The 57671-nt window shown below is 59.8% G+C and carries 53 protein-coding genes and 1 pseudogene (2 of these 54 only partly in view); 25 read left to right on the plus strand and 29 right to left on the minus strand.

What is annotated here, in order from left to right:
* Window positions 1-1156: the 3' portion of a nitric oxide-sensing protein NosP gene (gene nosP, locus AC1DWM_RS08685; protein ID WP_477795022.1), read on the plus strand. Its footprint begins 8 nt before the window's first position; only the last 1156 of its 1164 coding nucleotides appear in the window; the start codon falls outside the window, past its left edge; it ends in the stop codon at window positions 1154-1156.
* Window positions 1086-3719 (plus strand): hybrid sensor histidine kinase/response regulator NahK/ErcS', encoded by a 2634-nt coding sequence (nahK, locus tag AC1DWM_RS08690; protein WP_477795023.1) that lies wholly within the window; start codon window positions 1086-1088, stop codon window positions 3717-3719. Before nosP ends, nahK begins: the two co-directional genes overlap by 71 nt.
* 141 nt (window positions 3720-3860) lie before the next feature.
* Here nahK and AC1DWM_RS08695 read toward each other — a convergent pair whose 3' ends face one another.
* From AC1DWM_RS08695 to AC1DWM_RS08720, 6 genes are all read right to left on the minus strand, one after another.
* Window positions 3861-4526, minus strand: a complete 666-nt coding sequence (locus AC1DWM_RS08695) for a response regulator (RefSeq protein WP_223516949.1) — start codon at window positions 4524-4526, stop codon at window positions 3861-3863.
* A 56-nt stretch (window positions 4527-4582) separates the two neighbouring features.
* The gene (locus tag AC1DWM_RS08700) at window positions 4583-5140 is read right to left on the minus strand and encodes a PQQ-dependent catabolism-associated CXXCW motif protein (RefSeq protein WP_477795024.1); all 558 of its coding nucleotides are present in this window, start codon (window positions 5138-5140) and stop codon (window positions 4583-4585) included.
* A gap of 227 nt (window positions 5141-5367) precedes the next feature.
* Entirely contained in the window at window positions 5368-6159 is a 792-nt protein-coding gene (locus AC1DWM_RS08705; RefSeq protein WP_477795025.1) for an ABC transporter permease, read from the minus strand.
* Window positions 6156-6887, minus strand: coding sequence for an ATP-binding cassette domain-containing protein (locus AC1DWM_RS08710; RefSeq protein ID WP_477795026.1), 732 nt, complete (start codon window positions 6885-6887; stop codon window positions 6156-6158). The genes AC1DWM_RS08705 and AC1DWM_RS08710 overlap by 4 nt, the downstream gene beginning before the upstream one ends.
* Entirely contained in the window at window positions 6884-7843 is a 960-nt protein-coding gene (locus AC1DWM_RS08715; RefSeq protein ID WP_223516941.1) for a YVTN family beta-propeller repeat protein, read from the minus strand. The genes AC1DWM_RS08710 and AC1DWM_RS08715 overlap by 4 nt, the downstream gene beginning before the upstream one ends.
* Window positions 7844-7883: 40 nt before the next feature.
* Entirely contained in the window at window positions 7884-9068 is a 1185-nt protein-coding gene (locus tag AC1DWM_RS08720; RefSeq protein WP_477795027.1) for an ABC transporter substrate-binding protein, read from the minus strand.
* 295 nt (window positions 9069-9363) lie between these two features.
* Between AC1DWM_RS08720 and pedF the strand changes: the two genes are divergently transcribed.
* From pedF to AC1DWM_RS08785, 13 genes are all read left to right on the plus strand, one after another.
* Window positions 9364-9825, plus strand: coding sequence for a cytochrome c-550 PedF (gene pedF, locus AC1DWM_RS08725; protein WP_223516938.1), 462 nt, complete (start codon window positions 9364-9366; stop codon window positions 9823-9825).
* A gap of 4 nt (window positions 9826-9829) precedes the next feature.
* On the plus strand, window positions 9830-10705 hold the full coding sequence (locus AC1DWM_RS08730; protein WP_223516936.1) for a substrate-binding periplasmic protein: 876 nt from the start codon (window positions 9830-9832) through the stop codon (window positions 10703-10705).
* Between the two features lie 9 nt (window positions 10706-10714).
* Window positions 10715-11476, plus strand: coding sequence for a quinoprotein dehydrogenase-associated SoxYZ-like carrier (locus AC1DWM_RS08735; protein ID WP_477795028.1), 762 nt, complete (start codon window positions 10715-10717; stop codon window positions 11474-11476).
* Between the two features lie 16 nt (window positions 11477-11492).
* Window positions 11493-12431 carry a quinoprotein relay system zinc metallohydrolase 1 gene (locus tag AC1DWM_RS08740; RefSeq protein WP_477795029.1) on the plus strand — a complete coding sequence of 313 codons (939 nt, stop codon included), beginning with the start codon at window positions 11493-11495 and terminating at the stop codon, window positions 12429-12431.
* Window positions 12432-12574: 143 nt separating this feature from the next.
* Complete coding sequence (locus AC1DWM_RS08745; protein WP_477795030.1) at window positions 12575-14350, plus strand: PQQ-dependent methanol/ethanol family dehydrogenase; 1776 nt, start codon at window positions 12575-12577, stop codon at window positions 14348-14350.
* Between the two features lie 202 nt (window positions 14351-14552).
* The gene (gene exaC / locus AC1DWM_RS08750) at window positions 14553-16073 is read left to right on the plus strand and encodes an acetaldehyde dehydrogenase ExaC (RefSeq protein ID WP_477795031.1); all 1521 of its coding nucleotides are present in this window, start codon (window positions 14553-14555) and stop codon (window positions 16071-16073) included.
* A 223-nt stretch (window positions 16074-16296) separates the two neighbouring features.
* Window positions 16297-16368, plus strand: coding sequence for a pyrroloquinoline quinone precursor peptide PqqA (gene pqqA, locus AC1DWM_RS08755; RefSeq protein ID WP_003253598.1), 72 nt, complete (start codon window positions 16297-16299; stop codon window positions 16366-16368).
* Between the two features lie 54 nt (window positions 16369-16422).
* Window positions 16423-17337: a pyrroloquinoline quinone biosynthesis protein PqqB gene (pqqB, locus tag AC1DWM_RS08760; RefSeq protein ID WP_223516930.1), complete on the plus strand. Its 915-nt coding sequence runs from the start codon at window positions 16423-16425 to the stop codon at window positions 17335-17337.
* Window positions 17338-17454: 117 nt separating this feature from the next.
* The gene (pqqC, locus tag AC1DWM_RS08765) at window positions 17455-18207 is read left to right on the plus strand and encodes a pyrroloquinoline-quinone synthase PqqC (protein ID WP_477795032.1); all 753 of its coding nucleotides are present in this window, start codon (window positions 17455-17457) and stop codon (window positions 18205-18207) included.
* On the plus strand, window positions 18204-18476 hold the full coding sequence (pqqD, locus tag AC1DWM_RS08770) for a pyrroloquinoline quinone biosynthesis peptide chaperone PqqD (RefSeq protein ID WP_223516927.1): 273 nt from the start codon (window positions 18204-18206) through the stop codon (window positions 18474-18476). The genes pqqC and pqqD overlap by 4 nt, the downstream gene beginning before the upstream one ends.
* Window positions 18454-19596 (plus strand): pyrroloquinoline quinone biosynthesis protein PqqE, encoded by a 1143-nt coding sequence (gene pqqE / locus AC1DWM_RS08775; RefSeq protein WP_477795033.1) that lies wholly within the window; start codon window positions 18454-18456, stop codon window positions 19594-19596. Before pqqD ends, pqqE begins: the two co-directional genes overlap by 23 nt.
* Window positions 19597-19833: 237 nt before the next feature.
* Window positions 19834-20997 (plus strand): alcohol dehydrogenase-like regulatory protein ErcA, encoded by a 1164-nt coding sequence (ercA, locus tag AC1DWM_RS08780; RefSeq protein ID WP_223516924.1) that lies wholly within the window; start codon window positions 19834-19836, stop codon window positions 20995-20997.
* Complete coding sequence (locus AC1DWM_RS08785) at window positions 20981-22708, plus strand: PAS domain-containing hybrid sensor histidine kinase/response regulator (RefSeq protein ID WP_223516922.1); 1728 nt, start codon at window positions 20981-20983, stop codon at window positions 22706-22708. The genes ercA and AC1DWM_RS08785 overlap by 17 nt, the downstream gene beginning before the upstream one ends.
* Window positions 22709-22713: 5 nt before the next feature.
* Here AC1DWM_RS08785 and AC1DWM_RS08790 read toward each other — a convergent pair whose 3' ends face one another.
* The 6 genes from AC1DWM_RS08790 to copC all read right to left on the minus strand — a co-directional run bounded on the left by AC1DWM_RS08790 (window position 22714) and on the right by copC (window position 28647).
* Complete coding sequence (locus AC1DWM_RS08790) at window positions 22714-23586, minus strand: aldose 1-epimerase (protein WP_477795034.1); 873 nt, start codon at window positions 23584-23586, stop codon at window positions 22714-22716.
* A 211-nt stretch (window positions 23587-23797) separates the two neighbouring features.
* The gene (locus tag AC1DWM_RS08795; protein WP_477795035.1) at window positions 23798-24685 is read right to left on the minus strand and encodes an SMP-30/gluconolactonase/LRE family protein; all 888 of its coding nucleotides are present in this window, start codon (window positions 24683-24685) and stop codon (window positions 23798-23800) included.
* A 53-nt stretch (window positions 24686-24738) separates the two neighbouring features.
* Entirely contained in the window at window positions 24739-25563 is an 825-nt protein-coding gene (locus tag AC1DWM_RS08800; protein ID WP_223516918.1) for an NAD-dependent epimerase/dehydratase family protein, read from the minus strand.
* 309 nt (window positions 25564-25872) lie between these two features.
* On the minus strand, window positions 25873-27171 hold the full coding sequence (locus tag AC1DWM_RS08805) for an OprD family porin (RefSeq protein WP_477795036.1): 1299 nt from the start codon (window positions 27169-27171) through the stop codon (window positions 25873-25875).
* A 249-nt stretch (window positions 27172-27420) separates the two neighbouring features.
* Window positions 27421-28281: a copper homeostasis membrane protein CopD gene (copD, locus tag AC1DWM_RS08810; protein WP_477795037.1), complete on the minus strand. Its 861-nt coding sequence runs from the start codon at window positions 28279-28281 to the stop codon at window positions 27421-27423.
* A 3-nt stretch (window positions 28282-28284) separates the two neighbouring features.
* Window positions 28285-28647 carry a copper homeostasis periplasmic binding protein CopC gene (copC, locus tag AC1DWM_RS08815; RefSeq protein ID WP_477795038.1) on the minus strand — a complete coding sequence of 121 codons (363 nt, stop codon included), beginning with the start codon at window positions 28645-28647 and terminating at the stop codon, window positions 28285-28287.
* 139 nt (window positions 28648-28786) lie between these two features.
* On the opposite strand from copC, the gene AC1DWM_RS08820 reads away from it, so the two are divergent.
* Window positions 28787-29407, plus strand: coding sequence for a TetR/AcrR family transcriptional regulator (locus AC1DWM_RS08820; RefSeq protein WP_223518611.1), 621 nt, complete (start codon window positions 28787-28789; stop codon window positions 29405-29407).
* A 113-nt stretch (window positions 29408-29520) separates the two neighbouring features.
* Here the strand turns inward: AC1DWM_RS08820 and preA are convergent, their stop codons facing one another.
* The 3 genes from preA to hydA form a co-directional block, all read right to left on the minus strand.
* Complete coding sequence (preA, locus tag AC1DWM_RS08825; protein ID WP_223518608.1) at window positions 29521-30795, minus strand: NAD-dependent dihydropyrimidine dehydrogenase subunit PreA; 1275 nt, start codon at window positions 30793-30795, stop codon at window positions 29521-29523.
* On the minus strand, window positions 30796-32163 hold the full coding sequence (locus tag AC1DWM_RS08830) for an NAD(P)-dependent oxidoreductase (RefSeq protein WP_477795039.1): 1368 nt from the start codon (window positions 32161-32163) through the stop codon (window positions 30796-30798).
* Between the two features lie 153 nt (window positions 32164-32316).
* Window positions 32317-33756: a dihydropyrimidinase gene (hydA, locus tag AC1DWM_RS08835; RefSeq protein ID WP_223518605.1), complete on the minus strand. Its 1440-nt coding sequence runs from the start codon at window positions 33754-33756 to the stop codon at window positions 32317-32319.
* A 542-nt stretch (window positions 33757-34298) separates the two neighbouring features.
* Here hydA and AC1DWM_RS08840 point away from each other — a divergent pair.
* The 5 genes and pseudogenes from AC1DWM_RS08840 to AC1DWM_RS08860 all read left to right on the plus strand — a co-directional run bounded on the left by AC1DWM_RS08840 (window position 34299) and on the right by AC1DWM_RS08860 (window position 40441).
* A complete protein-coding gene (locus AC1DWM_RS08840; protein WP_477795040.1) occupies window positions 34299-35783 on the plus strand; it encodes an NCS1 family nucleobase:cation symporter-1 in 1485 nt (494 codons plus the stop codon).
* 141 nt (window positions 35784-35924) lie between these two features.
* On the plus strand, window positions 35925-37211 hold the full coding sequence (locus tag AC1DWM_RS08845) for a Zn-dependent hydrolase (protein ID WP_223518601.1): 1287 nt from the start codon (window positions 35925-35927) through the stop codon (window positions 37209-37211).
* Window positions 37212-37797: 586 nt separating this feature from the next.
* Window positions 37798-38314: pseudogene (locus tag AC1DWM_RS08850) on the plus strand (sigma-70 family RNA polymerase sigma factor family protein); the annotation flags it as partial.
* A gap of 198 nt (window positions 38315-38512) precedes the next feature.
* On the plus strand, window positions 38513-39988 hold the full coding sequence (locus AC1DWM_RS08855) for a PAS domain S-box protein (RefSeq protein ID WP_477795041.1): 1476 nt from the start codon (window positions 38513-38515) through the stop codon (window positions 39986-39988).
* A 201-nt stretch (window positions 39989-40189) separates the two neighbouring features.
* Window positions 40190-40441, plus strand: a complete 252-nt coding sequence (locus tag AC1DWM_RS08860) for a DUF1652 domain-containing protein (RefSeq protein WP_477795042.1) — start codon at window positions 40190-40192, stop codon at window positions 40439-40441.
* 540 nt (window positions 40442-40981) lie between these two features.
* Here the strand turns inward: AC1DWM_RS08860 and AC1DWM_RS08865 are convergent.
* Window positions 40982-41749 (minus strand): SDR family oxidoreductase, encoded by a 768-nt coding sequence (locus AC1DWM_RS08865; RefSeq protein ID WP_477795043.1) that lies wholly within the window; start codon window positions 41747-41749, stop codon window positions 40982-40984.
* 62 nt (window positions 41750-41811) lie between these two features.
* Complete coding sequence (locus AC1DWM_RS08870) at window positions 41812-42879, minus strand: phosphotransferase family protein (RefSeq protein ID WP_477795044.1); 1068 nt, start codon at window positions 42877-42879, stop codon at window positions 41812-41814.
* Between the two features lie 191 nt (window positions 42880-43070).
* Here AC1DWM_RS08870 and AC1DWM_RS08875 point away from each other — a divergent pair, with 191 nt between their 5' ends.
* Window positions 43071-43466, plus strand: a complete 396-nt coding sequence (locus tag AC1DWM_RS08875; RefSeq protein ID WP_477795045.1) for a DUF4280 domain-containing protein — start codon at window positions 43071-43073, stop codon at window positions 43464-43466.
* A gap of 188 nt (window positions 43467-43654) precedes the next feature.
* Here the strand turns inward: AC1DWM_RS08875 and AC1DWM_RS08880 are convergent, their stop codons facing one another.
* The 12 genes from AC1DWM_RS08880 to tssB all read right to left on the minus strand — a co-directional run bounded on the left by AC1DWM_RS08880 (window position 43655) and on the right by tssB (window position 55514).
* The gene (locus AC1DWM_RS08880; protein ID WP_477795046.1) at window positions 43655-44197 is read right to left on the minus strand and encodes a toxin-antitoxin system YwqK family antitoxin; all 543 of its coding nucleotides are present in this window, start codon (window positions 44195-44197) and stop codon (window positions 43655-43657) included.
* A gap of 12 nt (window positions 44198-44209) precedes the next feature.
* A complete protein-coding gene (gene tssI / locus AC1DWM_RS08885; RefSeq protein ID WP_477795047.1) occupies window positions 44210-46219 on the minus strand; it encodes a type VI secretion system tip protein TssI/VgrG in 2010 nt (669 codons plus the stop codon).
* A 45-nt stretch (window positions 46220-46264) separates the two neighbouring features.
* Entirely contained in the window at window positions 46265-46516 is a 252-nt protein-coding gene (locus AC1DWM_RS08890; protein WP_223518586.1) for a DUF2283 domain-containing protein, read from the minus strand.
* Window positions 46517-46571: 55 nt separating this feature from the next.
* The gene (locus AC1DWM_RS08895; RefSeq protein WP_223518585.1) at window positions 46572-46877 is read right to left on the minus strand and encodes a DUF4258 domain-containing protein; all 306 of its coding nucleotides are present in this window, start codon (window positions 46875-46877) and stop codon (window positions 46572-46574) included.
* Between the two features lie 16 nt (window positions 46878-46893).
* Complete coding sequence (locus tag AC1DWM_RS08900) at window positions 46894-47058, minus strand: hypothetical protein (protein ID WP_223518583.1); 165 nt, start codon at window positions 47056-47058, stop codon at window positions 46894-46896.
* 43 nt (window positions 47059-47101) lie between these two features.
* Complete coding sequence (gene tssH, locus AC1DWM_RS08905) at window positions 47102-49645, minus strand: type VI secretion system ATPase TssH (RefSeq protein WP_223518582.1); 2544 nt, start codon at window positions 49643-49645, stop codon at window positions 47102-47104.
* Between the two features lie 2 nt (window positions 49646-49647).
* On the minus strand, window positions 49648-50673 hold the full coding sequence (gene tssG, locus AC1DWM_RS08910; protein WP_477795048.1) for a type VI secretion system baseplate subunit TssG: 1026 nt from the start codon (window positions 50671-50673) through the stop codon (window positions 49648-49650).
* Entirely contained in the window at window positions 50637-52430 is a 1794-nt protein-coding gene (gene tssF / locus AC1DWM_RS08915) for a type VI secretion system baseplate subunit TssF (RefSeq protein WP_223518578.1), read from the minus strand. Before tssF ends, tssG begins: the two co-directional genes overlap by 37 nt.
* Entirely contained in the window at window positions 52414-52857 is a 444-nt protein-coding gene (tssE, locus tag AC1DWM_RS08920) for a type VI secretion system baseplate subunit TssE (protein ID WP_223518576.1), read from the minus strand. Before tssE ends, tssF begins: the two co-directional genes overlap by 17 nt.
* Before the next feature lie 15 nt (window positions 52858-52872).
* Window positions 52873-53370 carry an Hcp family type VI secretion system effector gene (locus AC1DWM_RS08925; protein ID WP_223518575.1) on the minus strand — a complete coding sequence of 166 codons (498 nt, stop codon included), beginning with the start codon at window positions 53368-53370 and terminating at the stop codon, window positions 52873-52875.
* A 76-nt stretch (window positions 53371-53446) separates the two neighbouring features.
* Window positions 53447-54928, minus strand: a complete 1482-nt coding sequence (gene tssC / locus AC1DWM_RS08930; protein WP_223518574.1) for a type VI secretion system contractile sheath large subunit — start codon at window positions 54926-54928, stop codon at window positions 53447-53449.
* A 28-nt stretch (window positions 54929-54956) separates the two neighbouring features.
* Complete coding sequence (gene tssB, locus AC1DWM_RS08935) at window positions 54957-55514, minus strand: type VI secretion system contractile sheath small subunit (protein WP_223518573.1); 558 nt, start codon at window positions 55512-55514, stop codon at window positions 54957-54959.
* A 226-nt stretch (window positions 55515-55740) separates the two neighbouring features.
* Between tssB and AC1DWM_RS08940 the strand changes: the two genes are divergently transcribed.
* The 3 genes in view from AC1DWM_RS08940 to AC1DWM_RS08950 are tightly spaced (at most 54 nt apart) and all read left to right on the plus strand, a layout consistent with a single transcriptional unit that may run on beyond the window.
* Window positions 55741-56190 carry a type VI secretion protein gene (locus AC1DWM_RS08940; RefSeq protein ID WP_223518572.1) on the plus strand — a complete coding sequence of 150 codons (450 nt, stop codon included), beginning with the start codon at window positions 55741-55743 and terminating at the stop codon, window positions 56188-56190.
* 54 nt (window positions 56191-56244) lie between these two features.
* Complete coding sequence (gene tssK / locus AC1DWM_RS08945; protein WP_477795049.1) at window positions 56245-57576, plus strand: type VI secretion system baseplate subunit TssK; 1332 nt, start codon at window positions 56245-56247, stop codon at window positions 57574-57576.
* 17 nt (window positions 57577-57593) lie between these two features.
* Window positions 57594-57671 carry the start of a DotU family type IV/VI secretion system protein gene (locus tag AC1DWM_RS08950; RefSeq protein WP_223518566.1) on the plus strand. It continues 690 nt past the right edge of the window, so 78 of the gene's 768 nt are visible here — the first part of the coding sequence; its start codon is at window positions 57594-57596; its stop codon lies off the right edge, out of view.

The following is a 57671-nucleotide window of genomic DNA, read 5'->3' on the forward strand; positions in this document are numbered from 1 at the left end:
GGTCCAGGGTGAAGGTGTTGTCAGCGCAATGTCCCAGGCCACCGATGCCCGGCAAGTGGCGCAGGAACTGGCGCGTCAATTGTTGCACCCGCATCTGGGCTTCGTGCTGTTTTTCTGTTCTGCCGAGTATGACTTGCAGGCGCTGGGCGAGGCCTTGAAACACAGTTTCGGAGGTATTCGTCTGGCGGGTTGCACCAGTGCCGGGGAAATCACCCCGTTGGGCTACGGACGCAACTGCGTGACGGCGGTGGGTTTCGATCACCGACACTTCTCCATTGCGCTCGAGTTGATCGACGAAATGGAACACTTCAGCCTGATCGATGCGCAGCAGATGGTCGAGCGCCTGGTCAGCGGCTGTCGCAGCAACACCCTGGCACCGATCAAGGGCAACAGCTTTGCCCTGACCCTGCTCGATGGTTTGTCCAGCCGTGAAGAAATGGTCCTCGCCGCCTTGAGTGCCGCATTGGGCGACATTCCCCATTTCGGCGGTTCGGCCGGTGACGACAACTACCTGACCCACACCCATGTGTACTTCGACGGTGCATTTCACAGCGGCGCGGCGGTGGTGGTGCTGGTCAATACCTGGCTGGATTTCGAAGTGTTCACCACCCACCACATGCTGCCCCGAGCCGAAAAACTGGTGGTAACCGGGGCCGACAGCGCCTCGCGCCGTGTCTATGAACTCAACGCGGAACCCGCCGCCGCCGAATACGCCCGGCACATCGGCGTGCCAGTGAGTGAGCTGGATCACCGAATCTTCGCCGCGCACCCGTTGGCCGTGAGGATCAACGAGCAGTATTACGTGCGTGCGATTCAGCAGGTGCATGCGGACTTGAGCCTGAGTTTTTACTGCGCCGTGGAGAATGGCATCGTGCTCACCGCCATGACCCCTGGCCCCATGTTGCCTAACCTGAAAAGCTTGTTCGAGGGGCTGGAGGAACGCTTGGGTGACCTGTTGCTGACCATCGGTTGTGACTGTTTTCTCAGGCGACTGGAACTGGAAGACGACGGCCGTCTCGACGATATCGGGACGTTTTTGCGCGAACAACGGGTGATGGGTTTCAACACCTACGGAGAACAGTTCAATGGCATGCACATCAACCAGACCTTCACCGGCGTTGCCATTGCCCGCGGCCGTGCCCCAGGACATCGCTGAGCTGCAGGCCGAACTGGTCAGCCTGCGTCTCGACAACCATAAACTGCAGCGCATCAACGCTGCGCTGATCGAGCGTATCGAGTCCGGCATCACCCGGGGCAATGATCCGTACGCGGCGTTCCAGCATTCGGTGGTGCTGGCCGAGCAGGTCCGCGAGCGCACCGATGCCTTGAACCAGGCCATGGCCGAACTCAAGGCCGGTAACCATTTACTCAGCGAGGCACGCTTGCGTGCCGAAACGGCGCATCGACACCTGATCGATGCCATCGAGAGCATTTCCGATGCCTTTGTCTTGTTCGACGCCGAGCAGCGAATCGTCTTGTTCAACAGTCGCTTCAAGGCGTTCTGGCGCAATAGCCGGGTGCGGATCAACGCGGGCATGCGCCTGACCGAGGTCAAGCGCCTGATGATGAGCAATGGGCTCTTTACCGAAGAACCGCGCGGGCATGCCGACGAAAGCCTGCTTTACCGCTTGCAGAACGGGCGTTGGCTGCAAGTCAGCGAACGGCCGACTCAAGAAGGCGGACGGGTCATCCTGTTCACCGACATTACCGACGTCAAACTCAGTGAAACCGTACGCCGCGAACAGGCGGTGGCGCAGAAATCGCACCTGTTGCAGCGGGCGGTCGATAACCTGTCCCAAGGCGTGGCCATGGTCAACGCCGAGGGCATTCTGGAGTTGTGGAATCGGCGTTTCCTCGAATTGAGCGGGCTGGCGCCGGTCGCTGCCCATCGACCGTTTGCTGAGGTGATCGCCGATACCGAATTGAATCTGCTGACCCCGGCCAGTCGCGATGGCAATGGCAGGCCGGTACAGGAATGCGAACAACGCCTCTTTGATGGCCGGGTCCTGGAAATCCGTACGCATCCGTTGCCTACCGGCGGTTTCGTCAACACCTTCACTGACATCACCGAGCGTTACCAGCACGCCGAGACGCTGAGTGAAAGCGAGCGCTGGATTCGCCTGATCACCGACCACGTGCCGGCGCTGATCGCCTACCTCAATGCCGATCTGGTGTACGAGTTCACAAACAAGGTCTACGAAGAGTGGTATTGCTGGCCACGCGGCGTAATGCTCGGCCAAAGCCTGCGACAAGTGCACAGCGAACAGCATTACCAGCGCCTGGAGTCTTACGTCGCGAGGGCGCTGGCCGGCGAGAGCGTTACGTTCGAGTTCGCCGAGACCAACGTCAATAATCAGGAACGCTACATGCTGCGCTCCTATGTGCCCAATCGCCTGGCCTCCGGCGAGGTGGTGGGGATTTTCGTGTTGATCCGCGACATCACCGAGCGCCGTCGCACTGCCGAGGCGCTGCATCAGGCGTATCAGAATCTGGAGTTGCGGGTGCGCGAACGCACGGCGGAGCTGACCACCCTCAATGGCCAGTTGTTGCGTGAAATCGAAGAGCGTCGCCAGGTGGAATCACGTTTGCGCGAGGCCAAGCTCGAAGCCGAGCAAGCCAACTTGTCCAAGACCAAGTTTCTGGCGGCCGTCAGCCACGACTTGCTGCAACCGCTCAACGCCGCACGCTTGTTTACCAGTGCGTTGCTGGAGCGACGCGAACCGATCTCCAACGAGACTCTGGTGCGCAATGTCAGTAACTCCCTGGAAGATGTGGAGAACCTGCTGGGGACTCTGGTGGACATTTCCAAACTCGATGCCGGAGTCATCAAAGCCGATGTTGCGCCGTTCGCCCTCAGCGAGCTGCTGGAAAACCTTGCGGCTGAATACACCGAAGTGGCGCGTAGTGAGGGCCTTGAACTGCATTTCATTGCATGTTCGGCACTGGTGCGCAGTGACATCCAGTTACTGGCGCGGATCCTGCGCAACCTGTTGAGCAATGCGATTCGCTACACCTACAGCGGCCGCGTTGTACTCGGGTGCAGACGCATTCATCAGCGGTTGTTGATCCAGGTCTGGGACACCGGCATGGGCATCGCCGACAATCGCCTGGAAGAGATTTTCCAGGAGTTCAAACGCGGTGACGTGCAGCGTCCCGATCAAGATCGCGGCCTGGGGCTGGGCCTGGCCATAGTCGAGAAAATTGCCGGGATCCTCGGGCATCGCATTCATGTGCGCTCGTGGCCGGGCAAGGGCTCGATGTTCTCGGTCGAAGTACCGTTGAGCGCAACGGCACCGAAGCCGCTACCGACGTTGCAGATGAGCGAGCCGATGCTTGAGCGCCTGCGTGGGGCACGGGTGTGGGTGCTGGACAACGACGCGACCATTTGCGCCGGCATGCGCACCTTGCTCGAAGGGTGGGGCTGTCGGGTGGTGACGGCGCTGTCGGAAGAGGACCTGGCGCGACAAGTGGACAACTACCACGCCGAGGCGGACCTGTTGATCGCTGATTACCATCTGGACAACGATCAGAACGGTGTCGACGCCGTGGCCCGGATCAATGCGCGTCGTGCGTCACCCATCCCGGCCATGATGATCACCGCCAACTACAGCAACGAACTCAAACAGCAGATCCGCGAGCTGGGCCACACCCTGATGCACAAACCGGTACGGCCGATGAAACTCAAGACGGCGATGAGTCATTTGCTCGGCAGGCCTTGAGAGCCGCTGAGTCAGCACCACCGTCATCGCGAGCAGGCTCACTCCCACATTGGTTCTTGGATGTTCACAAATTCTGTGTTCACTGGAGATTAAATGTGGGAGTGAGCCTGCTCGCGATAGGGGCGATGCGGTTTCCCTGATTCAACGCCGCAAATACGACCCGAAATCAATATCCCCCGCACTCAAGATCGCCTGCACCCGGTTGTGCACGTTGAGTTTGCGCAGGATCGCCGAGACGTGGGCCTTGACGGTGGTTTCGGCAATTTCCAGGGTATAGGCGATCTGTTTGTTCGACTCGCCTTTGGTCATGCGTTCAAGCACCTGCAATTGCTTGCGGGTCAGGGCCTGGAGCAATTCGGGGGGGAAGCTCGGGGTGTCGTTCATCCGGCGGGGGGTGTTGGTTCGGGTGGCGCGGATGATGTCCGGCGGCAAGTACACGTTGCCGTTGAGAATTTGCTGGATGGCCTCGGTCATTTGCGTGCGCGGTGACGACTTGGTGATGAAACCCACCGCACCGTAGGTAATGGCTTGCAGGACGATTTGTTTGTCCTGCTCGGCAGAGACAATCACCACCGGAATGGTCGGGGCCTCGTTGCGCAGATTGATCAGGCCGTTGAGCCCGTGCATGCCGGGCATGTTCAGGTCGAGCAGGATCAGGTCCAGGTCGTCGTGTTCCTGCGTGAGTGCCAGGGCACTGTCGAGGTCGGCGGTTTCCATGACTTCGCTACCGGGGAAACCATCGCTGATGACGTTATGAATGGCTTCGCGAAACAGCGGGTGATCGTCGGCAATCAGAATTTTGTACACGGCCTTTCACCTCATTATTTTGATTAGGGTGTGGCAACAACACGCCAGCGTAAAGATCAGGGGAAAGGTTCCGGCCGGGCGGGCGTCACGGGCAGGTTGGCCGCTTGCCAGGCGTCGAGTCCATCGCGGTACCAATACAACGTTTTATAGCCCATGGCGGACGCCCTTTTTACCGCGTTCCAGCTCAACCAGCAGTCGGCGCGGCAATAAAAGACCAGCGGTCGTGCCGGATCCCCGGCGGTCAATGCCTTGAGGTTACGCGCAAAGTAACCCTGCCAGTCGGGCGTCAGGTCGCCGTCGCCAGTATTGGCCAGCCAGTGGCTGCCGGGCAGGTTTTCATGGAGCTGGTCTTCGATAAATTGCCCTTGCAGCCATTGGCGGCGGTAGACGTCGATCAGTACCGGTGTCGGGGTTTGACTGAGCAGGGTTTGCAGGGCGCGGGTGTCAAGGATGGTCGCGCCTTGCAGGCTGTCCGGCGTCGGGCTGCGGTACAGGCCGATGCGATAGCCGTCGGCGGAAAACAGCGGTGATTCGGCGTGCGCGCTCCCCAGCAACAGGCTCAGCGACAGCGCAGCGAGAGAAGGGCGCAACAGACAACGTCGGGCACGCGGCATGGGTTCGATCCTTATAGTTATGGACCTATTACATGCCAGGCGGGGAGCTTTGGGAATGCGACGATAGACAGGGAAACCAGTACTAAAGTAGTAATTTCCCCCCCCGTTGATGAAGATCCAATTGTAGGAGTGAGCCTGCTCGCGATAGCGGTGTATCAGACGACATTGATGTTGAATGACAGATAGCTATCGCGAGCAGGCTCACTCCTACAGTTTGATTTGTGTTGTCAGCTGGATTTTCGCAGGGCTGCGTGCTGTGGGTTGAAGGTGAGCACGGCGAGTAGCGCGAATACGAACGTCAGCCCCACACACACTATCAGTGCAAGCGGATTGAAGCGTTCATAGAGGGCAAACCGCACCAGCTCCACCGCATGGGTGAACGGGTTCACCGCGCACAGCCAGTACAACCACTCACTGGCCTCACGCATTTTCCACAACGGATACAGCGCCGAGGACAGGAAAAACAATGGAAAGATCACAAAATTCATAACCCCGGCAAAGTTCTCCAGCTGGCGTATGGCGTTGGACAGCAAAAGCCCCAAGGCACTGAGCATCAACGCCACCAACAGTAACGCAGGCAGCGCGATCAATAACCCCATGGCCGGCGGTTGCACGCCATAGATCCAGGCGATCGCCAGAAAGGCATACACCTGCAACAGGGAAATCAGCGACGTGGCCAGCAACTTGCTGCACAGCAGAAAGGTCCGGGGCAGGGGGCTGGTCAGCAGCACGCGCATGCTGCCCATCTCGCGGTCGTAAACCATCGACAGTGAACCTTGCATGCCGTTGAACAGCAGGATCATGCAGGCAAGGCCAGGGATGATGTAGACCTCGTATGGAATGTAGGTGTCGTAGGGTTCGATAATCGCGATCCCCAAGGCCGCCCGAAAACCGGCCGCGAAGACCAGCAGCCATAACAGCGGCCGCACCAACGCACTGAGAAACCGTGTGCGCTGCAACACAAATCGCAGCCATTCGCGCAGCACGATACCGCTGAAACATTGCCAGTACGCATTCATCGCGCAGCTCCTGAAGTAGTCAGGCGAGTGAAGGCTGAACCGAGGTCGCCGCCATGTTCCAGGCTCAGCGCATCGGCCTGTCCGCTGGCCACCAGTCGGCCTTGATGGAGGATCAGTAAATCGTCGCTGGCCTGCACTTCGTCCAGTAAATGGGTGGTCCAGAGCACGCTGATGGTGTGTTCGCGGCACAGGTTGCGCATGTGTTGATTGAGCGCCAGGCGACTGGCGGGATCGAGTCCTGCACTGGCTTCGTCGAGTAGCAACAGGCGCGGTTCATGCAGCAAGGCGCGGGCGATTTCCACCCGGCGACGATGGCCGCCATTAAGTTCGCGCACCCGTTCGCGACGGCGTTCGGTCAGGGCTTGGCGGGCCAGCTCGGCTTCAACCCGGATACCGGTCTGGCGCCGGGACAGACCATGCAACGCCGCGTGATACCGCAGGTTCTGCTCGACGCTGAGGTCCAGGTCCAGGGTGCTTTGCTGGAACACCACGCCCAACTGCTTGAGCGCCGGGCGCGGGGCATCGCGTAGTGAATAGCCGCCGACCCGGATGTCTCCGTGCTGCAGGTCATAGAGTCGGGTCAGCAAGGCGATCAGGGTCGATTTACCGGCGCCATTGGGCCCCAGCAGCGCGGCGAAACGTCCTGGGGCCAGATTGAAATTCACGTGGCGCAATGCTTCCCGAGCACCGTAGGCAAAACTCAGCTCGCTGACTTCCAGGGCGTTCATGGCGTCACCACCACGCCCCAAGGGTAGCGTCCGACTTTCACCGATTTGCTGACCTTGAGGCTGTCGACATCAATCACCGACACGTCACCGCTGACGCCATTGGTGGCGAGCAGTTGCTTTTGATCCGGCGTGAAGGCCAACTGCCAGACACGCCGCCCGACCAGCAGATAGTCGAGAATCTCGAACGTCCTGGCATCGATCACCGCCACATGATTGGCCGGGCCGAGCGCGACGAAAGCGTACTTGCCATCGGCGCTGAGCTTGATGCCCACGGGCTGCACCTTGTCCGGGTGCACGCCTTTGATCTGGAAGTTCAGGGTCTTGAGGGTCTTGCGGCTGGCGACGTCGAGAATCGTCACCGTGCCGCCGATTTCCGCTGATGCCCAGAGCTGCGAACCGTCCTGATTGAATTCGACAAAGCGTGGTCGCTGGTCCACCAGCGTGCTGTCGGCCAGGGTCTGGGTGCTGGTGTCGATCCAGTGCAGCATGTTGGTGGTTTCGCTGGTGTTCACCGCCCACTTGCCGTCGGGGCTGACGGCCATGCCTTCGGGCTCGACGCCGACGTTGATCTGGCTGAGCACTTTGGAGGTTTCGGTGTCGATCACCGTGACCAGTGCATCGTCTTCGTTGGAGACGTACAACCAGCGGTTATTGGGGTGCAGGGCGAATTGCTCGGGGTCTTTGCCCGAGGGCAGCTCCTTGATGATCTTGCGCGTGGCCACGTCCATCACCTGGACCCGGTCCGAATCGCTGGCGCAGATGTAGAGCAGCTTGTTGTCATGGGACAGCAGCAGGCCGCGTGGACGCTGGCCAACAGGTAGGGTGTCGGTGACTTGCAGGGTCTGCATGTCGATCAGGCTCAGGCTGTTGTCCTTTTCGTTGGAGACCCACGCGGTGCCGGCCGCGGCATGCCCGGCGGCGAGCAGCAGGGCACATGAAAGCAGGGTGCTGCGCATGGCGGATTCCTTTTTGTTGTAGTTCTTGTGGAAAGTTGGATCAGGGAAAGCGGCAGCTGACCTCGGGTTTGTCGTAACCCAGGCTGTCCATTTCGTTGAAGGGGTGCAGAAAGCCCTCTTGCGGCGAGGTGCTGACCAGTGCGCGGGGCTGGACGATGGGAATGGGTTGGCGCAACTGGCCGTTCCACGGGCGATAACTGAGCTTGCGGCCCTTGAAACCGTCCAGTGGCAATTGATCACTGATTTCCAGCTGACGGATCGCCATCGGCTCGGTCTGGCGCAGTTTGCTCACGGCGCTGGCGATGCTGCGTACGGCCATCCATGCAGCGAAGTCGCGGTCGTTCATCCAGCGGCCGGTCAGGGCTTCAAAACGCTTTTGCAACTGCGCGGCGCCGTAGGTTTCCACGGTTTTATGCCAACCCACCGGGGTCAGCCCTTGCGTGCCGGCGACGGGGCGCGGGTACCAGGTCTGGTAGGGCACGTATTCACCGAAGTCGCCGCGTTCATCGGCCACCAGCACCACGTCATATTCGGCGGTCTGGGTGAACAGCGGCATGTCCGCCTGGGCACTGCGACGTTGATCGTTATCAAAACTCCAGGCTTTCTCCGCCACCAGTTGCAGCCCGAAGCGCTTTGCCGATCGGCGCAGGGCGGCGGCGTAGGCTTGATCGTCTGCGGTCGGGCCGACGATCAGCAGCGCGCGTTGCCATTTGCGGACCACCAGAAATTGCGCCAGTGCATCGGCGAGCATCGCCCGACTCGGCAGGCTGTGCAGCACGTTCGGCAGGCAGTCGGTGGTGCGCAAGCGATCATCGGGGCTGCCAGCGTTGAACAGCAGGCTGTCGGGCAAGGCGGCGCTGAGCTGGCGCAAACTGTCGGCCGGTGCGTTCACCACAAACAGACGCAGCCCCTGTGCGTGCTGGGATTTTGCTGCGTCGAGCAACGCTTCGGGGCTGTCGACGCTGGCGCTGACCAGGGTGTAACTGTGGTTGAGAAAACGCCCGGTGCTGTTGCTGTCGGTGATCGCCAATTCGGCGCCACGCATCCCGGCATCGGTCGGTTCGGGTATGACATTGGACAGTATCGGTCCCGGATCGGGGCGATAACCCAGGTAGCCGATCCGCACCTCTAGCGGCGCATCTGCAGCCTGGCTTTGGGTGGCCAGACCGGCGGCGCAGGCAATCGCCAGCAGGTACAGCAAGACGTAAGGGGCTAGCAGGCGCATAGGACGCTCCATTACAGGTAGCGCCAGCATAGGAAGCCTGTGGAGCAGAAGAAATATGCAGAAAGTACCGGTGAGCCAGTACCAAGGTAGTAACTCGTGTGAACCGGCGCGGTTTTAGCCTGGGCTTCAACGGTTATCGCCGTGGAGGAGAACTTGCGGTGTCCCTCTATCGCCTTACTACCAAGGGACTAGAAGGCGACCACCAAAGCAGCATGGGGTGATTGCGATGCCGTTTCTAAGATGGGTGCCATAGCCTCTGCCAAGAGGTTTTGCGTGCAATCCTGAGGGCATAACAATGACAACAATACGCAACGCTTTGCTCATGACCGGGCTGCTGGCCGGCTTTATCAGTGCAGGTTCCGTGTGGGCTCACGGCAACGTGGTACCTCAAGCCGTGGAAACCAATGGCCTGACCCCGATCAAGGACGCCGGTGTGCCGGTCGACGCTGATGGATGGGCGGCTGCCAACCCCTACCGCACCTCCCCGGAGCACGATAAGGCTCTGGAAATCGGCTCGTCGGCCTACAACCAGAACTGTGCGGCCTGTCATGGCCTGGAAGCCAAGTCCGGTGGGATCGCCCCCGACCTGCGCATGCTCGATGTCGGTGAGACAGGAGACGAGTGGTTCGTCGAACGGGTGCGTCATGGCGCGGTGCGTGACGGTCGGGTCTACATGCCAAAAATGGCCGACTACTTGAGTCAGGAAGCGTTGTGGGCGGTGCGCACTTACCTGGACAGCGTTCACGTCGAGGAGTGATCCCATGCGTCTGCTCGCGGTGTTGATCAGTGCTGTGTGGCTGTGCTGCCAGACGGTGCAGGCGCAGGTTCGCAACTATGACGAAATGATCGCCGCCGGGGAGCTGAAAGTGGCGGTGTACAAGGACTTCGCCCCCTACAGTTTCGAACAGGCCGGCCAGCCCCGAGGCGTGGATGTCGAACTCGCCGAGGCCTTGGCCAAGGCCCTGGGTGTACGCCTGACACTGATCTGGGCGCCCGCCGGAGAAAAACTCGATGACGATCTGCGCGATTACATCTGGCGCGCCAGTGCGTTGCATAACCAGCAACTGGCCGACCTGATGATGCGAGTGCCCTATGACCGTGACTACGCCCAGAAGCGCAACGAATTCGGCGAAATGGAAAACGGTCATGTGGTGATGTTCGGCCCCTACCAGACCGAACAATGGCAGGTGGCATACGATCAGCGCCGGCTGGACAAAGTCGGCAGCGTGGCCGTGTTCGAGCATCATCCGATTGGCGTCGAGGTCGACAGCGTGCCGTCGTTCTACCTGACTTCGGTGTTCAACGGCATGCTCGCCGGCAAGACCCACCACTATCCGGGCGTGCCCCAGGCGTTTGCCGCGATGAAGGCCGGTGAGGTCGACGCAGTCATGGCCATGCGTGGCGAAATTGACTGGCAGGTGCATGAGGCGGACGACCCGCAAGTGGCACTGGCGCAAAACGCCTACCCGAACATGGGCAAGCAGCTCTGGGAAATCGGCATGGCCGTGCACGAAAGCAATCGGCAACTGGCCTATGCCGTGGAAGAGGCACTGGAAGGCCTGATCCGTGAGGGTTCGGTGAAGGAAATCTACGGCCATTACGGCCTGCGGTATGACGTGCCGGAGATGTATCAATAGGAGCGGGTGATGAGCTGGCGAATGACGTGTCTGTTGGCCTGTTGGTTACCCTTGGCCGCGCACGCTGCGGACATCGATCCGGGCAAAGACCCGGTGCCATCGGTGATGTGGGCGTTCTATCACAAGCAAATGCTCGGCGACGCACCCTTTGTCTTCGATGATCGGGTCAAGCTGCTGGCGCCGCCGTTTGCCGAAGATGCCCGGCAGGTGCCATTGGAAATTGATGCGCGGGCGTTCAAGGGCGAGGTGGTGAAAATCCTCGCCTGGGCTGAGCTCAATCCGTTGCCGAGGATCGTCGATTTCCAGCCGCTGGACCGGGTATTGCCGTGGCTGTCGATTCGTATTCGTATCGAACAGGCCACACCCTTGCGCGCGGCAGTCTTGACCCGCGACGGGGTGTGGCATGTCGGTTCGACCTTGATTGATGCCGCAGGTGGCGGCTGCACCGCACCGAGCGTCGTGCGCACCCAGCCCGGTTGGGAGGAGCACATCGGCGAAGTATTGGGCGGTCGCTATCCACGCAGTGAGTTCAGCCGATTGCGCGTGCAGGTGGCGCACCCGATGGACAACGGCATGGTCAGCGGCATCCCGGAGTTCTTCATCAACCATGCAGAACTGAGGGATCTGAACGATCAGCTGTTGGCGCAACTGGAGCTGTTTCCCGCCGTCAGCGAAAACCCCAACCTGGCCTTCGACATCGAAGGGGCAGGGCAGACGCGTCTGTTCATTCGGGACATCAGCGGCAATGAATTTGATGCGTCAATCCCCTGACCCAAAGGAGCGTGTCATGCGCTGGATACTGCTGATTATGTTGAGCGTCAGCCTGCCGGCCATGGCCGACCTTGAGTATTCGCTCAAGCCCCGGCAGATCGCCGAAGACACCTGGCTGCTGGAAGGCAGCACGGATAATTTCGCCAAGGGCAACGGCGGCAATATCGTCAACACCGCGTTCATCGTCACCGAGCGCGGGGTGGTGGTCATCGACACCGGGCCGTCGAAGCGTTACGGCGAGGCCATGCGCAAGACGATTGCCGCGATCACGGATAAACCGGTGATTCAGGTGTTCCTGACCCACCACCACCCGGACCATGTGCTGGGCAATCAGGCGTTTGCTGATGTGCCCATCGGCGCACTGGCGGGTACCACCGAGCTGTTGCATCAACAAGGTGATGCGATGGCCGAGAATATGTATCGAATGGTGGGTGACTGGATGCGTGGCACCGAAGTGGTGTTGCCCAATCAGGTCGTGACGCCAGGCGTACTCAGTTTTGGGAATCACGATTTACGCTTGCTGGGCCTGGGTGGGCATACGGGAGCGGATCTGGCTATTCTCGACCAGCAAACCGGCGTGCTGTTTGCCGGGGACCTGGTGTTTTATCAACGGGCCCTGACCACTCCGAACAGTCCCGGACTGGCGGTGTGGCTGGCGGATATCGCCACCCTGCAGGACTTGCCCTGGACGCTGGTCGTGCCAGGCCACGGCCCCGTGGCCAGCGACCCAAAACCCTTCGAGCAAATGCGCGATTACCTGACCTGGCTCGACCAGCTGCTGCAAGACGGCGCGGCGAACGGTAGCGACATGGCTGAGATGATCCGTAGCCCCATCCCCGAACGCTTTGCCGGGATCAATCTGAGCCGTTATGAATTGATCCGCAGCGTCAGTCATTTGTACCCGCGTTACGAGCGTTTGCAGATGAGCCGGGTGGATTTCGGCGCGGCCAAGTGACGCTTGAACTCATTCGACCCGCTACTAAGGGATTAGGAATCTCCATATTGCGGGTAATTGTTGTCGGGGCGGCGGCGCCCAAGAATCTGCACTACACCGGGAAACTCTCCCGCGAATAACAAAAAACCGCAGAGGTAGCCGTCATGACTCAACCCGCACGTCGCCAGCCCTTCGTCTTGAGCCTGCTGCTCAGTGCCATGCTGTTGTCCGGCCAGGCATTGGCCGCCGTCTCCGACCAGGACATTCTCCAGGACCCGAAAAACCCGGAGCAAGTCGTCACCAACGGCCTCGGCGTCCAGGGGCAGCGCTACAGCCCGCTGGATATTCTCAACGTCGACAACGTGAAGGAGCTGCGGCCAGCCTGGGCATTCTCTTTCGGCGGCGAAAAACAGCGAGGCCAGCAAGCACAGCCGATGGTCAAGGACGGCGTGATGTATATGACCGGTTCCTACTCACGGGTGTTCGCGGTGGATGCGCGCACCGGCAAGAAACTCTGGCAATACGATGCGCGCCTGCCGGATGACATCCGTCCGTGCTGCGACGTGATCAACCGTGGCGTGGCGCTGTATGGCGACCTGGTGATCTTTGGCACCCTTGACGCCAAGCTGGTGGCCCTGAACAAAGACACCGGCAAAGTGGTGTGGAGCAAGCAGGTGGCCGACCACAAGGAAGGCTATTCCATCAGCGCTGCGCCGTTGGTGATCAATGGCAAACTGATTACCGGCGTGGCCGGTGGCGAATTCGGTGTGGTGGGCAAGATCTCGGCGTACGACCCGAAAAATGGCGAGCTGTTGTGGGTCCGCCCGACCGTCGAAGGTCACATGGGCTACGTCTACAAGGACGGCAAGGCCATCGAGAACGGCATCTCCGGTGGTGAAGCAGGCAAGACCTGGCCGGGTGATCTGTGGAAGACCGGCGGCGCCGCGCCCTGGCTCGGCGGTTACTACGACCCGGAAACCAATCTGCTGCTGTTCGGCACAGGCAACCCGGCGCCGTGGAACTCGCATTTGCGTCCTGGCGATAACCTCTACTCGTCGTCGCGCCTGGCGCTCAACCCGGACGACGGCACCATCAAATGGCACTTCCAGAGCACGCCCCACGACGGTTGGGACTATGACGGCGTCAACGAGTTGGTCTCGTTCAACTACACCGAGGGCGGCAAGGAAATCAAAGCGGCGGCCACGGCGGACCGCAACGGTTTCTTCTATGTGCTGGACCGTACCAACGGCAAGTTCATTCGCGGTTTCCCGTTTGTGGACAAGATCACCTGGGCCAGCGGCCTGGATAAAGACGGCCGGCCGATCTACAACGAAGCCAGTCGCCCCGGCGCCCCGGGCACTGAGCCCAAGGGCAGTTCGGTATTCGTAGCGCCTGCATTCCTTGGCGCGAAAAACTGGATGCCGATGGCCTACAACCGCGACACCGGGCTGTTTTACGTGCCGTCCAACGAGTGGGGCATGGACATCTGGAACGAAGGCATCGCCTACAAAAAAGGCGCGGCATTCCTCGGCGCCGGTTTCACCATCAAACCGTTGAATGAAGACTACATCGGCGTGTTGCGCGCCATTGACCCGAAAACCGGCAAGGAAGTCTGGCGCCACAAGAACTACGCGCCGCTGTGGGGCGGGGTGCTGACCACCAAGGGCAATCTGGTGTTCACCGGCACGCCGGAAGGCTTCCTCCAGGCGTTCAACGCCAAGACCGGCGAGAAAGTCTGGGAATTCCAGACCGGTTCCGGCGTACTCGGCTCACCCGTGACCTGGGAAATGGACGGCGAACAATACGTGTCGGTCCTCTCCGGCTGGGGCGGCGCCGTACCGTTGTGGGGCGGGGAAGTGGCCAAGCGCGTGAAGGACTTCAACCAGGGCGGCATGCTCTGGACCTTCAAGCTGCCGAAAGACCTGGTGGCCAAGTACTGACCCCAAGTCCACCGCATTACCCCCTGTGGGAGCGAGCCTGCTCGCGATAGCGTTCTGACAGCCAACACCTTTGGTGAATGTGCTGGCCTCATCGCGAGCAGGCTCGCTCCCACAAGGGGACTTGTGTGAAACCTACTACCAAATAACGTATCGATTCATCGCCTGTCGCCACGACAGGCATCGACCCAGACAGAGGCCCACCATGATCTACGCACAACCCGGAACCCCAGGCGCCGTTGTTTCCTTCAAGCCGCGCTATGGCAACTTCATCGGCGGCGAGTTTGTCGCGCCAGTCAATGGCGAATACTTCACCAACACCTCGCCGGTTACCGGTGAGGTAATTGCCGAATTCCCACGCTCCAGCGCCGCCGACATCGAAAAGGCCCTCGACGCGGCGCATGCCGCTGCGGATGCCTGGGGCAAGACCTCGGCCCAGGACCGCTCGCTGGTGCTGCTGAGAATCGCCGATCGCATCGAGCAAAACCTGGAAATCCTCGCGGTCACCGAAACCTGGGACAACGGTAAGGCCGTGCGCGAAACCCTCAACGCCGACGTGCCGTTGGCCGCTGACCATTTCCGTTACTTCGCCGGTTGCATTCGCGCTCAGGAAGGCGGTGCTGCCGAGATCAACGAGCTGACCACTGCCTATCACTTTCACGAGCCTTTGGGCGTGGTCGGACAAATCATTCCGTGGAATTTCCCGCTGCTGATGGCGGCCTGGAAACTCGCCCCGGCCCTGGCTGCCGGCAACTGCATCGTGCTCAAACCTGCCGAGCAGACCCCGCTGTCGATCATGGTGTTCGCCGAGCTGATCGCCGATTTACTGCCAGCGGGCGTGTTGAACATCGTTCAAGGCTTCGGTCGTGAAGCCGGCGAAGCGCTGGCCACCAGCAAGCGCATCGCCAAGATCGCCTTCACCGGTTCAACCCCGGTGGGCGCGCACATCATGCATTGTGCCGCCGAGAACATCATCCCAAGCACGGTCGAACTGGGCGGCAAGTCGCCGAACATCTTCTTCGAAGACATCATGAACGCCGAGCCTCAGTTCATCGAGAAAGCGGCCGAAGGTCTGGTGCTGGCGTTCTTCAATCAGGGCGAAGTGTGCACCTGCCCATCGCGGGCGCTGGTGCAAGAATCGATCTACGAGCCGTTCATGGCCGAGGTGATGAAAAAGATCGTCAAGATCAAGCGCGGCAACCCGCTGGACACCGAGACCATGGTCGGCGCCCAGGCGTCCGAACAGCAATACGACAAGATCCTCTCGTACCTCAAAATCGCTCAGGAGGAGGGGGCTGAACTGCTCACCGGTGGCGCCGCCGAGCGTCTTGAAGGTGACTTGTCCAGCGGCTATTACATCCAGCCGACGCTGCTCAAGGGCCACAACAAGATGCGCGTGTTCCAGGAAGAAATCTTCGGCCCGGTGGTGGGTGTCACTACCTTCAAGGACGAAGCCGAAGCGCTGGCAATTGCCAACGACAGCGAGTTCGGCCTCGGTGCCGGCCTCTGGACCCGCGACATCAACCGCGCCTACCGCATGGGCCGGGCGATCAAGGCCGGGCGCGTGTGGACCAACTGCTATCACCTGTACCCGGCACACGCGGCGTTCGGTGGCTACAAGAAGTCCGGCGTCGGTCGGGAAAACCACAAGATGATGCTCGACCACTACCAGCAAACCAAGAACCTGCTGGTCAGCTACGACATCAATCCGCTGGGGTTCTTCTGATTCGACTCGAAATCGGGTAACGGCCTTCGCTGGCAAGCCAGCTCCTACAGGTTTGCGTAATACCTGTAGGAGCTGGCTTGCCAGCGAATGGCTGTATCTGACACCGCGCATACCCCCTACCAAATCACCCCCACTGCTCCTTCGAAAGTAGCATTCGGGCGTTCGACGCCCCGTGCATTAATGGCTTTACCGGAATCGCCCGGCACAAGAAGAGGATTGACCCATGTGGACTAAACCCGCGTTTACCGATCTGCGCATTGGCTTCGAAGTGACGATGTATTTCGCCAACCGTTGATGGTTCACCCGGCCAGCCGATGTGTTGGCCGGGCCTGCCTTTGGAGCCTCATTCATGCACATTCGCGTTCTCGGTTCCGCCGCTGGTGGCGGCTTCCCGCAGTGGAATTGCAACTGCTACCAGTGCGCCGGGATGCGCAATGCCAGCCTGCGAGCACAACCGCGCACGCAGTCCTCGATTGCCCTGAGCGACAATGGAGTGGATTGGGTACTGTGCAATGCATCACCGGATATTCGCGCGCAACTCGCGAGTTTTCCGCTGTTGCAACCGGCTCGCCGGTTGCGTGACAGCGCCATCGCTGGCGTCGTGTTGCTGGACAGTCAGATCGATCACTGCACCGGCCTGCTGAGTCTGCGCGAAGGCTGTCCGCACGCAGTCTGGTGCACCGAACGGGTTCACCAGGACCTGAGCAGCGGCTTCCCGCTGTTCAACATGTTGCGCCACTGGAACGGCGGCTTGCAGTGGCAACCGATCGGGCTGGATCGGCAGCCGTTCAGCATTCCTGCCTGCCAGCACTTGCGATGGCGTGCGATTCCCCTGGTGAGCAACGCACCACCGTACTCGCCTAATCGCGGCAATCCGCAACCGGGCGACACCATTGGCTTGTTCATTGAAGACCGGCGCAGCGGCGCATCACTGTTTTACGCGCCGGGGCTGGGGCAAGTCGATGACGAAGTGCTGGGCTGGATGCAGCGTGCCGATTGCCTGCTGCTGGACGGCACCTTGTGGCGTGACGACGAAATGCGCGTCTGCGAAGTCGGCCAGAGCCTGGGCAGTGAAATGGGGCATCTGTCGCAAAGCGGCCCCGGCGGCATGCTTGAGGTGCTGGAAGGTTTTACCCGCCAGCGCAAGGTGCTGATCCACATCAACAACACCAACCCGATCCTCGACGAAGACTCGGCCGAGCGGGCGCTGCTAGAGCGGCGCGGGATCGAAGTGGCGTTTGACGGCATGAGTATTGAGTTGTAGCCGATGACCCCATCGCGAGCAGGCTCGCTCCCACAGGGATCACCTCGAACCTTGTGGGAGCGAGCCTGCTCGCGATGAGGACAGTCCGGGCACCGCAGAACGCGAAGGAGAATAAAAATGACTGACACACCCCTGACCCCCACCGAATTCGAAGCGGCCCTGCGCGCCAAAGGCGCCTACTACCATATTCATCATCCGTTCCACCAAGCCATGTACGCCGGGTGCTCCAGCCGCGAGCAGATTCAAGGCTGGGTCGCCAATCGCTTCTATTACCAGGTGAACATTCCGCTCAAGGATGCCGCCATCCTCGCCAACTGCCCGGATCGCGACGTGCGCCGTGAGTGGCTGCAACGGATTCTCGACCACGACGGCGTGCCCGGCAGTGAGGGCGGCATCGAAGCCTGGCTGCGTCTGGGCGAAGCGGTGGGGCTGGATCGCGAGCAGATTCTGTCCCAGGAGTTGGTGTTGCCCGGCGTGCGGTTCGCCGTGGATGCCTACGTCAATTTCGCCCGTCGCGCCTGCTGGCAGGAAGCGGCGAGCAGCTCGTTGACCGAGCTGTTCGCCCCCCAGATCCACCAGTCCCGACTCGACGCCTGGCCAACTCATTACCCGTGGATCGACGTGGCCGGCTACGACTATTTCCGCAGCCGTTTGAGTCAGGCCCGGCGAGACGTGGAGCACGGCTTGCGCATCACGTTGGCCCACTACGTCACGCTCCAGGCGCAGCAACGCATGCTGGACATCCTGCAATTCAAACTCGACGTGCTGTGGAGCATGCTTGACGCCATGAGCATGGCCTACGAACTGGAACGCCCGCCGTATCACACCGTCACCACCGACAATGTCTGGCACCGGGGGATTGCCCTGTGAGCCTGATCAATCGCGAGCTATTACCGTCGTTGCGTCAGGGTTTTCGTTTGCAATGGGAGCCCCGTCAAGACTGTCACGTGCTGCTGTACCCCGAAGGCATGATCAAACTCAACGGCAGTGCCGGGCAGATCCTCGGTCTGGTGAACGGTCAGCGCAGCGTCGCGGCGATCATTGAGCAACTGGCCGCGAATTTTCCCGGTGTGCCGGGGGTCGACGAGGATGTGCTGGCGTTTCTGGAGGTGGCCCATGCTCAATTCTGGATTGAATGATGCACCTGTAGGCCCACCGTTGTGGCTGCTGGCGGAACTGACCTACCGGTGCCCGCTGCAATGCCCGTATTGCTCCAACCCACTGGATTTTGCCCGGCACGGCGAGGAGCTGAGCACTGAGGAGTGGATTCGGGTGTTTCGCGAGGCCCGCGAAATGGGCGCAGCGCAGTTGGGTTTTTCCGGTGGCGAGCCACTGGTGCGACAGGACCTGGCCGAACTGATCAAGGCCGCGCGAGATATGGGTTACTACACCAACCTGATCACCTCGGGCATCGGCCTGACCGAGCAGAAAGTCCGCGACTTCAAGGTGGCTGGGCTGGACCACATCCAGATCAGCTTTCAGGCCGCGGACGAAGCGGTCAACAACATGCTCGCCGGCTCCCGCAAGGCCTTTGCCCAGAAGCTGGCCATGGCCCGTGCGGTGAAAGCCCAGGGTTACCCCATGGTGCTGAACTTCGTGACCCATCGGCACAACATCGACCAGATCGCGCAGATCATCGACTTGTGCCTGGAACTGGAAGCGGATTTTGTCGAGTTGGCCACGTGTCAATTCTACGGCTGGGCCGAACTCAATCGCGTAGGCCTGCTGCCGACCCGCGAACAACTGCAACGCGCCGAGCGCATCACTAACGAATATCGCGCGCGGCTTGAGGCCCAGGGCCATCCGTGCAAGCTGATCTTCGTCACCCCGGACTACTACGAAGAACGCCCTAAAACCTGCATGAACGGCTGGGCCAATCTGTTTCTCGACATCACCCCGGACGGTACCGCTCTGCCTTGCCACAGCGCCCGACAGTTGCCGGTGCAGTTTCCCAACGTGCGCGAGCACAGTGTCGAGCACATCTGGACGGACTCGTTTGGCTTCAACCGTTTTCGCGGTAATGACTGGATGAAGGAACCGTGCCGCTCGTGCGATGAAAAGCATAAGGATCTGGGTGGATGCCGCTGCCAGGCGTTCATGCTCACTGGCGATGCCGCCAATTCCGACCCGGTGTGCAGCAAGTCACCGCACCACGACGTGATCCTCAAGGCCCGCGAAGAAGCCGAGGCGCCGGGGCAGGGCATGGAACACCTGACGTTGCGCAACGAGAAAGCGTCGCGGCTGATCTATCGCGGATGAGCCTAACGACACAAATCCCCTGTGGGAGCGAGCCTGCTCGCGATAGTGGTTCAACATTCAGCATCTATGTTGACTGACACTCCGTCATCGCGAGCAGGCTCGCTCCCACAGTAGGTCGGCGGTGAATACACAATCCGGGTACAACCCCGGCAGCAGTGTTCTTTGGTCTGATTGCATTCACTGTCGGATGGTTTAGTGTGGTTCCTATCTTCCAAAACAATAAAAACAGGCTTTCCAATGAGCCAGAGTCTCAGCCAGCTGCGTAAATTCGTTTCACCTGAAATCATCTTCGGTGCCGGCTGCCGGCACAACGTCGGCAATTGCGCCAAGACCTTCGGTGCCCGCAAAGTCCTGCTGGTCAGTGACCCCGGGGTGATTGCGGCCGGTTGGGTCGCCGATGTCGAGGCCAGCCTGCAAGCCTTGGGTATCGACTACTTCCTGTACAGCGATGTCTCGCCTAACCCACGGGTCGAAGAAGTCATGCGCGGCGCCGAGCTGTACCGGGAAAACCATTGCGATGTGATCGTCGCCGTCGGCGGTGGCAGCCCGATGGATTGCGGCAAAGGCATCGGTATTGTCGTTGCTCACGGACGCAGCATTCTCGAATTCGAAGGCGTGGACACCATCCGCGTGCCCAGCCCGCCCCTGATCCTGATTCCGACCACGGCCGGTACCTCGGCCGATGTTTCGCAATTTGTGATCATTTCCAACCAGCAAGAGCGTATGAAGTTCTCCATCGTCAGCAAAGCGGTGGTGCCGGACGTGTCGTTGATCGACCCGGAAACGACCCTGAGCATGGACCCGTTCCTGTCGGCCTGTACCGGCATCGACGCGTTGGTGCATGCCATCGAGGCTTTCGTCTCCACGGGCCACGGGCCCCTGACCGATCCGCATGCACTGGAGGCGATGCGGTTGATCAACGGCAACCTGGTGCAAATGATCGCCAACCCGACGGACATCGCCCTGCGCGAGAAGATCATGCTCGGCAGCATGCAGGCCGGTCTCGCTTTCTCCAACGCGATACTCGGTGCGGTGCACGCCATGTCCCACAGCCTGGGTGGGTTTCTCGATCTGCCCCATGGCTTGTGTAATGCGGTGCTGGTGGAACACGTGGTGGCGTTCAATTACAGCTCGGCACCGGATCGCTTCAAAGTGATCGCCGAGACTTTCGGCATCGATTGCCGTGGCCTGAACCACCGGCAGATTTGCGGGCGGCTGGTCGAGCATTTGATCGCCCTCAAACACGCCATCGGCTTCCATGAGACCCTTGGTTTGCATGGGGTCAGTACGGCGGACATTCCGTTCCTGTCGCAACACGCCATGCACGACCCGTGCATCCTGACCAATCCGCGCGAATCCAGTCAGCGTGATGTCGAGGTCGTCTATGGCGAAGCCCTCTGACGATCAGCAACGGGCACTGGCGGGACTACTGGGATTAGGCAGCCATTCGGCGCGCAAGAGTCACTACCCGGAACTGGCTGCGCGACTCGACGAACTGGAAGCCGAGCGTAATCGCTACAAATGGTTGTTCGAAAACGCGGTCCAGGGGATTTTCCAGGCCAGCCTGCAAGAAGGCATGCGGGCCGCCAACCCGGCGTTGGCGCACATGCTCGGTTATCAGGACCCGCAGGAAGTGCTGTTTTCGCTGGCCGATCTGGCGAGCAACCTGTTTGTCGGCGGTGCCGCCGAGCTGGAAAACATCGGCGAAATCCTCAAACATCAACGCAGCCTGCACGGTTATGAAACCCAATTGCGGCGCAAGGACGGCAGCAGCCTCGATGTGTTGATGAACCTGTTGCTCAAGCCCGATCAGGAAGGCCTGGTGGAGGGGTTTGTCGCTGACATCACCGAACGCAAGCTGGCCCAGCAACGTCTGCAACAACTCAACGATGAACTGGAGCAGCGGGTCACCGCGCGTACCGATGAATTGCTGGAAGCCAACCGCAACCTGCAACAGCAAATCACCCAGCGTAAACAGATCGCCGAAGCCTTGCGCGATGCCCGCGATGCCGCCGAGGCCGCCAATCGCAGTAAGGACAAGTACCTTGCCGCCGCCAGTCACGACCTGCTGCAACCACTAAACGCTGCGCGCTTGCTGATCTCGACGTTGCGTGAACGAAAACTGCCTGACGTTGAACAGGTCCTGGTCGAACGCACTCATCAGGCGTTGGAGGGGGCGGAAGATTTGCTCACTGATTTGCTGGATATTTCCCGGCTCGATCAGGCGGCGGTCAAACCAGACGTTGCCCTCTATCGTCTCGACGAATTGCTCGGGCCGCTGGTGTCGGAGTTTCAGTCAGTCGCCGAAGCAGCCGGGTTGAACCTGCGCGTGCATGTGGGCGATTACGCCATCAGCACCGACTTGCGCCTGATGACGCGCATTCTGCGTAACTTCCTCAGCAACGCCTGCCGCTACACGGACGAGGGCAGCATCCTGCTGGCGGCAAGACGGCGCGGCGAGGTGCTGCGCCTGGAAGTCTGGGACACCGGGCGCGGAATCGCCGCGGACCGACTGGATTCGATTTTCCTGGAGTTCAACCAACTCGACGTCGGACGTGCCGCCGACCGCAAAGGCGTGGGGCTGGGGCTGGCCATCGTCGAACGCATCGCGAAGATTCTGGGTTATCAGGTTCGGGTGCAATCGTTGCCGGGACGTGGCTCGATGTTCAGCATTGACGTACCGATTTCCCATGAGGTTCCACTGCCTATCAGTCAGGCCGCGCCTCAGTTGGGCACCGGTAATCCCTTGCCGGGCCGACGTTTGCTGGTGCTGGACAACGAAGTGAGCATTCTCGAGAGCATGAGCGCGCTGCTCGAGCAGTGGGGGTGCGAGGTGGTCACGGCCACGGATGAATCCTCCGCGCTGGCGGCCCTGCGCGGGCAAGCGCCGGAATTGATTCTGGCGGACTATCACCTCGATCACGGTGTGGTGGGCTGTGATGTGGTCAGGCATTTGCGTGAGCATTTCAGCCAGGTCATCCCGGCGGTGATCATCACGGCGGACCGCACTGATCAATGTCGACGCTCATTGCAGAGACTCGGCGCACCGCTGCTGAACAAACCGGTCAAGCCCGGCAAGTTGCGCGCAGTGCTGAGTCAGATGCTCGGGTAGTGGCGTTATCCAAGAGTACGATACTGCAGGCTGAACCCGAGTTCAGCCGACTGACCTTGCTCCAGCAACCGCAACCCCGGCCGACCGGGCAAGTGATGCGCGTTGACCGGGTGGCTGACCGGTTCGATGCAGAAAAACTCCAGACCGACCGGGCAGTAGAGCAGGTAGTAATCGCTGCCGGTGGCCTGGCATTCCAGTGCATACCCGAGGTCGGGTTGCTGGATCAGGCAATGGCCGTCCCAGTGGCAGAAGCCGTTATCGACCAGAGAAGCGGGTAAGGCGCCCGGTTGACGAAAGTCCCAGTCGGCAGGCAGCGCAATCAATTCTGTTGGCAATTTCGAGCCATCGCACAGCCAGACTTGCTCGGCCCTGGCCTGTAGCTGCGTGTTCGCGGTGCGCGGAAAGTAGGGGTGCAAACCGAGCCCATGCCACGCGGCGCGGTCGGCCAAGTGAGTGACTTGCAGTTCGATGCTCAATTGCCCCTTGTTTAGATGGAAGCGTTGCCGGGCGCGATAAGCGAACGGTGTGGTGCTGTCGAGTTGCAGGACGACTTCGTTGGTTGATTGCGACACCACTTGCCACGGTTGTTGCCAGGCGCTGCCGTGGATGGGCAGCGGATCGGTGAGGCTGTTGGGCGTCAGGGCCAGCCAGCCATCGGGGCAATCGAAGCCACCTTCGGCGATGCGGTTGGACCAGGGGGCCAGGGGATAGCAACCGAGTTTGCCCGGCAGACCGGTGTTCAGGGCATGGGAATCATTGTGGCGTAGCAGCGGTTGACCGGTGCTGAGAACGGTCCAGTTGACGATACTGCCGCCGAGCTCGGGGGCGAGGGTGAGGTGGGTCAGTTCGTCTTCGAGTTCGAGAAGTGTTGCGGTCATTCAAGTTGGCTCCAATATGAGAACACCGCAAACCTTGTAGCAGCTGGCGAAGCCTGCGTCAGGCTCGGGCCGCGATCGGACGCAGCAGTCGTAAAACCATATTGCACGGTGTATCAGGAAGACCGCATTCACCGGATTGACGACTGCTGCGTCCGATCGCGGCCCGAGCCTGACGCAGGCTTCGCCAACTGCTACAGGTGAGCGAGGCGTTTCAGGCGTTGAACCGCGGTTCCGGCAATCCGGTGACGCCAGGATTGAGGGCGAACACTCCGCCGGCCAGGGACTGTTCGTCATGGTCGTCACCGGGGCGGATCGAGGTCACGAACAGCGTGTCCAGTCGACTGCCACCGAAGGCGCACATGGTGGGTTTTTTCACCGGGACGGCGAGCGAGCGATCCAGTCGGCCATCGGGGGTAAAACGGTGAATCAGCCCGGCATCATTGCCGCAGATCCAGTAGCAACCTTCGGCATCGACAGCCGCACCGTCGGGGCGGCCGGGGAACTGATTCATGTCGACGAACAACCGCCGATTCGACGGCGTGCCGCTGTCGACATCGTAGTCAAAGGCCCAGATCTGCTGGACCAAGGGATGAGAGTCGGACAGGTACATCGTGCGGCCATCCGGGCTGAAGCCCAGACCGTTCGGGACAATAAATCCGCCCAGTTGCGCCTCAAGTGGCCCGCTTTGACCGGCGCTGTAGCGGTAAAGGGCGCCGTCGGCGACGTTGGCGCCCATGTTCAACACCATGCTGCTCGCCCAGAAACGGCCCTGACGGTCACAACGGCCATCGTTCAGGCGCATGTCGGTCCGGGCGTGGTCGACGTGCGCCAGCAAGTGACTGTCGAGGCTGCCGTCGTTGTGCGGGTGCAGATGGAAGAAACCGCTTTCCATCCCGGCCACCCAGCCACCGTCACGGTGGCGGGTGATGCACGCGAGCATTTGCGGGGCTTTCCACGAATGGACATGACCGCTGTTGGCACTCCAGCGTTGCAGGCCCCCGGCAGGAATATCAACCCAGTACAGGGCGTTTTCCTCGGGAACCCACACCGGGCATTCACCGACGGCGTTACGGGCATCAACAATCAATTCGGCTTGCATGGCAACTCATTCCCTTGGGTTTTTGTTGTGGGGATCAAGCGGGAAGCAGGGCTTCAATCGCCGAACGGGCCGGCCGCGCAAAAGGCACCGCCCTGATAGACGCGGGCCGGATCATCGGCGGCCGGCATCGGTTGGGTTTCGACTTTTTCGCGGAACACTTCGGAGGTGTCCTGCGGCGCGTAGCCCAAGGCAGTGGCGTAACGGTTGTCCCACCAGATGTCTTTGTTATCGGACATGCCGTACACCACAGTGTGGCCGACATTTGGGGTGTACAGCGCACGTTCGAGCAGTTGGGTAAGGTCGCCGAAGCTCAACCAGGTGCTCATCATCCGGCGGTTTTGCGGTTCCGGGAACGAGGAGCCGATGCGCACGCTGACGGTTTCGATGCCATAGCGATTGAAGTAGAACGTGGCCATGTCCTCGCCGTAGGACTTGGACAAACCGTAATAGCTGTCCGGTTGGTGAGGGGAGTGGGCGTCGATGATTTGGTCTTGCTTGTAGAAACCGATGACGTGGTTGGAACTGGCGAAGATCACCCGCTTCACACCGTGGCGGCGCGCAGCTTCATAGATGTGGAACACGCCGCAGATGTTGGCGCCGAGAATCTCTTCGAACGAGCGCTCTACCGACACACCGCCGAAGTGCAGGATCGCGTCCACGCCTTCGACCAATTGGTGCACGGCTTGCTTGTCCGCCAGATCGCACGGCACGACTTCTTCGCGGTCATCGATAGCCGGGGCCATGGTGGCGATGTCCGACAGGCGAATGACGTTGGCGTAGGGGCGCAGACTTTCGCGCAAGACTTTACCCAGGCCACCGGCGGCACCGGTCAGCAGCAGGCGATTGAAAGGGGAGCGGGCGGTTGCAGTGGTCGTCATTGGGGAATCCTGTACAAGCAGTTGTTGTTATTAAATTGTTGTAAGTTGTCGTACGACTTTGTTGGAGTATCGTAAGGCAATCCGGGTCTTGTCAACGCGACATTGGTTGAAATGGACGGAGGGTCATTTCATACATCGACAGCGGTAAAAAACCTTCAGACTGGAAAGCGCCATTGTGGGAGCGAGCCTGCTCGCGATGGCGGTGGATCAGACAGCAAAATTACTGGCTGGGAAACCGCTTTCGTCGGAGCGCCGCCCGGAGCCGGCTCGCTCCCACAGAGGTTGTGTTCATTCCGATAACTGTGGGTGTTACAGCAACGAAATCGGGTAGTTGATGATGATACGGTTTTCATCGAATTCGTTGGTGCTGAAGCTCTTGCGGATGCTCGCGTTGCGCCATTTGACGTTGAAGCTCTTCAACGGGCCGCTTTGTATGGTGTAGGCCAGTTCCGATTCGCGGCCCCATTCCGTGCCGTCGGTGATGGTGCCGGTATGCACATTATCGCCGCTGATGTAGCGGTTCATCAGCGTCAGGCCGGGAACGCCCAGGGCGACGAAGTTGTAGTCGTGGCGCACCTGCCAGGATTTTTCCTGGGCGTTGTCGTAGCTGGAGTTGTAGCTGTCGTTGGCCAGGGTACCGCCGCTGGTGCCRTTGACGCGCATCCATTGATCGTCACCGGTGAGTTTTTGCAGGCCGACGTAGAAGGTGTTGCCACCGTATTTGGCCGAGAGCATGGCGAACCCGGTTTTGTTGTCGAGGTCGCCGGCCAGGGCGCTGCCGTTTTCTTTGCCGATGAAATAGCCAAGGTTGGCGCCGAGGAYCCAGTCGCCAATCGGCTGGCTATGGTTCAGGTTGTAATACTGTTGCTGGTATAGGTCGCTGAGTTCTGCGTACCAGGCTCCGACCTGGGTGCGTTTGTCGTTGAACGTGTATTCACCGCCGCCGAAGTTGAACCGGTCCGAAGTGAAGGCCGCGGATTTGCCGTTCATGAACATGTCTTSCATGCTCGCATCGTTACGCGGACTGTTCTGGCGGAACTGGCCGCCGTAGATCGTCAGGCCGCTGATCTCGGTGGACGTCAGCTGGCCACCCTGGAAGGTTTGTGGCAGCGAGCGGCCATCGTCTGCACGCAGGATGGGCAGTATTGGCATCCACTCGCCGACCTTCACTTCGGTTTTACTCACTTTCATCTTCCCGGCCACCGCCAGACGACCAAAGTCATCGACTGGGCGACCGTCGCTGCCAATAGGCAGCAGCTGGGTGCCGCCCGTGCCTTTGCCGCCATCGAGCTTGACCGACAACAGTCCCAGCATATCCGCGCCGAACCCCACCGGGCCTTGGGTGAAACCGGACTTGGCGTCGAAAATGAAGCTCTGCGTCCACTCCTCGGCCTTGCTCTGCGGGTAAGCCGGGTTGGTGAAGTTGCGGTTGATGTAGAAGTTACGCAGGTTGAGCGTGGCCTTGGCGTCGTCGGTGAACCCTTCGGCATGGCTGATCATCGGCAGGGCAAGGGCCAGGCCGCCGCAACCAATGAGGCTCAGGGTATGACGGCGTTTGAACATTGGACGTGGGGTGTGGGCGGACGAATTGCGGACGAGCTTGCTCACTGTGACGCTCCCTTGCTTCTTGTTGTTTTTATTTGTCATACGTCGTCGTACAACATGTGCGGCGATTATTTGCGAGGGTCTGAGGGCTTGTCAATCAGAAGTTATACGATGACTTGTCGCTGCCAGTGCGGCTGTCGAAGAAACCTGTGGGAGCGAGCCTGCTCGCGATAGCGGACTGTCAGTCGACAACAATGTCAGATGTGGGATTGCAATCGCGAGCAGGCTCGCTCCCACAGGGGAATTGGGTCGTCAGGCCGAAATCATGGGGGGCATGGTGCCGAGGAGGGAAACCGCTGCCACCGCGCCAATCCCCAGCATCCATTCGAGAATCACGCTGGTTTTCAGTGTCGACAGACGTTGTTCGCTGTCGTTTATGCGCAGGCGATTGAACAGCGCCAGGCCCAACATCGCTGCAATCAGCGCAACCTTGATCAACAGAATCAGCGCGAAACCGCTGAACAATGGCGTCGGCCAAAACACCCCGGTGAGGACCCGAACGTTGATCATCCCGGTGATCAGCAACCCCGCCACCAAGGCGTAACCGACACCACTGAAACGCTGCAGTATCGCTTTGATGGGCTGCTCTGCCGATTGGCGCAAGATCATCACCAACAGCATCAACCCGCCGAGCCAGGCGCCGACACAGGTCAGGTGCACGACTTGGTTGAGCATCAGCAATTGGCCGTTGAGTCCGTCCAGCATGGCGCCGTGACCGACCGGGGCGAGGGTCATCAGCAACAGGCTGGCGAGGCCGATTCGCAGGGGTTTGTGCGCACGCCACGGGCTCATCAGCAACGCCACCAGCAACGCATTGAGCAGCAAGTGCCAGCGCCAGACCTGACCGAAAAACGTATTACTCAGCACCAGGCGCAGCGTCGACGGATCAAATGCCGCTTCCCAGGCCCCGGCCATGCTCGCAGTGATCAGCAGCAACCAGGCAACGCCGCTGAGCAGCGCCACGGCCGCCAGCCAGCGGGCTGTCAGCGCCAGACGGCGATCGAGGTGTGCAGCGCTGCCGTTGAGCAGCAAGGGCCTGAACGCCCACGCCCCGAACAGCATCAACACCACCGTGAAATGCACAAAGCGACACAGCACCATCGCGCTGGTCATGAATTACTGGCCAACCTTGAAACCGTAGGCGCCTTCGCTTTTGTGGGTGTCGGCGGACACCGCGTGCCATTCGACTTTATACGTACCCGCCGTCAGAGGCTCGGCAGGTGTGACGATCAGGGTTTTCTTGTCGCTGCCTTCGGTGGCAAGGTTCTTCACGGGTACAGGGGCCCCGTCCTTCGTGATCGTGACTTTGGTGAACGTCGCTTCAACGCCTTCGGAAAACTCCAGCCGCAGTTGCGCAGGTGCGCTCACGGTGCTGTCCGCCGCCGGGGTCTGGCTTTTCAGATGGGTGTGTGCCCATACCGACGAAGCGGCAAGCAGCGAGCCGAGGAGGGCAGCGGTGGTCAGGGCTTTATTGAGCATCGTGAATACCTTTGGGACAGGTTCGAAGTGGCGCCAGTTTACCCGCCGAAAGCGTGGTGTACGAAGTTTCGTTTTAGCTTGTCGCCGCGACGTAGAGCCGGATGCTAGTCTTGGTCAACGCTGGTGTCAGGGAGCCCTCATGGGCAATCACAAGATCGGGATTCGTCGCAATAACGTCGAGAAAATTCTGCTCGGGGCGGAAAAGGTCTTCGCCGAAAAAGGCTTTGGCGGTACCGCCATGGCCGACATCGCCGCCGAGGTACAACTGCCTCGATCCAATCTGCATTACTACTTCAGCACCAAGACCGAGCTGTACAGTGCGGTGTTGTTTGATCTGCTGGAAGTCTGGAAGCAGGACGCGCTGTGCTTCGAGATGTTCGACGATCCGCGTGTAGTACTCAGCAGCTACATCCGCGCCAAGATGAACCACTCGCGCAGCCGGCCTTACGGCTCGAAAGTCTGGGCCAACGAAATCATCCATGGCGCACCGACCTTAGGCGCGGCGCTGGACGCCAGCCTGTATGACTGGGCGAAGATGAAAGAAGCGAAAATTCGCCAGTGGGTGGACGATAAACGCATCCTGCCGGTGGAGCCATCGAGCCTGCTGTACATGATCTGGGCGTCGACTCAGCACTACGCTGACTTTGATCATCAGGTGAACATTCTCAATGATCATCAGCCGCTGTCGGACATGCAGTTCGAGCGGGCGGTGCAGACGGTGACCAGTGTGATTTTGCGGGGGATCGGGTTGGAGCCCTGAACCTGTGGTGATGCTGCCGGCCCCATCGCGAGCAGGCTCACTCCTACCTTGGAACGCATTTCAACTGTAGGAGTGAGCCTGCTCGCGATGGGGCCAGTTCAGACACTAAAAACTCAGACCGCTACATGATACGGATTCCTCGGATCATGATTCCAATCCAGAAACGGCTTGCCCGTGTCCATCGGCACCATCTCGATACAGTCCTGCACCGGGCAGGTGATCTGGCACAAATTGCAGCCCACGCACTCATCTTCAATCACTGAATATTTATGCGTCCCGTCCGCCTGCTTCAGGCTGGCAATCGCCTGGTGCGAGGTATCCTCGCAAGCGATGTGGCAGCGCCCACAACCAATACACGCCTCCTGATCAATCTTCGCGATCACCTGATAGTTGATGTCGAGGTACTTCCAGTCCGTGGTGTTGCTCACCGCGCGCCCGGAAAACTCGGACACACTGGCGTATCCCTGACTGTCCATCCAGCGTGACAAACCGTCCTTCATCTCCTCGACGATCCTGAAACCATGCAGCATCGCCGCCGTGCACACCTGCACCGAGCCGCTGCCCAACGCAATAAACTCCGCCGCGTCGCGCCAGCTGCCAATGCCGCCAATGCCAGAGATCGGCAGACCTTGGGTCTGCGGATCACGGGCGATTTCGGCGACCATGTTCAGCGCAATCGGCTTCACCGCCGAACCGCAATAACCGCCATGGGTGCTTTGGCTGCCCACAATCGGGTTGGCGACCATGCGCTCCAGGTTGACGCTGGTGATCGAGTTGATCGTGTTGATCAGCGACACCGCATCCGCTCCCCCGCGATGGGCCGCCCGGGCGGCGACGCGGATGTCGGTGATGTTCGGCGTGAGCTTGACGATCACTGGCAGCGAACAATAAGTCTTGCACCAGCGGGTGACCTGTTCGACGTACTCCGGCACCTGGCCGACCGCCGCGCCCATGCCCCGTTCCGGCATGCCGTGGGGACAGCCGAAATTCAGTTCGATGCCGTCGGCGCCGGTGGCTTCCACCAGCGGCAGGATGAACTTCCACGACTCTTCGACGCAGGGCACCATCAGCGACACGATCAGCGCGCGGTCCGGCCAGTCCTTTTTCACCTGGGTGATTTCCCGCAGATTGATTTCCAGCGAGCGGTCGGTGATCAGCTCGATATTGTTGAAACCCACCACCTCACGGTTGGCGCCGAAATGCGCCGAGTAGCGCGACGACACGTTAACCGCCGCCGGGTCTTCACCCAGGGTTTTCCAGACCACGCCACCCCAGCCAGCCTCGAAGGCGCGGACCACGTTGTAAGCCTTGTCGGTTGGCGGAGCGGAGGCCAGCCAGAACGGGTTGGGTGCTTTTATGCCGGCGAAGACAATCGAGAGATCGGCCATTTACGCAGCCTCCACGTTGAGCATCAGTTGAGCGTTGATGGCCTCGGCGGCGCGTTTGCCGTGTTGCACGGCTTGCACGGTGAGGTCCTGATCGAGGCTGGTGCAGTCGCCACCGGCATACACGCCGGGGATGCTGGTGCGCAGTTGTTCGTCGACCTGAATCCGTTCGCCCTGACGCTTGAGTTCACGGGCCAGCGGGTCGGCGAGGGCGCTGCCGTCAAAGGTCTGGCCGATGGCTTTGAAGATCGCATCAGCGGCCAGTTCGAAGGTTTGCCCGGTGGTTTGCAGGCGACCGTCGACGAGATGCGTGCGGGCGAAGCGCATGCCGCGCACCTTGCCTTGGTCATCGAGCAGCACCTCTTCCGGTTGCGCCCACGTCAGCAAGCGCACCTGATTGGCCTTGGCGATGTCCTGTTCGTGACCGGTGGCGCCCATGTCTTCAACGCCACGGCGGTACACCAGATTCACATCACGAGCACCGAGGCGGGCCATTTGCACGGCCATGTCGATGGCGGTGTTGCCGGCGCCGAGGACGATGCAATGATCCGCCAGTGGCAGTTGAGTCAGGTCATCGGCCTGGCGCAGTTCGCGAATGTAATCGGTGGCGGCGAGCAGGCCGGGCGCGTCTTCGTGGGCCAGGCCGAGTTGTTTGCTGGCATTCAGGCCGAGGCCGAGAAACACCGCGTCGAATTGCTGGTGCAAGTCGCTGAGGGTCAGATTGTCGCCGAGTTTTTGCCCGTGACGGATTTCAATGCCGCCAATTTGCAGCAGGAACTCCAGTTCCTTTTGCGCGTAATCGTCCACCAGTTTGTACTTGGCGATTCCGTATTCATTGAGGCCGCCGGCCTTTTCCCGGGCTTCGAAAATCACCACGTCGTGGCCGTGCATGGCGCTGCGATGAGCGCAGGACAAACCGGCCGGGCCGGCACCGACCACGGCGATGCGCTTGCCGGTTGATGCTGCACGGGGGAAGGGGTGTTCACTGAAGTGGGCGTTGTCTACGGCGTAACGTTGTAGCAAACCGATCAGCACGGGGGCGCACTCATGGTCGTTGTTGCGCACGCAGGCTTGCTGGCAGAGGATTTCCGTCGGGCAAACCCTCGCGCAACTGCCGCCAAGGATGTTCGCCGAGAGGATTTTCTGCGCGGCGCCCTGAACGTTGTCCTGATGGATATTGCGGATGAACGACGGAATATCAATCTCACTGGGGCAGGCGTTTACGCAGGGCGCGTCGTAGCAGTACAGACAGCGCGAGGCTTCCAGATGGGCCTGACGGTCGTTCAGCGGCGGCGCCAAGTCAGTGAAATGGCCGGCGAGGGCGGCAGCATTCTCGTAAGGATGGGGGAGGTGGTTCAGGGTCTTTATCACGGTAGTGGCCTCACGGTGATGGAGGTGCTGCCTCTGTCGGGCATTGGTTTTGTGTTGTCGCTGCCGGCCTCTTCGCGAGCAGGCTCGCTCCCACAGGGGAATGCATTTCAAATGTGGGAGCGAGCCTGCTCGCGAAGGCCGCAGGCCTCGATCTCAGCGGTTCACAGATTTTGGCTGGTGCTGTGCAGCCCGCTTACTCAGCAAGTCAAACACCGCCGGATACGCCGGCCGTTCGACATACCGCCCCGCGCCACGCTCGGCACGCAAGTCGCCATCGGCCCATACCACGCGGCCCTGGCTGACGGTGTGGCTCGGCACACCGCGCACGGTCTTGCCTTCAAAGATGTTGAAGTCGACCTGCTGGTGATGGGTCTTCGCTGAAATGGTTCGAGTGCCCTCTGGATCCCACAGCACCAGGTCCGCATCGGCTCCAACCCGAATCGCCCCTTTGCGCGGGTAGAGGTTGAAGATCTTCGCGGTGTTGGTGGAGGTCAGCGCCACGAAGTGCTGCATCGACAAACGCCCGGTGTTCACCCCTTCATCCCAGAGCACCGCCATGCGGTCTTCGATACCGGCGGTGCCATTGGGGATTTTGCTGAAGTCGTCGCGGCCAGCGGCTTTTTGCTCGGCGCAGAAGCAGCAGTGGTCAGTCGCAGTGGTGTGCAGGTTGCCCGATTGCAGGCCGTGCCACAGGGCCTCTTGATGGCCGCGAGGACGGAAGGGGGGACTCATCACGTAACCGGCGGCGGTTTGCCAATCCGGGTGTTGATAGACGCTGTCATCCAGCAGCAAATGCCCGGCCAGCACTTCGCCGTAGACTTGCTGGCCTTTGCTGCGGGCATAGGTGATTTCGTCGAGGGCTTCCTTGGTCGAGACATGCACCAGGTACAGCGGCGTGCCCAGTGTCTCGGCGATACGAATCGCCCGACTGGCCGCTTCGCCTTCAACCTGCGAAGGTCGCGACAGCGGATGCGCTTCCGGGCCGGTGATGCCTTGGGCCATCAATTTGCGTTGCAGGTGATAGACCAACTCGCCATTTTCGGCATGCACGGTCGGCACCGCACCCAACTCCAGACAACGCTCGAAACTCGCCACCAGCGTGTCGTCGGCCGCCATGATCGCGTTCTTGTAGGCCATGAAGTGCTTGAAGCTGTTAACCCCGTGATGGCTGACCAGCTCAGCCATTTCCTCGCGCACCTGTTCGCTCCACCAGGTAATCGCGACATGAAAGCCGTAGTCCGACGCTGACTTCTCGGCCCAGCCGCGCCACTGGTGAAACGCTTCCATCAGCGATTGCTGCGGATTGGGAATCACGAAGTCGATGATCGACGTGGTGCCACCGGCCAGTCCTGCTGCGGTGCCACTGAAAAAGTCTTCACTGGCCACGGTGCCCATGAAGGGCAGTTGCATGTGCGTGTGCGGGTCGATGCCGCCGGGCATCAGGTACTGGCCGCTGCCGTCGAGCACTTCGGCACCTGCCGGAACATCAAGATTATCGCCAATGGCTTTAATCACGCCGTCGGCGCAATAGACGTCGGCGCGATAACTTTCATCATGGGTAATAACGGTGGCGCCACGGATCAACAGAGACATTCCGAGTTCCTCGCAGGCAATGACCGGCTTATGCCGGTTCTAAGTGTTTTATCTAAAATCGCCGTCAACAGGCGTATTCCTGTCAACGCTGTCAGGAATTGAAGCTAGTCTGAGTTTATGAAATCAGCAAGAATATTTTTTATAAGCTTATGACTGATTTAACTAATTGATTAATAACAAATTAAAGCGAAATTCACCAAAATGGTGAGGCTGCTCACCATTTTGACGCACTTGACAGGTTCGAAAAATAGACAAGATTTCCTATGTGAAATCAGCCGCTTGAGGATGGTCTATGGTTGATGCGCAACGTTTGAAAAAAGTGTGATGCACCAGATTGAGTCCTGATTATTCGGACAACTTGCCTGGCATTCAGCCTGAGTGAACAGGCAGGTCGCCGAAGACTCACTGGATATATTAATGAAAACAGTTATTTGCAACGTTTTTATGGAACTGCCCGATGCGTAATCGAGATGCCCGGCACGTTTATTGATGCCCCGGCTCCCGATGAGCAAAAAAATAATTCAAAGAACAGTGGAGCGGCCATGCAAAAGATCAGATCGCAAGTGACCGAGCGCGAAGGCTTGTTTGAGCTGGAAGCCGGCAGCGACGTCCTCGACAGTCCCCGTTACAACCACGACATCGCGCCGACCAAGGTGGCCGAACGAACCTGGAACAAATGGCACATCACCGCGTTGTGGGTCGGCATGGCGATTTGTGTGCCCACCTATACCCTCGGCGGCGTGCTGACCGCTTACTTCGGACTGACCGTCGGCGAAGCGTTGTTGGCGATTCTGTTTGCCAACATCATCGTGCTGATCCCTCTGACCCTGAACGCCTTCGCCGGCACCAAGTACGGCATTCCGTTTCCGGTGCTGCTGCGTTCATCCTTCGGCGTCCTCGGCTCCAACATTCCGTGCCTGATCCGCGCCGTGGTGGCGTGCGGCTGGTTTGGTATCCAGACGATGTTTGGCGGTCTGGCCATTCACCTATTCCTGGGTTCAGTGTTCGAGGGCTGGAAGTCGTTGGGCGGTACCGGTGAAGTCATCGGCTTCATGGTGTTCTGGGCGCTGAACCTGTGGGTAGTGATTCGCGGTGCCGAGTCGATCAAATGGCTGGAAACATTGTCTGCGCCGCTGCTGGTCGCGGTGGGCGCGGGCCTGCTGCTGTGGGCGATGCCGAATGTCTCGATGACTGAATTGCTGGCGATCCCGGCCAAGCGTCCCGAAGGCGCCGGCGTGGCCAGTTACTTCGCTGCCGGGCTGACCGCCATGGTCGGATTCTGGGCCACGTTGTCGCTGAACATTCCGGACTTCAGCCGCTATGCGAAAAGCCAGAAGGACCAGATTGTCGGGCAGATCATCGGCCTGCCGCTGACCATGTTCCTGTTTGCCTCCCTCGGCGTGGTCATGACCGCGGCGTCGGTGAAACTGGTCGGCGTGACGGTTTCCGATCCGGTCACGTTGATCGGGCATATCCAGAGCCCGGTCTGGGTTGCGCTGGCCATGGCGCTGATCATCATCGCCACGCTGTCCACCAACACCGCCGCCAATATTGTTTCACCCACCAATGACTTCCAGAACATCGCGCCCAAAGTGATCAATCGCACCACGGCGGTGATGCTCACCGGTCTGGTGGGACTGGCATTGATGGCCCATGAACTGCTGAAGAAACTTGGCTTGATCGTCTCGGACCTCAGCCTGGAAACCGTCTACTCCAACTGGCTGCTCGGTTATTCCAGCCTGCTCGGCCCGATCGCCGGGATCATGGTGGTGGACTATTTCCTGATCAAGAAGCAGCAACTGGATCTGGCCGGGCTCTATCGCGATGACGTTTATCCGGCCTGGAACTGGTTCGGGTTTATCGCGTTTGGTGTGCCGGTAGTGCTGACGTTACTGTCGCTGGGTAGCGATGCGTTCAGCTGGTTTTACAGCTACGGCTGGTTTACCGGCTCGGCGTTGGGTGGGGTGATTTATTACGGGTTGTGCTCGTTGCGGCCTAGCCCATCCGTCGAGAAATCTGCGGTGTAGCTGATGGCCTCATCGCTGGCAAGCCCGGCTCCTACAGATTCACAAACCCCCTGTAGGAGCCGGGCTTGCCCGCGAAGACGGCCTCAATAACACCAAAGTACTACTTGAAGAAACCTGGAACAACTGCCTGAGGAGATCACCATGAACGCTGCCGTAGACGTTCTGCAATCCACCCATCAGCACATCAACCGCGACCGCTTGTGGCAATCACTCATGGAGCTGGCCAAGCTCGGTGCCACGGTCAAGGGTGGCGTCTGCCGCCTGGCCCTGACGGACCTCGACCGCCAGGCTCGCGACATTTTCGTCAACTGGTGCGAAGACGCCGGTTGCACCGTCAGCGTCGACGCCGTCGGCAACATCTTTGCCCGCCGTCCGGGTCGCAACCCGAACCTGCCACCGGTCATGACCGGCAGCCACATCGACACCCAACCCACCGGCGGCAAGTTCGACGGTTGTTTCGGCGTACTGGCCGGCGTCGAAGTGCTGCGCACCCTCAATGATCTGAAAATTGAAACCGAAGCGCCACTCGAAGTAGTGGTCTGGACCAACGAAGAAGGCTCGCGCTTCGCCCCGTGCATGATGGGCTCTGGTGTCTTCGCGGAAAAATTCACCCTCGAAGAAACCCTCGCCAAAGTCGATGCCGAAGGCATCACCGTGGGCCAGGCGCTGAACGCCATCGGCTACGCCGGTCCGCGTCAGGTCAGTGGGCATGCGGTGGGCGCTTATTTTGAAGCACACATCGAGCAAGGTCCGATCCTTGAAGACGAACACAAAACCATCGGCGTGGTGATGGGCGCGCTCGGCCAGAAATGGTTCGACCTCAAACTGCGTGGCGTCGAAGCCCACGCCGGCCCAACCCCGATGCACCTGCGCAAGGATGCCCTGGTCGGCGCCGCCGTAATCGTCGGTGCGGTCAACCGCGCCGCGCTGGGCCATCAACCCCACGCCTGCGGCACCGTCGGCTGCCTGCAAGCCTATCCCGGCTCACGCAACGTCATCCCCGGCGAAGTGCGCATGACCCTCGACTTCCGCCATCTGGAACCGGCACGCCTGGACTCGATGATCGCCGAAGTCCGTAAAGTCATCGAAACCACCTGCGATGAACACGGCCTGACCTTCGAGCTCACACCGACGGCCGACTTCCCGCCGCTGTACTTCGACCAGGGCTGTGTCGAAGCGGTGCGCAACGCGGCCAAAGGCTTGGGCTTGTCGTACATGGACATCGTCAGCGGAGCAGGGCACGACGCGATCTTCCTCGCCGAACTCGGCCCGGCCGGAATGATATTCGTGCCGTGCGAAGGCGGCATCAGCCACAACGAAATCGAAAACGCCGCGCCGGACGATCTGGCGGCCGGGTGTGCGGTGTTGTTGCGGGCGATGCTGGCGGCGTCGGCAGCGATTGCCAGTGGTCAATTGGCCCTGACTTAGAGAAGTTGAGTGTATTACGCCCGCTTCAAACCCTCACACGTTCTACACGAGCAGTGTGGGGTATCGGATTTCATCCCGTTGAGCCCTCCAGCTATGGGCGCGACGGGATGCGATCCGGGCAAGCCATGCCACTGGTTTCGTAATGTTGATGAAACAACTCCCTAGGCGATAGCTCGCACTTTATCGATCACTTTGCCGCTAGCATCAGTCTCGAATGAGACCTTTATGCCTCCACGGATAATGAGAGTCATGCTTGGGTGATCGTTCTGGAAGGCCCCATAATCTGCCGTCCACTCCTTCCCATTTGTGTCAATGATGACGAATTTATTGTTTTCGTCGAGGTAGTCTTTCACTGTACCTAGGGGTATGTCTTTCTCCTGAAAATGCGATTCATTCGTTGATAAAACTAAACAGCTGCTATCAAGTCGTCTACTGTAAAAAGTGACAGTTTTTCAGATATTTTCGCTCTTTCTACAGATCTTTTAAATTGGCGGTCGTCGCGAAGGGGGCTCTGGCAGTTTGAATTGTGTGAATTGCGCAGAATCAATCAGCGCACGTCACAAACCCCACGCCTCAATCGTCTCCTGTTGAACCCCTTAAACATGTGCACAAGTCGCGGGACGATTATATCGGCACCTGGCTGCCGGAGCCGATCCACACCACCCACCAGGGTTCACCCGAGCATGCGCATGAACTGACCTCGGCGCCGGGCAAACCCGCTAAAAGCCAGAACCGGCAAATTGCTGAGCGCCTTCCACAGCGCCATTGCCAGCGGCTCGACCACGTCGTTGACCGCATTGCTCAGCGAAGACGTTGAACTCTGCGCCGACAGCGGCGGCAAGGCCTCGGCCATCCGCGAAACATTGTCCGGCATGGCCTGCGTGCTGGATTTCATTGGTCAGTCGCTGCACGCCTATTGGCAGGCGTGCGAATGGCTGCCGATGGAGATCAATGGCGCTCAAGGCGTGATCATCAGGGCTGACGGGATCATCACGGCGTCGTTGACCTTTGGTTTTGAGGAAGCGGGGCGCGTAAGCCGGATTTTTATCATGCGTAATCCGGACAAGCTGGCGGGGCTGCGGGATTCGCTGGGCATGCAGTAACCCGGCCCCGACTGACACCCCCCAAAACCTGTAGGAGTGAGCCTGCTCGCGATAGCGGTGGGTCAATCAACAATGATGTCGACTGACACTCCGCTATCGCGAGCAGGCTCACTCCTACAGGTTCTCTGCACGATCCCGACCCTGTGCGGTCGTACTCTTCACGGGGGCTAAAAGCCCCGTTGTACTTGCGGAGTACCCATGAGCCAGGACGTCCTGAGCACCGACACCAATCGTCGCCAGATGCAGCAGATTATTGCGGGTTTGTCCGACGGCGTGATTCTGCTGGAACTCGATCAGACGATCCTGTGGGCCAATGAAGCGGCACTGGCCATGCACGGTGTCGGGCAGCTCCGCGAACTGGGCGCCAATGCCAGGGAGTATGCCAAACGCTTCGCCTTGCGCTATCGCAACCATCACCCGGTACCGAAGGACAATTACCCGATCAGCCGCGTGGCCCGGGGCGAAACGTTCGGCGATATGCTGGTTGAAGTGACGCCTGCCGACGATGAAGAACGCACCTGGGTGCACCGGGTGCGTAGCATGGTACTGGCGGACAGCGCCGGTGAGCCGGAGTCGCTGGTGCTGATCATGGACGACGTCACCGAGTGGGCCAGCGCCGAGCAGCGTTTCGAAAAGACGTTCAACGCCAACCCGGCCCCGGCGGTGATCTGTCGCCTCAGCGATTTGCGTTACATCAAGGTCAACAGCGGTTTTCTGGAGATGACCGGTTATACCCGTGATCAGGTGATCGGCGTGTCGACGTATGAGCTGGATGTGCTGCATGGCGCGGAAAAAAAAGAGCTTGCGATTGAGCGACTGCGTGACCACGCCACGATTGCGCAGATGCAGGCTGAGTTGCGATTGCCTGAAGGGGACAGCAAGCAGGTGATCGTCGCCGGACAACCGCTGGAGTTAAATGAAGAAGACTGCATGCTGTTTTCGTTCGTCGACATGGAGCCTCGGCACAAAGCTGAAATAGCGCTGCGCCAGAGCGAGGAGCGTTTTGCCAAGGCCTTTCGCCTGTCACCGGTGCCGACGCTGGTGTGCAGTGTAGAGGATCAAATGGTGCTCGATGCCAACGACGCCTTTCTCGACACCCTCGCGTATCCCAGTGAAGAAGTGCTCGGCAAAACGGTGGCGCAGATCGATTTCTTCGACGACTCGGGCGCGCGCACGCGCTTTTTTTCGGCACTGGAGGAGGCCGCAAGGCTGGACCGAGTCGATGTCAAAATCCGTAAAAAGAATGGTGAAATGATCGATTGCACGGTCTCGGCCGACACCGTGAACATTCAGGACAGTCCTTGCTATCTGCTGGTGTTGATGAACATCACCGAACGCAAACGCACCGAGCTTGAGCTGGTCGCGGCCATCGAAGAGGTGATGAAAGATGCCTCCTGGTTCAGCCGCACGCTGATCGAAAAACTGGGCAATGTGAAAAGCGTTAACGCACCGACGTTGCCCGGCGCGTCCTTCACCGATCTGACCGCCCGTGAGCGTGATGTGCTTGGCCTGATCTGCGAAGGGTTGGCCGACAAGGAAATCGCCGTGCGTCTGAAACTGGCGGCTAACACGGTACGCAATCACGTTTCGATGGTGTATTCCAAACTTGGCGTTCACAGCCGCAGCGAGGCGATTGTCTGGGCCCGTGAGCGTGGATTGTTCTCCCGGCACTAGAGTGCAAATGCACTAGTTCAGGCAGTGCAATTGGATGTATTGGTGCCAGACTTCAGCGACTAGGCTGTCAGTGTGCGAAACGAGTCTTTTGACCGCTTCGCGTCCACGACGACGAAACCGCTCAAGGAACCGCCACATGTGTCGCCCACTCATCACCGTTTCAATCGACGAGGTTGCCCGTCAGCCGGTGGGTGAATCGCAATGATTCACCTGGCGCAATTGCGGGCGTTGCTGGAGCAACACTTTTCTCCCTGCGCCTGTGAATGCAGTGTGTCGGGAGAAAATTCGGTGACGGTGAAGCTGTATCACCCGGCGTCGGGCGAGGTCGACCTGGTGGTCAGTGGATTGAAAGTGACGAGCCTCAATTCGCCGCAAGCGGTGGCGTCGTTAATCGAAGAGCTGCGTTACGAACTGCAGAGCAATAGGTTGCATCACCCGGGCGGGGACGAGTAGGAACTGTCGTTTTTCGGGGTAAAAAACGGTCTGATACCTTAAATGCTGGCATTGACCGGTGACTGGGCTATAAGAAACGAGAAGGTAAAATTTTCTGTGACCGGTCCGCGGCTTCGCGGTGTTGTCGTCGTGTCGCGGAAAGCATCGATTACTTACCGCGGGTCAGACTATGAACAGTCTTGGAAAACGTGCTTTTTCGCCGCTGTCGCTCGCCTTCTGCGTTGCGATCCTCAGTGGTTGCTCCAGTCCACCGCCTCCGCCACCCCCTCTGCCACCCGTAGAAAAAACCTGCGAAACCCTGGACAACACCTCTGTGACAGGTGACGCGCAAGGAGAGGGTGAAGTGACTCGGGTCACCACGACCACTCGCTGCGTGACTCAATAACTCTGGCCGCTTGAAGCGTGGACGCGCCGTGTTGAACGTTATACCGGCAACCTGTTCGGTCGGCTCGACGGTGTCCGCCGCTCAATAAAATGCCAGTCAGCTTAACTGACTGGCATTAGCCCCACGGCTGCCTTTAGCTCACCTGGCGAATCGAATCAGGACAGGAAACCACCGTCCACATTCAACGAAATCCCAGTGGTGTAACTCGACGCATCACTCGCCAGATACAACACTGCGCCCGCCATTTCACTCGGATCGGCAACGCGCTTGAGCGGAATCTGCTGCAGCGCAGTCTTCAGAATCGCATCGTTTTTCACCAGCGCCGAGGCAAACTTGGTGTCGGTCAGGCCCGGCAGCAGGGCATTGCAGCGGATGCCGAATTGCGCGCACTCCTTGGCGAACACTTTGGTCATGTTGATCACGGCGGCTTTGGTCACCGAGTAGATGCCCTGGAAAATGCCTGGTGAGACGCCGTTGATCGAGGCGACGTTGATGATGCTGCCGCCACCGTTTTCGCGCATGATCTTGCCGGCTTCCACCGACATGAAGAAGTAGCCGCGGATGTTGACGTCGACGGTTTTCTGGAAGGCGCTCAGGTCGGTGTCCAGTACGTTGCAGAACTGTGGGTTGGTCGCTGCGTTGTTGACCAGAATGTCGAGGCGGCCGAACTGTTCCTTGATGCCAGCGAAGACCTGGCTGATCTGTTCCATTTCACCAATGTGGCAAGCGACGGCAGTGGCTTTGCCGCCGGCGGCGATGATCGCGTCGGCCACATGCTGGCAACCGTCGAGCTTGCGGCTCGAGACGATGACGTGGGCGCCTTGCTGGGCCAGTAATTTGGCGATGGCTTCACCGATGCCGCGGCTGGCGCCGGAGACGAAAGCGATTTTGCCGTCGAGGTCGAACAACTGAGTCTTGGACATGGGATTCTCTTATAAAAAGTCTTGTTATAGGGGCCTGCTTTGCGATAAGCGCGCCGGGCGGATCAGAGGCTGGATTTCGATATGACTTGCAGGCTCATTTGCTCCAGCAGCTTGTTCATGTGAATGAACTGCGCGAAGCGTTTGTCCTGAGTCTGACCATGGAAGAAGCGGTAGTAGATCTGCTGCACGATGCCGGCCAGACGGAACAGGCCATAGGTGTAGTAGAAGTCGAAATTGTCGATCCGGATGCCCGCGCGTTCGGCGTAGTAATCGACGAATTCGCGGCGGGTCAGYATGCCTGGTGCGTGGCTGGGCTGGCGGCGCATTAGTTGCACCGGTGGCGGGTCGCCGGCTTCGATCCAGTAAGCGAGGGTGTTGCCCAAATCCATCAGCGGGTCGCCGAGGGTGGTCAGTTCCCAGTCCAATACACCGATGATTTGCATCGGGTTTTGCGGGTCGAGGATCACGTTGTCGAAACGATAGTCGTTGTGGACGATGCTGGAAGTCGGGTGGTCGGCCGGCATCTTGTCGTTGAGCCAGGCCTTTACCGCTTCCCACTGCGGCGCATCCGGGGTCAGGGCTTTCTCGTAGCGGTCGCTCCAGCCTTTGATTTGCCGCGCGACATAACCTTCGGGCTTGCCGAGGTCACCCAGGCCATAGGCGTTGTAGTCGACACGGTGCAGTTCAACGAACTTGTCGATGAAGCTTTTGCACAAGGCTTCGGTTTTCGCCGAATCCAGACCCAGTTCCGGCGGCAGTTCGGAACGCAGGATGATCCCGTTGACCCGCTCCATCACATAGAACTCGGCGCCTATCACCGATTCGTCAGTGCAGTGCACGTAGGCTTTGGGGCAGTACGGAAAACCGTCCTTGAGTTGATTGAGAATGCGGAATTCACGGCCCATGTCATGGGCGGATTTGGCCTTGTGGCCAAACGGCGGCCGACGCAGAACGAATTCCTGCTCGGGGTATTCGAGCAGGTAAGTCAGATTCGACGCACCGCCCGGAAACTGGCTGATCTTTGGCAAACCACTCAGGCCCGCAATGTGCGCCTTGAGGTACGGATCGATCAGGCTGGCATCGAGTTCTTCGCCGGAGCGGATACGGGTGGACTGGTCAGTAAGCGCCATGCTTATCCCTTCTGCTTATTTTGGAGGCCAGACATCATTGACTAATCTAATGGTGAGGCGAGGGCGCCACAAGTGCGGCATGGTCTTATAGGTTAGCGTGTTGCTGGATAATCAACGTTCTTGATAGGCGAAAACAGTACCTGCGGGCTATGGTTCAGGGGATACGGTGCTTCCAGGAAGGAGCGTTGAAAATGGGTTGTCCGCAAGTCTGTGCCACCGCAACCCTGCAATGCAGTTTCGGCGCGGCGCCCGCCGTACTCAATGTGTTGCCGGTGAACCGAACCCTGACCGGGGGGCTACCGGCGGCAAACATAATGGACCACATCCCGCTGGTGAACATCATGCCCTTTGGCATGTGCATGAGCATGGCCAACCCGGTGGTCGCTGCTGCGACGGCGGCGGCGCTCGGGGTGTTGACGCCAATTCCCTGCATCCCGGCCACCGCCGCCCCGTGGATCCCCGGTGGTGCGCCGACGGTGTTGCTCGGCAACATGCCAGCCATCGATGCCAACAGCACCCTGATGTGTAATTGGGCCGGGGTGATAAAGATTGTGATGCCTGGACAAATGCAGATGCTGATTCCCTGACTCACACGATCAAACTGTGGGAGCGGGCTTGCTCGCGAAGGCGGTATGTCGCGTGGCATTGATGTTGAATGTGTCGGCCTCTTCGCGAGCAAGCCTGCTCCCACATTTGGATCTCCGTCGCCCACAAATACCACCCCTGTGGGAGCGAGCCTGCTCGCGATCAGGCCATGACATTCAACACAACAAGTTCAGACTTGCGCAGGATCACTCCAGCGCCTGAACCACCAGCGCACCCTCGAGATCGGCTTGCCCTCGGCGTCCAGCGGTCGTCCATCGGCGGCGAAGCCCTGTTCCGGTTCCAGCAATTGACCGTTGAGATAACGGGCCTCGACGGCGGGTTTACCGTTGGGATGAAAGCGCTGATACCGGCCCTCGCGCACGCCGTCGCGGTAGAACTCGGCCTCGGACAGTTGCCCATCGGGAAAGTAATTGAACGCCTCGCCGTGTAGCAGCCCTCGGCAGTAAGTCGCCTTGCGCTGTAGCCAGCCTTGCGGCGCATAGAAACTGGCGATCCCCTGCAGCTTGTCATGAACAAACGGCAGCTGCGCCGAGACCTTGCCGTTAGGGTGATAGAGCAGGGTAGTACCTTGCAGCTCGCCCTGGCTGTAGTGCAAATCAGCCTGCGCGCGACCGTCATCCTTGATGTGCAACGCACCGTCGAGCTGGCCATCCAACAAGCGACCTTTAAGGTGTTTATCGTTCTGCTGCAGGTCCAGCGGCGTGATGGCCATGGGTTCTCCTTGTCAGTTGACCTGCACAAGACCACCCTTGATGGTCAGCATGCCGCCGCCATCCACGGTCTGCGAAGCGGCGGCCTTGTTGGTCAGGCTGATCCCGGCATCGTTGGTCATTGTCGTGCCGGCCTTGTTTTCCAACGAGGTACCGGCCTGATTGCTCAGGGACGTACCGGCCTTTTGGCTGATCGAGGTACTGGCCTGGGCCGCCAGATCCGCGCCACTCTTGATCGTGAAACTGCCGCCGCTTTGCAGGGTCAGGGTGCCGGTCACCTTGATCGTCAGGTTGCCGTCCACCGTCAGGCTGTAATCACCGGTGACCTTGTGCGTGTAGTTGCCACCGGTGCTGTGGGTCTGGTCAGCGCCCACAGTCACGGTGCGACTGTCTTTCACGTCGAGATTGTCGCTCCCCGTCTGGATCGTCACGCTGCGTTTGCCTTTTTCCAGGGTCACGGTTTCGTCGCCTTCCTTCACCGTGCGCGTGCGGGCGTTCTGCACCGTCAGGGTTTCGTCGTGGCCGACGGTGGCGGTGGTGTCGTTGAGCACATTGATCTTGAAATCCTTCTGTGCCTGCAGGAACACCTCTTCGGCGTCTTTCTTGTCCTCGAAGCGCAACTCGTTGAAACCGCCGCCGCCCTTGGACGATTGGGTCTTGATCCCGGACTGGGTCTGATTCGCCGGTAGCGCATAGGGCAGTGTGTTGTCGCCGTTGTAGACGCAACCGGTCACCAGCGGCCGATCCGGATCGCCATCGATAAAGGTCACGATCACTTCCTGACCGATGCGCGGGATGAACTGCATCCCAAACCCTTTGCCGCTCCAGGGCAATACCACCCGGACCCAACAGGAACTGGTTTCATCGTTCTTGCCGTCGCGATCCCACGGGAACTGCAACTTTATGCGGCCGTATTCGTCGGTCCAGATTTCTTCGCCAGCCTTACCGACAACGATGGCGGTCTGAGTGTGCATTCGCGGTTTTGGCGTGGTTCGCTGCGGCCGGAACGGTGTGGCTTTGGGGAACGCTTCGAAGCGATTCTGGTAGCCGTCGTGGCTGGCTTCGTGAGTGACCACTGTCACCACCCAATCAATATTCAGCGTCGCGTCATCATGACCGGCGAGGGTGAACCAATGCCCCGGCACCAGCCAGCGACAGTCACTTTCACCGACAAAGCGCTTCTCCTGACTGCGCAATCCATCGACTCGCTGCTTGGTTAACGAATCGCCCCGAGCCTTGGCGTTGTAGCTGCCGGGATGCTCGTACATCGACCGTGGCCCGGCGACTGCTTCAGCCTGGCTGTACAGCGACGTGGTCGGCGTGGTGAATTCGTAATCCGTCGCCCGATACACCCCGGCGACCGCTTGCATGCACACCTGGCCTGAGCGAATGCCGTGCAGTTCGCGCTCACCCATTTGCTGACCGAGATAATTGACTTTCGGCCCGTTGGGGATCGGCGGGAATGCATCGTTACTGTCCCCCAGCACCAGCGTGTGCTTGCCGTCTTCATGGGTGTAAAACCAGAAAATTCCGTCTTCTTCCAGAAGGCGCGAAACGAACGCAAAGTCGGTTTCGCCGTACTGCACGCAGTATTCTCGCGGGGTGTAGCTGCCGGTGAGTTTCAGCAGGAAGTCGGTGAATCCGTGGGCCTTGAAAATCGTGGTGACGATGTCTGAGGTGGCAAGGTTCTGGAAGACGCGGTTGTTGCTGGCCAACGTTAGCCACCATAACCATGGGCGCAGCATCAGTTGATAGCGCTCGGCGGTGGCATCGGCGGGGAGCTGGCTGATTTCAGCGACCAGCGCATCCATCGGGCGACTCAGGGTATCGTTGTGCAGGGTCGACGTGACGTGAGTGGCGATGGCGGTGGATAGCGTTAGTGAGGCGCCATCGTTGAGGCCGTTGAGGGTTTGCGAGCCCAATTTATTGAGCGCTTCTTCACCGGACAATGTCTCAGGGTAAAGTGCCGACAGCGAGGCGGCGGTGAGGGAAAGGGGCGTGTTGCTGTCGGTGGACCTGGGCATCGTGAGCCTATAAAGAACTTATGAAATAACAAAGCCGCAGGATATTTATTTGGACATCTTAGGGGTCGGCTTTTTGGCGCCACCTTTGGTTTTTTGCATGGCTTTCGCGTGGAATTCACTCCAGTTCAGGTTTTTCCATTGCGAAAGAAATATAACTTCTATGCCCACAACGCCTCCGTCTTTATCGTAGTCAGCAAGAACTCCTTCATCGATAGGCAGGGTGTAGGCTACCTTTTCTTTAGAGAACTTCATGTAGGCCGAATTGGAGTCCGGGTTGTTGGTGATTTGCGTTGTCATTATGTTTCCTCAGTGCTCTTCAAGTTATATCTGATTTGAATGGCTGTTGTTTATTTCAAGTCCACCAAACCGTCACTACGTGTGTGCCAGCAGCATCGGTAACTACGGAAACTGTAAAGCTATTTAAAACAACTTGATAATTAAAAAGGGGCATGTAGTTAGGCGCAAATAATTGTTGGCCCCAATAGTTTAGTACAGGCACGGCTATGGTGTTCTGGTATTGGTATGCGGCGCTGTAAAGCCTGGTGTTGTGTGCCTGCAAGACATAATTTCCATTGCCAACGGTCGCCTCCACAAAAGACGTGGTTATGCTTCTTTCATACATGCGATCAATGGCATGCTGTGAGTAGGTTAGCGGCATATTCTCCTCCTGAGTTTCAGTGTTTTCGTGAGGTTGTCGGATCAGCGCCTGGAAAATATGTTTTTATTCCACTACTCACTGCACCAACTTTCTCGTCACCTGCGTCATCCACATGAAAATAAGGGGATGGATATTTTTTCGCCTGCGTGAGCCATCCACGGCGCTTGATCATTAAATCCATCCCCTTTCTCATGGCCCTAAAAACGAAGTGGGTTGCATCCTCTTCACTCCAACACCCATTCCGCCAACTTCCCCGTCACCTGCGTCATCAACACATTCTCAACATCCCTTGCCCCAGCCGCGCTGCACTTGGCCAACACCGCCTGCACAATCCCGGCATCAAATTCGAATTGTTTCCCGGTTGCGGCCTTGTAGCGCCCGCGCAATTTCTCCAGCTTCGCCAGCACAATCCCTTCCAGCGTCGCCTCATCCAGCGGCCGATACGCCACCACCGTCATGCGTGCCAGAAACGCCGGGCGAAACGCTTGCAGCAGCACTTTGTGCAACGCTTCGTTGAAGGCGTCGGTGCCCAGTTGCGCGACCGGTGTGTCGAGCAACAATTCAGCACCGACGTTACTGGTGGCGAGCATCACAGTGTTTTTGAAGTCCACCACCAACCCGGTTCCGTCCTCCATGACGCCTTTGTCGAAGACGTTGTAGAAGGCTTCGAGCACATCCGGGTGGGCCTTTTCAATTTCGTCGAGCAGCACCACCGAATAAGGTTTACGCCGTACCGCTTCGGTGAGCACGCCACCGCTGCCGTAACCGACGTAGCCGGGCGGGGCGCCTTTGAGTTGGCTGACGGTGTGGGCTTCCTGGTATTCCGAGAGATTGATGCTGATCAGGTTGCGTTCGCCACCGTACAACGCGTCGGCCAGGGCGTAAGCGGTTTCGGTTTTACCGACGCCGGTGGGGCCGACCAGCAGGAATACGCCGACCGGTTTTTGCGGGTCGGTGAGGCCGGCGCGGTAGGCCTGTAAACGCTGGGCGATGGTGCCCAACGCAACGCTTTGTCCCATAACGCGCAACCCCATGCGTTGGCCGAGGGTGCGCACGGCGTGGGCTTCGTCGGCTAGCATCTTGCCGACCGGGATACCGGTCCATCCGGCAATGACGGCGGCGACGGTTTTGGTGTCAACCTGCTCTGGCACCAGAGGGTCATCCTGGCGAATGGCGTCGAGTCCGGCTTCCAGGCGCACCAGTTCGGCGGCCAGGTGATCGATGCGGCTGTCGGTGGCTTCGTCCGGTTTGTCGCTGTCAGCGCGTTCGCTCAAGGCGAGTAACTGGCGACGGGTTTCCAGCAGTTCACGCACGGCGACCCGCTCTTCGTTCCAGCGGGTTTCCAATTCGCGAATGGCCTGCACGTTGGCGACGGATTCGCTTTCCAGCAGGGTGATCCGTTCACGGTGATCGAGTCCGGTAGCTTGCTCCCGACGCAAGCGCTCGACCTCATCCTTGAGGCTGTTTTGCCGATGGCGCAGGCTTTCCAGCGGTGGTGGCACGTCGTGCTGGCCGAGGGCGACCCGGGCGCAGGCGGTGTCGAGCACGCTGATGGCCTTGTCCGGCAACTGGCGTCCGGAGATGTAGCGATGGGACAGTTTCACCGCTTCGTGGATGGCGGCGTCCAGCACTTGCACGCCGTGGTGCTGTTCGAGTTTGGCGGCGACGCCACGGAGCATTTCCACAGCAGTGGTTTCGTCTGGTTCCTCGACTTGTACCAACTGAAAACGCCGGGCGAGGGCCGGGTCTTTCTCGAAGTATTTTTTGTACTCAAGCCAGGTCGTTGCGGCCAGGGTGCGCAGTTCGCCACGGGCCAATGCCGGCTTGAGCAGATTGGCTGCGTCGCTGCCGCCTTCCGCGCCGCCAGCGCCAATCAGGGTGTGGGCTTCGTCGATAAACAGAATGATTGGCTTGTCGGCGCTACGCACCGCGTCAATCACGCCTTTGAGGCGCTGTTCGAACTCGCCTTTGACCCCAGCGCCTGCTTGCAACAAGCCGAGGTCGAGTACGCGCAGGCTGACTTCCTGCAAAGACGGTGGCACATCCCCGGCGGCGATGCGCAAGGCCAGCCCTTCGACTACAGCGGTCTTGCCCACGCCCGGCGCACCGACCAGGATCGGGTTGTTCTGCCGGCGGCGTAGCAGGATGTCGATGCACTGGCGGATCTCGCCGTCGCGGCCGACGATGGGATCGATACGTCCGGCATGGGCGTCGGCGGTCAGGTCCTGGGTGTATTGGTCCAGCACAGAATCCTGTTTTGGCGCGGAATGGCCCGCCGCTGAAGGACGCGTTCCACCGACGTGTTCGCGAGAGCTTTCGGTCCATTCCAGCAGGTTGCTGCGCAGCGCTTCCCGGGGGATTTTCAACAGCGACGAGGCACTGTTGAGGAGCAAACTGCGGCGCTCGTCGCGGTCGATCAAGGCCAGTAGCAACAGACCGGAACGGATACTGTCCAGCCCCAACACACTGGCGTGCACCACCGCGTCTTCGAGCAGGCCGATGGTTTGCGCCGAGAGCGCCGGGGTGCGGGTGCTGCCGGATTTGAACAACTCCAGGGCCTTGTTGATTTCCGCCATCAGGGCATCGCGCTCCAGGCCGAAGCGCGGCAGCAAATAAGCGAAGTCACCGCCTTCAATGTCCAGCAGCTCCAGCAGCAAATGTTCGATTTCAACGTAGTGATGACCTCGTTGCAGACAGCGTTGAGCCGCGCGTTCCAGGGCGCGGCGGTTGTCCGGATTGAGGCGTCCGATCAGGCTGGCCAGTTCCATGTTCAGGTGATCTCCAGCTGTCGAAGACGGGTTTCGATGCGTTGCACGGCAAGGTTGGTTTGTCGTTGCAAACCGCCATTCCAGCCGAGCTGCGGCGGTGCGTCGCGACCAAGTTTTATCGGGCCGGCACCGCGCACCAGCAACACCAACGTGCAATCCAGGTCCGGGCCGAAATACAGGGCGCTGAGGCTGGCCAGCGCCGGGTGCGATTCGCCGTCAGGCAAAAACCTCGCCGCCTGGGACGAGGACAACGGACCCAGTGTCAGCCGGATGCCTGCGTGTTCATCCCAGACCCGGGTGCCGGCCACCGCTGTCCGGCCCAGTTGCAGGTTGCGGCCGCCCGGGATCATGCGGCTGCGACTGGCGGGCGGAATCTCGCGCCACGCCCCTTCATAAGCACTCAGTTGCACGGGCAGTTCGAACTGTTCGCGCACAATGGCGGCGAAACCGGCGAGGGAGCGACGGCCGTCAGCAAACAGCGCGCTGCACGCCAGCACGGCGGAATCAGGAATGGCCTGACGTTCCTGCAAGGCTTTGGGCAGCAGGCCGGTCAGCGCCCTCAATTGCGCCTGCACCGGCGACGCGGCGGGTACGGTGAAACCCACGGCGATCCGGTGTTTGCGCATCACCTTGTACAGCAGGCTCAGTAAGCGATGCTGGAACAGGTCGAGGAATTCGGCCGGTGCGAAGTCCTTGGCCCGAGCCCGCTGCTGCAACCATTCCTGATAGGCGTAAGGCAGGGGGCCGTCAGGGCCGCCGAGGCCGAACACCGGCGTGCTGAGGATCGGTTGCTGGTCGGGTTCCTGGGTCAGGCTTTCGATTTCGCTGGCGGAGAACAGCGGCGTCAACGGCCCACGCAGGCGCAGTGCTTCCGCTTGAGGGGCGGTGCCGCTGCCGAGGGATTCGGCCTGGGGGTGTTCGCGTTCCAGCAGCAATAACGCCTGCAATAATTCGAACGCTTGGGGGTCACGTCGCAGCCGTTGGCTCAGGTTCAGAGGGACAGCGGCATGCCGGCTAGGGGTTGCCATGTCTTGACCTCCTTGTTTGATTGAACCAGCACCGTGCGCACGAAGCGGTTGGCCGTGGCATAGAGTGAAAAGAACTGCGCCAGCACCGCTGAAAACAACACTGCGCTGCTGCCCACAAAATGTTGTGGATCGAGTTGCAGTTGAACCTCCAGCCCATTACGCCAGCCGCGCCAGGCGTCTTCGCCGACATGGCCAATCACCCGTTCGCAACCCAAACTCAATAAGCCCTCGATTTGCCGCCAGGCGCTGGCCTCGTCACGCAGGTTGTGCAACTGCAGGATTTCCTTGAGCGCATCCAGTGCCTGCGGCCCTTCGACCAATGAAAGATGATTGAGGGTCAGTTGCGACACCAGCCGCCAGCGCGATTCGCCGTCCAGGCGCGGCAAGCTCTGCGGGCTGGGTGGATTGCGCAGGCGCGCCCAGGCCACCGGACCCGGACGTTCGAAACCCAGCGGTGTACCAGCTGGAAGGCTCTGGGCCAAGTGTCGATTGGTGCAGAGCAGTTCGGCGGTGAGGCTGTATTCAATGGCCTCCGACAGCGGATCGAGTCGCGTGTCCACCAGACTCACCAGCAGGTCGGTGCCGAGGCGATTGGGGGTCATGCTGCTGACTCGTCGCGCATGCCAGTAGCATTGCTTATCGGCGCCACTGTGCTGACTGCCGTAATAGGCCGGCACTCGTTGCACACCTTGGCTGGAACTGGCGCGCATCGCCCGGATGCTATGGATCTCGACGCTGTTTTCCCGGTGGCTGTCGGCGACCAGGCGGTATTCGCTGCGGGTGCCGTCCGGGCGCAGAGGCTCCGAGGTGCGTGGAAACAGGTTGATCACCGGCGCGCAGCCCAGCGCAATATCGCTGGCCTGAAGGTGTAAACGGCTGCTGGGCGCGCGATCGAAGACGATGTACAGATAAAGCGTCTGGCTGTCGCTGGTGGCGCCTGCCAGTGGAAGGTCGAAGAAGTTGAATTTGTCCGGGAAGGCAAAGTACTCGGCGAGCAAACGCATGCCCGGGTGCACACCGTCTTCGTCCGGCAGCAGCACTTCATCGCTGGCAAAACCGACGATCCGGGGCAGCCCCGTCAGCACGTTGGGCACACTGCCGACCGGGCCGGCCAGTACCTTCACGGCATGGGCACCGAGCAGGTCATACAGGCAGGCGTTTATCATCGGTGAGGCGGTCAAATGCACGCGCAATTGTTCGATGCCCAGCGCCGACCATTGGTTTTCACCGAGGCACCGCAAACTCAGGCGCAGCGCCGAACGCGCTTGAACAACGCCGGTCAGGGCCTGGGCTTCGTCGCTACCCAGCAGCAGCGCTTCGTTGATTTCCACGGGCCACAGCCGAACCGCGGCGCTGGTGCGAAAGTGAATGCTTTCGCCTTTGCTCGTGGTGACGAACAACGGTGTGTCCCGGGGCAGCGGGTAGCCGCCGGCCAGGTTGCCTTTGCTCAGGTCCGGTTCGAACTGCACGATGGAGCACGATGGTAGAGGGCGCATGGCTAACGGGTAAAGCTGTTCGAGCAACGCATCGCTGAATTCAGCGTAGTCATCATCGAGACGGCGTTGCAGGCGCGCCGCCAACAGCGCAAAACCTTCCAGCAGCCGCTCGACGTGCGGGTCCGGGCATTCATCGGGTGACAGTTCAAGGCGCCTGGCGACCTTGGGGTAGCGCTCGGCGAAAATACTCCCGGCGTGACGCAACCAGGTCAGTTCCCGTTGGTAGTAGTCGAGCAGTTGCGGGTCAATCGAGTCGCTCATGACGCACCTCAAGGCCATCGCTGACCTTCTCGATGACAAATGCCACCGGCCAGTGCTGCCGGCCGCTGCGTAGCTTCCCGATCAGCCTGATGCTCAGTTGCTGCGGATGGCCGGGCACCGGGTCGACCTGAACCTCACCCAGTTTCAGGCGCGGTTCGAAATGGTAGATCGCCTCGCGCACGTCCCGCGTCAATTGACGACGGTCATCGCTGCGCTGCTGTTGCAGGGCGGTCCAGTCAGCGATGCCGTAGTCGAGAATGCTCGGCGGGGAGGTGAGCGCCAGTGGCCTGCGTCGGGTGTTGAACAGGCGCAGCAGTTCCGTGCGGACCGAGTCGAGCAGGCCCTGAAGGTCGAACTCCAGCACCGTGTCGACCTCGCTTGAGGCGAGTCGCTCGAACAACGGTGGGTGCATGCCGGTGCCTGCCATGGCCGACGCGTCCACTTACTTGACGAGCTTGTTGGCAGCCATGTCCCAGGTCGAGGCGGCCGTACCTTCCTTGGTGCCGTCGTCTTTCTGGGCGGTGAGTTCCCATTTGATTTTGGTGAAATTCAGAGACAGAGTCTCCACCGGTTTGCCCCCGGTGCCGCCGCTGACACTGACGTTGGACAGCACCACGTTGGTCAGGGTGTAGATGATGAACGGCATCAGTTTGCCACTGCCTTCAGCAGCGTTGCGCCCGACGATGACCTTGGCTTCCGGGATCGGTTTGCCCGCGCAGCAATATTCGTTGAGGCTAGGTGTGGAACTGTCGACAAATTTAGTCAACGTGAACTCGCCGATGTGTGGCTTTCCGGAGGTCCGCTCCGAGTTGCTGACGTCGTTTGTGACCTGCATGGCGACGTTGTGGCTGTAGGACATGACTTCGATCTTGTCCGTGTAGCCTTCGAGCAGACTGTCGCCTTTGATGTCGCCGCCGAGGTCGAGAATAATTGCATCCATCGCATGAACTCCTGAAGGTTTTCAAGCTTGATAAACAGGGAACTCCCGCAGGGTTGGCCGGCGGGAGAGGGGCCGGTCAGGCGGCTGCCGGTGGCGGCAGGGTGGCGACCAGTCGGATCGACGCAGTCAGCTCTTCGAGCTGGAAGTGCGGTCGCAGGAACACCGTGGCCTTATAGGCACCCGGCTTGCCGGCCACCTCGGTCACATCCACTCGGGCTTCACGCAACGGGTACTGCGCCTTGATCTCTTGCGGCGCGTTGTCGTTGATCAGCACGTAGTCGGCGATCCAGTTGTTGAGGTAGGTCTGCACATTATCGCGGGTCATGAAGCTGCCGACCTTGTCGCGCATGATCACCTTCAGGTAGTGCGCGAAGCGCGAGGCGGCAAGCACGTACGGCAACATCGCCGAAATCCGCGCATTGGCATTGGCCTCGTTGGTGTTGTAAAGCTTGGACTTGTTGGTGGTCTGGCCGCCAAAGAACACCGCCACGTCGCTGTTTTTCTTGTGGCACAGCGCGATGAAACCGAGGTCGTTGAGCTCTTTTTCCCGGCGGTCGGTGATCGCCACTTCGGTCGGGCACTTGAGCGACAGGTCGCCGGAAGTCGTGCGGAAGGTGTGAGCCGGCAAACCTTCAACCGCGCCTCCGCCTTCCGCCCCCCGAATCGCTGCGCACCAACCGTATTTAGCGAAGGCTTCGGTGATGCGCTGTGACAAGGCCCATGCGGCGTTGCCCCACAGGTATTTACCGTGGTCGCTGCCGTTGACGTCCTCAACGTAATTGATGCCTTCAACCGGCGAGGTGTCCGGGCCGTAAGGCAGGCGCAGCAGGAAATGCGGCAGCACCAGCGACACGTAGCGCGAATCTTCGCTTTCGCGGAAGGAGCGCCACTTGATCAGTTCCTGGCTCTCGAAGACCTTGGACAGGTCACGCGGCACGGCTAGTTCGGTGAAGCTGTTCATGTCGAACAACCGTGGACTGGCGGCGGCAATAAACGGCGCGTGAGCGGCGGCGGCGACGTTCGACAGTTTCTCCAGTAGCCCGATGTCCTGTGGGTGCCGGCCAAAGGTGTAGTCACCCACCAGCAAGCTGAACGGGTGCCCACCAAAAGTGCCGTATTCCTCTTCGTAGATTTTCTTGAACAGCGCGCTCTGGTCAAACTCGACGGCTTTTTCCAGGTCGTTTTGCAGCTCCTTCTGCGTCACGTTGAGCAGGCGCAGTTTCAGCCGGGAACTGGTTTCGGTGTTTTGCACCAGCAGGTGCAAGCCACGCCAGGAAGCCTCGAGTTTTTGTAATTCGGGATGGTGCAAGACTTCATTGAGTTGCGCGCTGATCAGCTCATCGATCTGGCTGATGCGGTCGTTGATCATCGCCACGGTGTCCTTGTCGATGGCCATGCCTTCGTCGAGGACCTGGGTGGCGAACTCCGCGAGCATGTCGCGGGCATAGTCCTGCTGGCTGTCGTCGTGGGCCATGCGGCCTTCGGCGATGATGCGATCGAGCAAGGACAGGCTTTCTGTGGTGCTTTCACTGGTTGTGGCGCTGGCTGAAGCGGGCATGGCGACGTCTCCCTGAGTGAATGAGTGATCAGGCCTGCGGTTGATCAGGTGCTTCGGTCGGTGCTTCGCTGTCGCCTGCAACGGGGGCGGCGGTTTCCGGACGGGCAGACTTGATCTCTTGCAGGCCTTCGGTGTTGGCGATGACGTCGCGCAACAGCTTGTCCAGATCATCATTGCCGTCGAGTTTGGTCAGCAGGTCGCGCAAGCGCTGACGGGCTTCGAACAGGCGCCGCAAGGGGGTCACTTGCTCGACCACTTTGACCGGGTCGAAGTCGTCGATGTGTTTGAAGTTGAGCTCGATGTTGAGCTTGCTGTCGTCACCGCTGAGCGTGTTGGTGACCTGCAAGGTGGCGCGAGGGGCGATCGAGGCAAGCACTTCGTTGAAGTTGTCGCGGTCGATCTCGGTGAAGCGCCGCTCGTTCAATTTGGGAAGTGGCTCGAGAGGTTTGCCGGAAAGGTCGGCCAGAATGCCGACGACCAACGGCAATTCTTTTTTCTCGATGGCGTTGCCGATTTCGACGTCGTAGGTGATTTGCACCCGGGGCGGGCGGACCCTGTCGAGCTTGTGTTGAGTGCTTTCTGCCATGTTGGCTGACTCCGATGCATGAATGGGCGCAATGCATCGGGAGGCCCGCTCATCGCTTTCCCTTGCTGGGCCGAAGGTTAGAAAGGGTGGCAGACGGAGCTGTCGGTCCTTTGACGAACCTTCCACATTCGGCGTGGGGGCCGAACTACCCAAGACACTAGAACAGGTCTATAAAAAGGCAAGCAAAAAACATTTTTGGACCGGCTCGATAAAAGGAAAATTCAATTTGTCTGCACGTTTTTTTGCTTTTGTCCTGTTCCTGACCGTCTCCGGTTGCTCGTTATTCGGGCCACGGGTGGATCTCGATAACCTGACACTGGACGTCGCGCCGAAGGCCAACGACGACACCCCGATTGCCGTGGATTTCATCGCCGTGAACGACCCGGACTTGCTCAAACAGTTGTCCGGCATCACGGCACGACAGTGGTTTGCCGATCGCGAACAGTATCAACGCGACTATCGGCAGCTGATAACAGTGTGGGGGCTGGAACTGGTCCCCGGCCAATTCATCGACAAACAACCTTTCCCGCTGGGGGGCAAGCGGGCCTCTGGACTTTTGGTTTTCGCCAGCTATAACACACCCGGAGCACACCGATTGCGGCTGGATGATCAGCACGATGCCTGGCTTAAGTTCGACAGCCGGGAGATGACGCTGGTGAGCAGCACTTCGCAGTGAACACACCGCCAAGCCGCCGGTTTGCGCGGCGACGTAAACGTCGAAGGGACTCGTATGAGCCTGTTACCTGATGCGGTTTGCTGGCACGAGGGCATGCAATTACTGCCCCAGCATTTTCAGTTGCAAGGCCTTCGAGCCGAAGCATTGGTGGCGCATTTTGCGCAAGCCTGTAATCCATGGTTCTGGGGTGTGAGCCGAATTGAAGTCGACCCTGGTGCACTGAGCGCCGGGCTGGTGCGCTTACTCAATCTGCAAGCGACATTACCTGACGGTTTGCCGGTCGACCTGCAGGTGGGGGGCGGACCGAGTTTGGAGCTTGATGTCAACGAAGCGGTCAACGCTTCGGAAAACGCGACGGTGACCGTGTACCTCGCCGTCAGCCCGTTGTGGCGAGCCGGCCAGCTACTACCGCTCAAGGGGCGGCTGCAGTCCGTGGTCGGCGATGCGTTGCCGGATTTGACCAGCGGTGAGTACCCCGAGTCGATCACGGTGTGGCGTCCTAATCCGCGTTTGTGCACACAATTGAACAAAGCCGATTCTATCTGCCTGCCGCTGCTGAAAATTCGCAAGGAGGGCGGCGGCTTTCTGTCGTTGCCCTACACGCCGCCCACGCCGTGCCTGTTGCCTGAGTCAATGTTGGGTCGAAGGGTTGCGGGCCTGTGTGCCCGGACGCGGGAAAAATGCATGTTCCTGGCTGGCCGTCTGCGCCAGGCGCAGCAGGCCGGCAATCAGGATGATGCGTTGGAAGTCCGTCGCCAGTTGACGGCGTTGTGGGCCCGTCTGCCGGAAGTAGAGGGCGTATTGAACAGTCGACTGGCAACGCCACAATCTTTGTACGGTGGGTTACTCGGGCTGGCAGGCGCATGGTCCGCTCTCGACCCGTTGGCGGGCGTTCCACCCTTTGCCCCACTGGATTTTCTGGAGCTGCAACGCGGCTATGAGTCGGTCCTTGACTGGCTTGAACGAACCCTCCAACTGATTCGTGCCGGCTATCGCAGCCTGCCGTTTGAACGCAGTGAACAGAGTTTTTCGATTCAACTGCCCGACGATCAGCCGAGTCAGCGTCTGGTCATCGGTTTGCGCATGCCCAGCGGCAGCGGCGAACAGGCCGCCAGCGAATGGCTGAGCGGGGCGATCATTGCCTCAGCGCCGCACATTCCGTTGCTCAGCCGTCAGCGCATGAGCGGTTTGCCTCATCAGGCCATGGGCCGCAATGAGCAAGTGTCCTACAGCGTCGGCGACGACACGCGCTTGTTTGTGGTGACGGCCGAGGGCCAGTGGTTCGACGGGCAATTGCCGTTGCTGATTGCCGCGCCGGCCTCAAAACCGGCGAGCAGTCCATGGCAAGTGGTGTTGTTTGTGGCTCAGGCGAGTGAAAGTGTCTGATCGAGGAGAGGCATCGAATGTCTGAAGGGAATGCCGGGGCGGGTACACGGGGGCTTCGCGAAGCGCCGCTGAGCAGTGCCTTTCGCGAGGCGTGG

The organism is Pseudomonas sp. P4_C8, from assembly GCF_056401975.1.

Excerpts from the sequence above, each read along its gene's own strand:
- nahK (WP_477795023.1), top strand. The coding sequence starts at position 1,086 with ATGGCATGCACATCAACCAGACCTTCACCGGCGTTGCCATTGCCCGCG.
- AC1DWM_RS08700 (WP_477795024.1), bottom strand. The coding sequence starts at position 5,140 with ATGCCGCGTGCCCGACGTTGTCTGTTGCGCCCTTCTCTCGCTGCGCTG.
- AC1DWM_RS08705 (WP_477795025.1), bottom strand. The coding sequence starts at position 6,159 with ATGAATGCGTACTGGCAATGTTTCAGCGGTATCGTGCTGCGCGAATGG.
- AC1DWM_RS08710 (WP_477795026.1), bottom strand. The coding sequence starts at position 6,887 with ATGAACGCCCTGGAAGTCAGCGAGCTGAGTTTTGCCTACGGTGCTCGG.
- AC1DWM_RS08715 (WP_223516941.1), bottom strand. The coding sequence starts at position 7,843 with ATGCGCAGCACCCTGCTTTCATGTGCCCTGCTGCTCGCCGCCGGGCAT.
- AC1DWM_RS08720 (WP_477795027.1), bottom strand. The coding sequence starts at position 9,068 with ATGCGCCTGCTAGCCCCTTACGTCTTGCTGTACCTGCTGGCGATTGCC.
- pedF (WP_223516938.1), top strand. The coding sequence starts at position 9,364 with ATGACAACAATACGCAACGCTTTGCTCATGACCGGGCTGCTGGCCGGC.
- AC1DWM_RS08730 (WP_223516936.1), top strand. The coding sequence starts at position 9,830 with ATGCGTCTGCTCGCGGTGTTGATCAGTGCTGTGTGGCTGTGCTGCCAG.
- AC1DWM_RS08735 (WP_477795028.1), top strand. The coding sequence starts at position 10,715 with ATGAGCTGGCGAATGACGTGTCTGTTGGCCTGTTGGTTACCCTTGGCC.
- AC1DWM_RS08740 (WP_477795029.1), top strand. The coding sequence starts at position 11,493 with ATGCGCTGGATACTGCTGATTATGTTGAGCGTCAGCCTGCCGGCCATG.
- AC1DWM_RS08745 (WP_477795030.1), top strand. The coding sequence starts at position 12,575 with ATGACTCAACCCGCACGTCGCCAGCCCTTCGTCTTGAGCCTGCTGCTC.
- exaC (WP_477795031.1), top strand. The coding sequence starts at position 14,553 with ATGATCTACGCACAACCCGGAACCCCAGGCGCCGTTGTTTCCTTCAAG.
- pqqB (WP_223516930.1), top strand. The coding sequence starts at position 16,423 with ATGCACATTCGCGTTCTCGGTTCCGCCGCTGGTGGCGGCTTCCCGCAG.
- pqqC (WP_477795032.1), top strand. The coding sequence starts at position 17,455 with ATGACTGACACACCCCTGACCCCCACCGAATTCGAAGCGGCCCTGCGC.
- pqqE (WP_477795033.1), top strand. The coding sequence starts at position 18,454 with ATGCTCAATTCTGGATTGAATGATGCACCTGTAGGCCCACCGTTGTGG.
- ercA (WP_223516924.1), top strand. The coding sequence starts at position 19,834 with ATGAGCCAGAGTCTCAGCCAGCTGCGTAAATTCGTTTCACCTGAAATC.
- AC1DWM_RS08785 (WP_223516922.1), top strand. The coding sequence starts at position 20,981 with ATGGCGAAGCCCTCTGACGATCAGCAACGGGCACTGGCGGGACTACTG.
- AC1DWM_RS08790 (WP_477795034.1), bottom strand. The coding sequence starts at position 23,586 with ATGACCGCAACACTTCTCGAACTCGAAGACGAACTGACCCACCTCACC.
- AC1DWM_RS08795 (WP_477795035.1), bottom strand. The coding sequence starts at position 24,685 with ATGCAAGCCGAATTGATTGTTGATGCCCGTAACGCCGTCGGTGAATGC.
- AC1DWM_RS08800 (WP_223516918.1), bottom strand. The coding sequence starts at position 25,563 with ATGACGACCACTGCAACCGCCCGCTCCCCTTTCAATCGCCTGCTGCTG.
- copD (WP_477795037.1), bottom strand. The coding sequence starts at position 28,281 with ATGACCAGCGCGATGGTGCTGTGTCGCTTTGTGCATTTCACGGTGGTG.
- copC (WP_477795038.1), bottom strand. The coding sequence starts at position 28,647 with ATGCTCAATAAAGCCCTGACCACCGCTGCCCTCCTCGGCTCGCTGCTT.
- AC1DWM_RS08820 (WP_223518611.1), top strand. The coding sequence starts at position 28,787 with ATGGGCAATCACAAGATCGGGATTCGTCGCAATAACGTCGAGAAAATT.
- preA (WP_223518608.1), bottom strand. The coding sequence starts at position 30,795 with ATGGCCGATCTCTCGATTGTCTTCGCCGGCATAAAAGCACCCAACCCG.
- hydA (WP_223518605.1), bottom strand. The coding sequence starts at position 33,756 with ATGTCTCTGTTGATCCGTGGCGCCACCGTTATTACCCATGATGAAAGT.
- AC1DWM_RS08840 (WP_477795040.1), top strand. The coding sequence starts at position 34,299 with ATGCAAAAGATCAGATCGCAAGTGACCGAGCGCGAAGGCTTGTTTGAG.
- AC1DWM_RS08845 (WP_223518601.1), top strand. The coding sequence starts at position 35,925 with ATGAACGCTGCCGTAGACGTTCTGCAATCCACCCATCAGCACATCAAC.
- AC1DWM_RS08855 (WP_477795041.1), top strand. The coding sequence starts at position 38,513 with ATGAGCCAGGACGTCCTGAGCACCGACACCAATCGTCGCCAGATGCAG.
- AC1DWM_RS08860 (WP_477795042.1), top strand. The coding sequence starts at position 40,190 with ATGATTCACCTGGCGCAATTGCGGGCGTTGCTGGAGCAACACTTTTCT.
- AC1DWM_RS08865 (WP_477795043.1), bottom strand. The coding sequence starts at position 41,749 with ATGTCCAAGACTCAGTTGTTCGACCTCGACGGCAAAATCGCTTTCGTC.
- AC1DWM_RS08875 (WP_477795045.1), top strand. The coding sequence starts at position 43,071 with ATGGGTTGTCCGCAAGTCTGTGCCACCGCAACCCTGCAATGCAGTTTC.
- AC1DWM_RS08880 (WP_477795046.1), bottom strand. The coding sequence starts at position 44,197 with ATGGCCATCACGCCGCTGGACCTGCAGCAGAACGATAAACACCTTAAA.
- tssI (WP_477795047.1), bottom strand. The coding sequence starts at position 46,219 with ATGCCCAGGTCCACCGACAGCAACACGCCCCTTTCCCTCACCGCCGCC.
- AC1DWM_RS08890 (WP_223518586.1), bottom strand. The coding sequence starts at position 46,516 with ATGACAACGCAAATCACCAACAACCCGGACTCCAATTCGGCCTACATG.
- AC1DWM_RS08895 (WP_223518585.1), bottom strand. The coding sequence starts at position 46,877 with ATGCCGCTAACCTACTCACAGCATGCCATTGATCGCATGTATGAAAGA.
- AC1DWM_RS08900 (WP_223518583.1), bottom strand. The coding sequence starts at position 47,058 with ATGGATTTAATGATCAAGCGCCGTGGATGGCTCACGCAGGCGAAAAAA.
- tssH (WP_223518582.1), bottom strand. The coding sequence starts at position 49,645 with ATGGAACTGGCCAGCCTGATCGGACGCCTCAATCCGGACAACCGCCGC.
- tssG (WP_477795048.1), bottom strand. The coding sequence starts at position 50,673 with ATGGCAACCCCTAGCCGGCATGCCGCTGTCCCTCTGAACCTGAGCCAA.
- tssF (WP_223518578.1), bottom strand. The coding sequence starts at position 52,430 with ATGAGCGACTCGATTGACCCGCAACTGCTCGACTACTACCAACGGGAA.
- tssE (WP_223518576.1), bottom strand. The coding sequence starts at position 52,857 with ATGGCAGGCACCGGCATGCACCCACCGTTGTTCGAGCGACTCGCCTCA.
- AC1DWM_RS08925 (WP_223518575.1), bottom strand. The coding sequence starts at position 53,370 with ATGGATGCAATTATTCTCGACCTCGGCGGCGACATCAAAGGCGACAGT.
- tssC (WP_223518574.1), bottom strand. The coding sequence starts at position 54,928 with ATGCCCGCTTCAGCCAGCGCCACAACCAGTGAAAGCACCACAGAAAGC.
- tssB (WP_223518573.1), bottom strand. The coding sequence starts at position 55,514 with ATGGCAGAAAGCACTCAACACAAGCTCGACAGGGTCCGCCCGCCCCGG.
- tssK (WP_477795049.1), top strand. The coding sequence starts at position 56,245 with ATGAGCCTGTTACCTGATGCGGTTTGCTGGCACGAGGGCATGCAATTA.